Genomic DNA, 56,986 nt, shown 5'->3' with positions numbered 1-56,986 from the left:
CGGTGCTTATCAAAAAGATATTATCAAAAGAGTGAATCAACATTTCCATCAGCTCATAGGCTCACGTTCCGCCGCAATGGTTGCTGAGAGTGATTTAACAGAAGGAATAAACCCCAAGACAACCAAAGTTAGCGGGGCTTCTGTGACGGAGTTAAGAAATTGTTATCATGATTTGATCAGAGCAACCGAGCCTGAAGCGCAGGGTAAAAAGCAGACAATTACCCCGAGTGCTGAAGGCCCCACTGCTAAAGTATTAACGTTATTTAAGAAACACCCTGAGTTAGCACGAAACTGGTTTGAAAAAACACTGGCTTTAAGGGCAGCATTGCCAGACAGCAGCAGTCCAGACGCTTTGGCGACGTATCAAAAGTCAGCATTGCGTGCAGTGCAAAAGTTGTTGCAGCAGTACGGTATAACGGATCATATACCTGTCAGTGCCTTTTATCTTGCCACATTGAAGGAAGTCAGCACAGCAGACTCGACGATTTTATCTTGTTTGAACCAACACTACGTTAAAGAAAAAGCCAAAGAAGGAACCTCACTCGAAAAGTCAAAAGCAGATAAATATGCTGAAAGTGTCATCGCTCTGATGCAGGCTGAGCACCGCTGTTATAAAAAAGATCCCAAACAAGTGTTCAGGGGAATGAGGCTGATTGAAGGAAAGCCAGCGACGCAAGCCTGTCATGAGAGAATTCTGAAAGAGTTTAATCAAGCAGAAAAACCACAACCTGTTGTTCGATTCTCCAGTAAATCACAGGGGGCGACCAGTGGGGAAGATCGCCGAACAGTAACAGGGGGGATTTTTCACCATGTACTCGAACAAGGGGGCATGCCCGCCGTAAGGTACACTGCCACGGGTAAAACCTTTATCAACCTGACACAAGAACAGGGTTTTGCAGATCAGGGATTGAGTTTTCGCACGAATGATACAGGAAGACCCCTTGAACTACTGAATATGAGGGGATGCCTTTGGGAGGTTGCTCCAGATATCCTGCTGAATAACCCTGATAAACAGTTCCCTTTTTCAGGCAAAGAAGGCGACAGCTTTTTGCCGGTTGTGAATAAAGACAAAGTGACGGGTAATGAAAAGGAAGGTATTTTACTGATCAGTAAGCCATGCTGCTTTTTATACACATTGACCGATAAAGGCAGCTGGCGATGCAGGCCGGTTGGTGGTGGCAACCGAAGTGCCGATCAAGAAAAATTTGAAGGTTATATCCGATTAGCCATTGCTTTAGGCCATGAACAAAGCAAAGACGCCTGTGATAACGCATTGAGACAGGCTGATAAATACCTGGCCAGAATGAAACCGGGTCTCAGTGATCGGGCAAGGGAAAAAGAAATTACTCAAGAGTGTGTTAATACCGCTTCTGGTTTTGTGCGCTGGAATAAAAACATTGAGAGCAACCGTAGCTTTTGTATGCGGCGGTTAGTTGACATCAAAGGGCAAGGTCCAGCGCTGGAACAGTCAGATATTGAGGAAATCGAGAGTGATTCAATTGTTACCATAGAGGGTATTAATACTTTTGCAGGAGGTGACCATCCAGCCGTGTTAGCCCTCGAAGCAAAGCTGGCTAATTATGATAAGCATGGAAATCTTAAAAAAGATAAAGGTATTTTTCATATTGATTACACGACAGGAAATCATAGTAAAGACTTCCCTGCTATTTCTTTAGCAACCAGCTTTGAGCGTTTTCAAGATACCTATATTGATGAGCTGAAAGAGCATCTACCAAAAGGTAGTCATGATTTAATCGAACACTTGCAAACCAACAGACATACATTTAAGAATGAATTCCTAAAGCAACTGGAGGTGTATGGTGAAGGAGTCATCGACGTATCGGGTGAGACGAGTCTTGCTGGTAACATCAAAGAGCTGAACAGAGTCATTAGCCAGCTCCAGGTTCAGGAAAATAAACTTGAGGATGCCAGTTTAGCACTGTCTGATACCTTAAAGGGCTTCCTGGAAAAGTCGAAAGCCCGTTTTAGTATTGATGAGGCCAGAACACTGTGGGATCGTGGTATTGCCCCGGCGGGTCTTAACCCGGACGAGCTGTCAAAGTATAACAAGTATATGTGGCAACTCCGCCAGGTTAATATGACAGCGAATATGCTACGGCGACATACCAATGGATTTATAAACCATAAGCATGATTTAACAGCCCTTGAGATTGTTCGCCAGGACGATGGGGAGCGGTTTAAGAAACGTGCCTACCAATTAAATGTGAAGTTTGCCTTATTGACCACTGCATTACAGGAAATGAAAGACTCAAGGGGCGCAGTGGGTACTTTGGCAGACTCTACAGCTCGGGCACTTTCAGCGTTTATGGAGTACCGGGGTATTCAACTGCGAAGTAATCAGATAAAAGCAGTACCTGAGTTGATGAGAAAACAGGCCCATGCTATTTCATCCGGGGAAGGTGATCATCTGTTTCTGATGGAAGGAACAGGCGGTGGCAAGAGCCTGGGGATTGAGTTTGAAGTTGATAATGCCTTAAGTGTTATTTCTCAACTTACAGACCCCGTAGATTGCAGATGCCGTACAGTATTCATCATCGCACCAGACAACAATGCCAAGCAATTGTATGAAGCGGTGGGTTTGAATGAACGACGCCGTGAAAGGCAGTTGCAGACCATGGATATTTTGAAAAATGGTTTTTTAAATGTCAGCCCCCCTTGGTGGAAGAGTTCTGAAAAGCTCAAACAGGTACGCAATAAATTATTGGGCATTGATAAAGATACGCCAGACCATGCTATTGGCAATGCAATCAGGCATCATCGTAGCGCCTGTGTACTGTCATTTTCTGAATTTCAGGTGATCATGCAAACAGTCAAGATGGCACTGGATATGCGCAAGAATGAATTGAGTCCTGAAGTAAAACTGCTATTAAATGAAATCAAGGATTATTTCAGAACAGGCGTTATATTTGGCGATGAGTCAGTCTCTGGTGTATTGCCCTACATGGAAGCAGACTTGAATGAAGTACAGGCAAACGTTGAAAGAGGCTTGGAAACGTTTGACGTAGCCCATGAATCTGACAGAGAGGCTTATAAAAGCAGCGAGGCATTAGTCAGAACATTTATGGGCACAATGGCGAATGCTTTCCTCTTTACGGGCTATTCAGCAACGAAAGCAACCCCTGCTATTGCTGCTTTGTTTGCCAATAAAGGCACCCATGCGGAAACGGCCAGAGCGCTCAATGAGAACCCATTGACAACAGCCAATCGTGCTATTGACCGAATTTCTGGTGCTAAAGTACTTCGTATTCAGGGCAACAGCCCGGCCGGTAATGTCAGAAAAAATGCAGCACTGAGTGTTATTCAGCACCTTGCTCCCCACGAAGGTGTCACTGTCCTTGATACAGGGGTATCGAAACACGACGCTGAAGCCGGCAATAACCCAAAATTCTATGAGCAGGTGAGTGAACAGTGGCGTGAATCTCTGAAAGACGCACGGCAGCAGGTCTATGAAGGGCGGTTAGATAAAGATGGAAAACCGGTGTCGTGCGATTTCAAAATGTGTCACATCAACAATGACGGTGAGATAGTACTTTTTGATCCCCACAACAAACTGTACAGCAAAAAGGGTGGGATGAAGCTTGACAGTGCAACCAATAAGCAGCTCCAAATGTCAGGTGCCCCGCATCTGGACAATGTACTGACAGGAGATCAGGGGGTGGGATCAGATATGCGCCAGGGTGAGCAAACAGCATTTCTTGTTCTTGGTGTATTCAGTGCCATTAAACATGGTCGAATGGATTTGGTTGAGCAGTGGTTAGGACGGGGAACACGGGCGAGCAATGAACCCTATTTGCGGCAAAAAATCTTCCTGGCTGTCACCGAGGAGGATATAGAAATTATTGAGTCAGCCCTTGCTAAAGAGCAAGACAAAAGTCAATTTGCCAAGCTTGAGACCGCTCTTGGTCTGTATAAAGACAGCAAACAACGGGTCGATGCAACAGAGCAGACACTGGATCGGCAATTGAATGAATTAGAGCTGCCTGAAGGGTTTAAAGCTATCTTGTCAGAAGCACGCCAGACAGCGCTCGTTTATGATGGTCATACAAAAGCCGAGAGTGCAGCAGATAAAGCCGTTAAAAACTGCCATGCACAGCTTAAAAAATACAGCTCGAATTTGTATAACCAGCATAAAGACAAATTGACAGGCCTACTGAATACAATGAAGGCGTATTGGTTGGCGGAAGACACCTATCAGCGTGTCACCAAAGAAGCGTTTTTACCGCGTGTACTGGCAAGCAGAGACATTAATCAATATACCAAAGACCATGAGCAGCATGCTTTTGAAGGGAAAGTTGAAAGCCTCGGTGATAAAGAGAGCGGCGAGGAAGAGTTCTGGGCAAGAACAAAAGGAAAGACAGTTATACGTGATTTTCAAGAACAGCTGAAAACACGTCTGGGAGATCAAATACATTCCATGCTGACGAAAAAAGAAAGGAGTGAAATAGAACGTGATCTCAAAATCTTCCAGTCCGCGCTTGAAAATAGGGAAGTCGCTGATGTGAAGATCAAAGAGGACGCAGAAGTCAGAGCTGAAAAGACTAATAACTGGGCTGAGAAAAATAGAATTCGTAGAATAGCGAATGAAAAGTATCAAAGAGAACGTGCCAGGAATGTACATGAAGGGCAAAAGTTGTCCGATGAGGTCATTAGACTGAAAAATCAGCTTGACCGCGATGATTATTGTCAATCACTCAATGACTGGCTGTCCAAAAGCGTAACGAAAGAATTCATTGATAAAATAGGCCAGATACAACGAAGAACAATAGAACCGATGGACAGCGTAGAAGGCATACGGGAGGAGTTTTCGCGTCCAGCCCCGTTTGCACAGGCGCTTAGCGATACTGTTAAACAGGCAAAGAAGGAGGCATTAAAACATATTAAAACTACCGACCCTCGAGCCATCAGTGTCTGTCTGAGCGCCAAGGAAGCTACTGCAAGAGAATTAAAGACCTACCTTGCCAGTGTCAAACATCATATGGACGCAATAGCGCTCGGGGCTAAGAATGCCAGGGATTATAAGCCAAATGCACAGTACACTGATAAGAAAGAAAAAATGAACAGGCTTATTGCACAAGCTAAGATTGCAAAAGAAAATATAGATCACCTATTAAACGATATTGACCGTATATCGAATGATTCATCAGAAAAAAGCATCAGTGACTTTGATGAAGTGCTTGGTAATGTGAAGAACGTGATACAAGAAGGATTATTTACTACATTAAAGCAAATTAACCTTGCTGATATGCAGGTTAATACGGCAGGTACTGACGGTGCGGGCGCAGACTTTTTTAAAGCTATCTACTTGATCAACTCAGGGAATCCCTCTCTTCCCCCAACGAAGACGTCAGCAAGACCTTCAGCATTAAACTGGCTCGGCAAGGGCGATAAAAACAAAAACTTCAGGCCCTATATCAATAAAAACGGAAAGGATGAAAACAAGAATGCTTTATTTTATATGGCCGCTGATGAATCAAGAGTGAAAGCTGATTTTGACCACCCTGGATCCTTCCCCGTCCACTTTCCTGAAGAGTTGGAAAAAAGCGTTAAAAAATTTATCGCTACAAAAACGCACAGCGATGAGGTGTTCATTGAGACTGAGAGCATGAGAAAGACAATAGAGGAAGTAAGCGGCGATATTGAGGAGGCTTTGCTAGAGGAACATAAAAAATACCTGGATGGAACTGTTCAGCCCAGGCTTATTCAGGAAAAAGATCTAATGGCGAGGCAGCATCAGCTCAGGCAGGAGCCTCCATCACCGCTTGAGGTATAGTTGTACCAATGGTCTAAATGCACAATCGCGCTGATAACCTGATTATCAGCCAGTCCTGCAAAGAAACGCCACGCAATAGCAGGCTTTATTCGTCATTTTTCCTGTTTTGATGTACTCATATCCGGCTGTATCGTTGTCGTAATTGCTGACGAACTACGTCGGCCACTGTATTGAGCACAAACGTCACTACAAAAAGCATCAGCGCTGATAAAAATAATATTCTGTAATGACTACTGCCCACGGCGGCTTCAGGTATTTCTATTGCGATATTTGCTGCCATTGCGCGCATTCCATCAAACATACTGGCGTCCATAATCGGCGTATTGCCAGCGGCTATCAGTACAATCATTGTTTCACCAATGGCTCTGCCAAACCCAATCATAACACCGGAAAAAATGCCTGGGCTGGCTGTCAGTAATACAACGCGTGTCAGTGTCTGCCAGGGGGTTGCCCCCAGCGCCAGGGAGCCATCACTCAGGTTTTTGGGTACACTGAAAATAGCATCATCAGCAATGGAGAAAATGGTGGGTATGACTGCAAACCCCATGGCGATGCCAACCACCAGTGCATTGCGTTGTTCATAGGGAATGCCGAGGGTGTGGGTTAGCCATTGTTTCAGATCACCCTCAAACAGCCAGTTTTCAATAACACCGCCACATTTAATAGCAACCAGGCTCACTACTAGCACTACGGGTATTAAGATCAGGACATGCCATCCGTCAGGTGTTCTGGCGTGTCGTTGTTTTAAAAAACTGTCCCACATAAAAGCAAATAAAATAATACCCAGCGGGACAAACAGCAGTAAGGAAAGGAAGCTAGCGAGGTGCTTTTCCATCAAGGGGGCCAGCCAGATACCGGCTAGAAAGCCCAGAATAACGGTGGGCAAGGCTTCCATTAATTCAATGGTAGGCTTGACTTTTCGCCGAAAGCCAGGGGGCATAAAGTAGGCCGTATATATTGCCGAGCCAATAGCCAGGGGGATAGCAAACAATAGGGTATACAGCGCAGCCTTAAAAGTGCCCAAGGCCAGGGGTGTTAAACTAAATTTGGGTTCAAAATCAGTATTTGCAGCAGACGACTGCCATACGTATTCAGGCTCAGGATACAGTTCATACCATACTTTTTGCCAAAGGGCAGGCAAAGCTGCTTCAGGGTATGGGTTAGTTAATTGATAGAGGGAGACTTCATTGTCTGTACCCAAGAGTATGGTACTGTCATCAGGGGAGAGAGCAAGTTGCTCTATAGGTTTCTCAGCCAGTTTTTGGTTGAGCAGGCTATGGGGTGACGTTGTGTAAAATACCCCCAGCGTCCCTTGGGAGTCCGCGGCAATAAACCCCTTACTGTTTTGTTCAGGCACAATGTGGGTAATGGGGTGAGTGCCCAGTACAAACTGCCTTACCTTTGTGAAAGTGCGATCTTGCTGTTTTCTGACTAGAAACCATTGTGACAGTGTGCCACTTTCATTGCCTGCAATAAGTGATACTCCGCCAAGTAGCAGGGCTATCTGAGTAATCTTCTTATTATTTTCACTGAGTCTTACGGTTGAGTGGCGTTTTGGTTGGTTGATGTCGGCAATATCAAAGAGCGTCAGCTGGTTATTGTTGCTGAGGCTGTAGAGCCATTGCTGATCAGTGCTAATCAGTAGTTTCCTTATGGAACCGGAAACTGAACTCAGAGGCAGGGTAACCTTCCCTTGAGAGAAGGTAACATTGCTGGTTTGGTTATTTTTTTTGTGGTTTATATGCAAGAGGTGGACACCCTCGGAAGTGGCAGATGCTAAAACGAGTTGTCGGGAATTAGCCCTAATAGCCAGTGTTTTCAGAGGTGCTCCTGAGGCAGGAAGAAAAGGTTTTTTTCCGTACGGGTATTGAATCGCTGGTATTGTAACTTGTCTGTTTTTTTGCCCTCGGTCACTGAATTGAATCTTGAAAACCAGAGCTCTACCGTCAGAAAGAGCGGCAGCAAACAACCCGTTCTCGGTGTTCTCGCGGGTGATGGAGGTGATGGTTATTGTGTTGGGCAGCGCTAACTGCAGTGACTGTGAGGCTGGATGTCTGGTAGGCATCGCATCAAAAGATACCTTACCATAGGCGTCTATGCGAAAAACCAGGTTGGTTTTTGTATTCACGCCAGAATAAAGAATAGGAGTCACCTGAAAGGGCGTAGAGTAATGCGCTTGTTGATGAACGCTTGCCCTTTGGAATAATGGCATAACTTCATGCAGCAAATAAAAGAAAATCAGTAACGTTGCTGCTATGACACTCAAGCCGCCAGCTGCAACCCCCCACTTTACTGTCAGGTCTTTAGCCCGGCGAAATAGCGGATACCATGCTGGCGTGCGCACAGGTGGCGGCTTTGACGTGCTTTTATGCAGAGGCTTTAAATACATGGCGTGTAATAGCTGTCTTCTCTGCCAGCGCTCTTTTTTGAAGTCACTGTTATGACCTGCATGACTGAGCGTGAAAGTAGGTGCTTGGGTGAAAAATGGAACGGGGTTGTCACTCTAGGCAAAAAATATGACAAAAGGGTTACATTTCAGAGATTTCTCACAACAGTCATGATAACTGAATAGCCGTGGTCTTTTTCAGGAACTGTTCTGAAATAATAACCTCTTTTTCAGGTTCCTAATGTCAATAGAACCTGACATGTCATCAGGCGCTGAGGGAGTGGGTATCGCTAAGGTCGCGTAAATGCTCTGCTGCCTTCTCGGGAGTCAGGCCCCTTTGGGTTTCAGCCAGCATCTCAAAGCCCGTTGTAAACTTACAGACCGATGTGTAGTTCAGCAGCGGTGGATAAAAGTGAGCATGGAGTTGCCAGTGTGAGTCAGTACTCCTTCCATAAGGTGCACCGTGCCAGCCCATTGAGTAAGGGAATGGGGCTTCAAACAGGTTGTCGTATTTGGTGGTTAGCTGTTTAAGAGTAATGGCCAGTGACTGGCGTTCTTTGCGTTTTAGTTCTGGTAACCTCAGAACAGGACGTTTGGGTAACAGCATTGTTTCAAATGGCCAGGCTGCCCAGTGAGGCACCACCGCTAGCCAGTGATCATTCTCGGTTACGATACGCTCACCGGATTGTAATTCCCGCCTGGCGTACTCAATTAACATAGTGGTGTTGTGTGTGGACTGCCATTGTTTTTGCTGACTGTCTTCTGTTTGTACTTCGCTGGGTAAAAAATCTGTGGCCCAGACCTGACCGTGGGGGTGTCGGGTTGAGCAGCCTCTGGCTGACGCTTTATTTTCGAACACTTGAACCCACTGGTAATCTTTTCCTAATAAAACGGTTTGCTCTATCCAGGTATCCACCACGCGTTGAATTTCAATGGGGGTGAGTGTAGACAAGGTTTTATGGTGCTCTGGCGAATAGCAAATCACGCGAGCCGTCCCTCGGGCAGGAGCGATCAGGAAAAGGTTATCTTTATCGCCGGGTACAGGCGTGTTATCGAGCAAGGCAGGAAAGTCATCAGGAAATACCTGTGTATCGGTATAGTCAGGATTTTTGTTGCCGTCCATGCGCGTATTGCCGGGACATAGGTGGCACGAATGGTCATAGGGGGTTCCAGGTTTGGCGTGGATCTTTTCTACCTTTCCTTGCCAGGGGGGCTTTGCGCATTGAGGTGATACCAGTACCCAGCGGCCAGTGAGGGGATTGTAGCGGCGGTGTGGGTGATCTTTTGGATTAACGTTTGAATAATGCATGCCGGACTCCTGAGGATCTGAGTAACGGAGGTTACGATAAACTGTTTAGACCAGGGGTTACTGCCAGACAAGAAAGTGACCGGAATAATGCTGTTCCATCAGGGAGGGGAGAAGATTACTCTTCACCCGCTAAAGGGTCTTCGTCTTCGTATAGGAGCCACTGATCCAACTTACTTCCCAGTTCATCAACACCGGTTTTCTTGAAGGCTGAAAACAGTTGAATAGTCAGTAGAGGAAAGTCCCGAAATTCATTATGATATTTATTCAATACCTGCCTGGCTGCCCCTTGCTTGAGTTTATCAGATTTGGTCAGCAGGACGTGCAATGGCAGTTGGGAGTCAATGCTCCATTGCAGCATCATCTGGTCGAACGCTTTCATGGGGTGGCGAATATCCATCAGCAGTACCAGTCCAACCAGTGATTCCCGGTGAGTCAGGTAGTGATTAAGGTGGCGTTGCCATTCGTTTTTCATGGCTTCAGGCACTTTGGCATAACCATAGCCAGGCAGGTCTACCAGATGAACGCCCTGTTCAATGGTAAAGTAGTTAATGAGCTGGGTACGCCCGGGTGTTTTACTGGTGCGTGCCAGCTTACTGGAGCCTGTTAATGCATTGAGAGCGCTGGATTTTCCGGCATTGGAGCGCCCGGCAAAAGCCACTTCCCGGCCATTGTCCGGTGGGCATTGGCTGAGTTTTGCCGCACTTTTAAGAAACTGTGCCTTTCGGTAATTCAAAGAAGATTTGGGGTCGGTCATTTACGGATCGCTTTGCATGAGGCTTCAAAAGTAGAGGACAATAGAATAGTAATAGCCCTCTAGTATATACTGTGGCTGGTTTAGGGGGTATGCGTAAATGAGCTACTTGCTGACTTGGGGTGGGTACTCACTCTAACAGCTACTGGACAGCAGTGGTTTAGTAAAGTGTTATGAAAAACAAGTGCCATATGTGGCATATGTCTTAGTTGGGGCAGTTAATGAGGCTAATGAATAAAGCGGTTCTGTGTCTGATTGTATCCCTGGGGGCTTCAGGCTTGGCTTTTGCCAAGGGGGATGCGGCCGCAGGTAAAGTAAAGGCAGCGACGTGCGCGGCATGTCATGGTTCGACGGGCATCAGTATTGCGCCGAATTTTCCAACTCTGGCAGGTCAGGGGGAGCGTTATCTGGTAAAACAGATTACGGATATTAAAAGTGGCGCTCGCGCTGTGCCTGAGATGATCCCTTTCGTGTCTGATTTAACTCAGCAGGATATTGATGACCTTGCTGCTTTTTATAGCAGTCAGACACCACCTGCCGGGGCAACAGACCCTAAGTATGTTGCTTTAGGTGAAGAGCTTTACCGTGCTGGCAATGCCAAAAAAGGTATTCCTGCCTGTGCTGCCTGTCATTCACCTACGGGTCAGGGGAACGCCCTGGCGGGCTTTCCGCGGCTTGCTGGTCAGCATGCCCAGTATACTGCCAAGCAGCTCAGGGATTTCCGCGAAGGTGATCGGGTTAACGATGGTGACACCAGGGTGATGCGCGCCATCGCTGAGAAGTTGAGCAATAAAGACGTTGAGGCTGTTGCCAATTACATACAGGGATTGGGTGAGCGTCCATAAAAGTGAAAGCCTTCAGGCTTCCACTTTTATGCCCGGTGATTTTTTATATATATTCGAATATGGGAGTGCTTCATGCTGAAAATGGTGCGGTGCCTGTGGTTGCTGTTGTTGTGTCCGCTAGTGGTCAACGCTGAGGCTGCAAAAACAGAAAATATAATCAAACCATCGGCAGTGGTTCACAATAGTGCTTCTTTTAAAGAGGGTACCCACTATCGTGTACTGGACAAGCCTGTCCCAACACAGGTAACAGATGGCAAGATCGAAGTGGCCGAGGTTTTCTGGTACGGGTGCCCTCACTGCTATACCCTGGAGAGCGTTGTTAGCGCCTGGAAACCCACTTTGCGAGAAGATACACAATTTATCCGGGTGCCTGCGTTTTTTGGCCCTAATATCTGGAAAACCCATGCGCAGCTGTACTATACCCTTAAAAATATGGGGGTGCTTGAAAAAGTGCATGGGGCCATTTTCGATGAAGTGCAAAATAAGCGTAATTACCTGGAAAACCCAAAAGAGATGGCGAGATTTTTAAGCAAACGCTTTGGAATTAACAAAGCAACGTTTGAAAAGAATTACAACGCCATTGGTGTCACACACCAACTATTAAGAGCCTCCTCGGCCATCCGTGGTTATGGTCTCGCAGGTGTGCCGGCTATTGTTATTGATGGCAAATACGTTGTTGAGCCGGCCATGGCCGGGTCTCTCGAAAATATGACCAAGGTCAGTGATTTCCTGATCAGCAAAGTGCGGGCAGAAAAAGCCAAAGCCGCAGTACCTAAAGTGAAAAGCTGACACGATAGGGACGGATCTTCCGGCTTTCCTATTGCTTCCTGGGGGCCAGTCATGTCGATACAAACATTAAAAGGAGTTATCTCCCGGCGCATCCATCAGAAGGTTGCCCAACAGGTAAGTTGCTGTGAGGTAAGTTGTTGTGAATTACGCTTTCAGGAAAGAACATGCCTGGCCAGGCCCTTGCGGCTTCTCAGTTATAATATTCAGGTAGGCATTAACACTGAGCAGTATCGCCACTACGTTACACGAGGGTGGCAGCATGTACTTCCACACTCAGAGCGTATGGGCAACCTTGATAGAGTCGCGACTTTGCTGCCTGATTTTGATTTGGTAGCACTTCAGGAAGTGGATGGAGGAAGCTTGCGAAGTGGCTTTGTTAACCAAACGGAGTACCTGGCCTTAAAAGGGCGCTTTCCTTTCTGGTATCAGCAGCTTAATCGAAACTTTGGAAAAATTGCGCAACACAGTAATGGCTTTCTATCAAGAGTAAAGCCATTGATATTAGAAGACCATAAACTACCCGGGCTAATTCCAGGGCGTGGCGCGTTGATGGCAGAGTTTGGTTTGCCAGAGAAGCCTGTTCTTATAGTGATGATGCATCTTGCGCTGAGTAAACGTACACGGAATATTCAACTGTCCTATATCAGAGAAAGGATTCAAGGATATGAGCATGTTGTCTTGATGGGTGATATGAACACCCACGCGAACCAGCTGTTAAATGACTCCCCCCTGAAGCACACATCCCTTTTGCCATCGAGCAGCCAGGGACACACATTTCCCAGTTGGCGGCCTAAACTCTCCCTTGACCATATTCTGGTAAGCCCATCACTTACCGTGAAAGCAGTGAGTGTGCTCAAAGTACCGATTTCTGATCACTTGCCGGTTGCCGTTGAGGTTGCGTTGCCTTAGCCAGGAGCCTGTCGGACTTATGCTCGAAAGCATAAGTCCGACAGGCTCCTAGAAATATCAGTATTTTTCGTTATGCTCTGCTTGGTTTTCTATCATTCAAAACAGTAACAGGCACATGAAACAACTACAGCTCGGTGTTTTTGGCTCCGCATTTGACCCGCCCACCCGAGGCCATCTGGATGTGATCAGGCAGTCAGCTTCTCATTTCGACAGCATTCTTCTTGTGCCGAGCGCGTCCCATGCCTTCGCTAAAAAAATGCAATCCTTTGAGCATCGGATTGCTATGTTACAAGCCTTTATGGAGGCATTGGGCAATGTTGGTTGTCATCTTGAGCTTTGCTTTATTGAGGCTGAACTCCTGAAGAAAGCCCCGGATCAGCCGGTCTACACATTTGATGTGTTGTCAGCCCTTGAAGCTCAGTATTGTGAAGACATAGCGATCAGTTTTATCAGGGGGCCTGATAACGCTGATCCTCAGGTGTGGCATAGTTTTTATAAAGCCAGGGCGATTGAGCGGCGCTGGGGGATTTTTACCGCACAGCAGCAAGTAAGTGCAAGAAGTAGCCAGGTGAGGGCACTTATGGCCGGTCAGGGGCCGGGGGAGGTCACTCACAAGCTGTTAGCCCCCTTGCTATTGCCAACCGTCAGTGACTATATCTTACGAAACGGTTTATACCTTGAGGAATCACAATGAAACTGTCGGATCTGGGTTATCAGGATGTTGAGCAGCTCAACGAACAACAGCTGCTTGACGGCTTTCTGGACGTTCGCAAGTATACGCTGCGCCATAAACGGTTTGATGGTGGCGTGAGTGAACCGCTCGAAAGAGAAGCGTTTTTCAGATCGCCATCGGTGGGTGTGATTCTCTATGATACCGCTGTGAACAAGGTCGTTTTGGTGGAGCAGTTCCGAATGGGGCCTTACCTGTCAAAGGATGACCCCTGGCTACTGGAAATCGTAGCGGGTATGACGGAGCCAGGTGAAAACGCAGAGGAAGTGGCACACCGTGAAATCAAAGAAGAAACCGGGCTGACAGTCAGGCAGCTGATTCCTATCTTTGATGTCTACTTGAGTCCTGGCTGTTCCAATGAAAAAATGACACTGTATTGCGGGCTGGTGGATGCGGGTGATGCAGGGGGGATTTATGGGCTTGAGAATGAGGGCGAAGACATCAAGGTGCATACCCTAGAGCTAGAACAGGCATACCAGATGCTTGAAGACGGGCGTATCGCTAACTCACCCGCTGTGATAGCTATTCAGTGGTTAACGTTACACCAGAGGGAGCTGACTGACCATGTATAGAATGGTATTGCCACACTTGTTATTAATAGCAGGCTTACTGCTTTCAGGTTGCCAGTTTGGTTTATCCGGGTTATATAAAGACGGGTTTCCAGGGACGGCCACCTGGACAGTGTTGCCTGTATTGAATTTCTCACAAAAAGAAGGCGTTAACGTCGATGTTGAGCGGATGATCACTGTCCTGCTCCCTTCTGTTGGCGTAGAAAATCCTCAGCTTTTTCATGGCGCCTCAACGCAGACGCACAGCAGAGTGGCTGATGCCGCCCGGTTGAGAAGTGGTGAGGATTGGGCACATGTTCAGGGTGCTGGCTTAGCTATTGGTGGAGAAGTGCAGCAGTGGCAAGTGAACAGCAGCGGTCATGGCGAAGTAGCGCTGAGCCTGCATGTCAACGACGGCTTGTCAGGCAAAACCTTGTGGAGTATCAGTGGCTCCAGCACAGGGCTGCCAGGGGAGAATAACCATGAGATTGCCCGGCGACTGATATTGGATCTATTGCAGTCTTTGCCCGTCCAGAAGCGGCAGTGATGCCTTTTCCGGGGTAATTAGCATAAATAAAGTGGTCCCCAACAATCAAACAACCGCAGTGGTTAGTCAAGCTCTGATTGATGGTTCGTCACGCTCGCTACCTGCTCAAAATAGACCTGATCGGGTGTATTATTACTCAACCACGGAGGTATTATCAGAGGGGGCACCTTCTCCCCATGCTGCCATTAGATCGCCGAAATCCAGTGGGTTTTTAGGCAATACAAAAGAATTCTCCCCTGAGCTTGGTGTAACCGCTACCACTTCTACTGGGAACGCTTGAACGTTGTTTGTGCTTGTGCTTGGCCCGGTGGGTGTAATTGCCGCTACCGCTTCCTCTGCCGCGGCCGCCAGAGCGGCTATTGTCGTTTCAATTAAAACGACGCTTTCACCCGTATCATCACTTATCTGCGTTGCCCTGGTGACTGTACCCGTCTCTGTCGATCTTGATTCATGGGTGACAGAGCTGATCCTTTTACCATCACGGGTTTGCTGCGTAGTAATGGATACTTCGGGGGGCGGCTGTGCATTAAAGGATGCTCCGGGGGATTGCCGTGTACTAAGGGATAATTGAAGCTCCCTGCTGCAGTCAGGGTGCTCCTTTTGTAAGTGTTTCAGGTAGGTTCTTTTAAGCCTGAACGGATGTGTTTGACAGAAAGGGCAATCAAAACGTGAGAAAGTACCACACTTGTGTGACCTCAAACCGCTCTTTTGTCTGAATTTTATACCACAACCAGAGCATACATAGGGCTTTTCCCCAGTATGAATTCTCTCGTGTGTCTGGAGGGTGGTCAATCTGTTAAAGTTTTCCTGACAGTAATTGCATTTAAAGGGTTTTTCTCCAGTATGGGTTTTGAGGTGCTGAGCAAGACCGGTCTGTTGGTTAAATTTCTTTGGACAGAAAGTGCATTTATAGGGCTTTTCTCCGGTATGGATTCTCTTGTGTACCGTTAAGTTGCTCGACGTGGTAAAACCTTTTCCACAGTGATTACAGATATAATCTTTTGGCTTTAGCATACAGGCTCCCAGGCTCGCTGCCTGCTCAAAATAGACCTGACTGGTGTATTATCATTCAGCCACTGATGTATTATCAGGGGGGTCACCCCATGCTGCCATTAGATCGCCGAAATCCAGCGGATTTTGAGGCGATACACCAGAACCCTCCCCTGAGCTTTGGGAAAGCGCTACCACTTCTACTGGGAACACTGGGAACGCTTGAACGTTGTTTGTGCTTGTGCTTGGCCCGGTGGGTGTAATTGCCGCTACCGCTTCCTCTGCCGCGGCCGCCAGAGCGGCTATTGTCGTTTCAATTAAAACGACGCTTTCACCCGTATCATCACTTATCTGCGTCGCCCTGGTGACTGTACCCGTCTCTGTCGATCTTGATTCATGGGTGACAGAGCTGATCCTTTTACCATCACGGGTTTGCTGCGTAGCAATGGATACTTCGGGGGGCGGCTGCGCATTAAAGGATGCTCCAGTGGGTTGCTGTGTACTAATGGATAATTGAAGCTCCCTGCTGCAGTCAGGGTGCTCCTTTTCTAAATGTTTCAGGAGGGTTCTTTTAAGCTTGAACGGATGTGTTTGACAGAAAGGGCAATCAAAACGCGCGAAAGTACCACACTTGTGGTTTTTCAAGGTACCCCGTTGTGAGAAGGATTCACCGCAAGTAGCGCATTTATAGGGTCTTTCCTTAGTGTGGGTTCTCTCGTGTCTCTTGAGGTGGCCTGACTCGGTAAAGGCTTTCCCACAGGAATTGCATTTATAGGGCTTTTCTCCGGTATGGGTTCGCACGTGTGTAGTGAGAGCATCCTGTCGGGAAAATCGCCTATCACAGATATCGCATTTATAGGGCTTTTCTCCGGTATGGGTTAGCTGGTGCCGTTTTAATGTGCCAGCATCCGAAAACGTCTTCTCACACACCTTACAGATAATTTTTTTTGGCTTTAGCATACAGCCTCCCTGTTTCGCTGGGAATAAGCAGATTTTTTGAAAGTGCAGTTTATCAAGACTACGGACAGTTTTCCCAGGCTGCTTCTAAGAAGCTGTGAAGTGGTCCCCAACGATCAAACAACCGCAGTGGTTAGTCAAGCTCTGATTGATGGTTCGCCAGGAGCCTGCCGGACTTATGCTTTCTCGCGCTTTCTGGATTTCAGGCCGAAATTGTCTTAAGTCCGACAGGCTCCCAGGCTCGCTGCCTGCTCAAAATAGACCTGATCGGGTGTATTATCACTCAACCACGGAGGTATTATCAGAGGGGTCACCTTCTCCCCACGCTGCCATTAGATCGCCGAAATCCAGTGGGTTTTTAGGCAATACAAAAGAATTCTCCCCTGAGCTTGGTGTAACCGCTACCACTTCTACTGGGAACGCTTGAACGTTGTTTGTGCTTGTGCTTGGCCCGGTGGGTGTAATTGCCGCTACCGCTTCCTCTGCCGCGGCCGCCAGAGCGGCTATTGTCGTTTCAATTAAAACGACGCTTTCACCCGTATCATCACTTATCTGCGTTGCCCTGGTGACTGTACCCGTCTCTGTCGATCTTGATTCATGGGTGACAGAGCTGATCCTTTTACCATCACGGGTTTGCTGTGTAGTAATGGATACTTCGGGGGGCGGCTGTACATTAATGGATGCTCCGGGGGATTGCTGTGTACTAATGGATAATTGAAGTTCCTGGCTGCAGTCAGGGTGCTCCTCTTGTAAGTGTTTCAGGAGTTTTTTTTGAAGCCTGAACCACTTTGGACAGAAAGGGCAATCAAAGCTCGCACCACACTTGTGTACTGTCAAACCGCTCTTATGCCTGAATTTTTTACCACAAACAGAGCATACATAGGGCTTTTCCCCAGTATGAGTTCTCTCGTGTACCTGGAGGATGGACAATCTGTTAAAGCTTTTCTGACACTGATTGCATTTAAAGGGCCTGTTTCCGGCATGGATTTTGAGGTGCTGAGTGAGACCGGACTTTTGGGTAAATTTCTTTGAACAAAAACTGCATCCATAGGGCTTTTCTCCGGTATGGACTCTCTCGTGTATCTTTAAGTCGCTCGGCTTGGAAAAACCTTTTTCACAGTAACTACAGATATAATTTTTTGGCTTTAGCATACAGGCTCCCAGGGATAAGCAGATTTTTTGAAAATGCGGTTTATCAAGACTACGGACAGTTTTCCCAAGCTGATTCCAAGAAGCTGTTCACAATCTTTTATGAGCGGCAACCGTCGACAAAAGTCGCCTTTTTTCCGATTTTCTTCGTTACATAGTGAAATGATCCCCAACAATCAAACAACCGCAGTGGTTAGTTAAGCTCTAATCAATGGTTCGTCAGGCTCGCTGCCTGCTCAAAATAGACCTGATCGGGTGTATTATCACTCAACCACGGAGGTATTATCAGGGGGGGCAAGATCATCTTCTCCCCATGCTGCCATTAGATCGCCGAAATCCAGCGGGTTTTGAGGGAATACACCAGAATCCTCCCCTGAGCTTTGGGAAAGCGCTACTACGCCTACTGGGAACGCTTGAACGTTGCTTGTGCTTGTGCTTGGCCCGGTGGGTGTAATTGCCGCTACCGCTTCCTCTGCCGCTGCCGCCAGAGCGGCTATTGTCGTTTCAATTAAAACGACGCTTTCACCCGTATCATCACTTATCTGCGTTGCCCTGGTGACTGTACCCGTCTCTGTCGATCTTGATTCATGGGTGACAGAGCTGATCCTTTTACCATTAGGGGTTTGCTGCATAGCAATGGATACTTCGGGGGGAGGCGGTGCATTAAAGGATGCTCCGGGGGGTTCCTGTGTACTAAGGGATAATTGAAGCTCCTTGCTGCAGTCAGGGTGATCCTCTTGTAAATGTTTCAACAAGGTTCTTTTAAGCTTGAACCACTTTGGTGGACAGAAAGGGCAATCAAAACGCGTCTTAACACCACACTTGTGTTTTTTTAAAGAAATCATTAGGTTGAAGCGTTCATCACAAACAGTGCAGACATAGGGCTTTTCCCCAGTGTGGGTTCTCTTGTGTCTATAAAAGACGCCCGATTGGGCAAACTCTCTCCCACAGTGATCGCATTTATAGGGTTTTTCTCCGGTATGAGTTCGGAGGTGTACAGTGAGATGACCCTCTTGGGTAAATTGCCTATGACAGAGATGGCATTTATAAGGCTTTTTTCCGGTATGGATTCGCTCGTGCCGTTCTAATTTGGCAGTCGTGGTAAAAGCCTTATCACACTCTTTACAGGTATATTTTTTTGGCCTTGGCATACAGCCTCCCTGTTCCACTGGGGATAAGCAGGTTTTTTGAAAGTGCAGTTTATCAAGACTACAGGCAGTTTTCCCAGGCTCGCTCTAAGGGAAAACATCAACAAAGGATGTGAATCACTAAACCCGCATGATGCGTGCGGTTAGAGTGCCTTCCATAGAGTGTGGTTCCTGTACACTCCCTGTACAGGATGACGGCGCGGGGTGTATTTCAGCGTTTCGCGACAGTCTCTTTAGTTGGGGGAGCAGTCACAACAGCTTTTTCAGTGCTTGTGGATAATTCTGAGCCCGGATTTACCCACCTTTAAATAGCAGCTGTTACTTTTTGCAGCCAGGCCAGGTCATCGCCACTGAGTAGGGGTGATAATGCCTCCCGCACGTCCTGATGATAGCTATTTAGCCATTGAAGCTCTTGTTCAGATAACAAAGAGCGCTCAAGGGGACGGGTATCAATGGGGGCTAAAGTAAGATGCTCGAGCTTGTAGAACTCACCAAACTCTGTGGTGATATCTTCAGACACCCGCATAATGTTTTCGATACGCACACCGTGTTTGTTATCACGGTACATTCCTGGCTCATTGGTCACCAGCATACCCGGCTCAAGGGGGGTATCAACCCATTTGGCACCGATGCTGTGTGGCCCTTCGTGCACATTCAGGAAGTAGCCTACGCCATGGCCTGTGCCGTGGTTATAGTCCATGCCCAGTGCCCACATGGGCTGGCGCGCCATCATATCAAGCTGGATGCCGTATGTGCCTTTTTTGAAGCGTGTAGTGGCCAGGTTGATATGGCTTTTCAGCACCAGTGTATAATCGCGTTTTTCTTCGTCGGTCAGCTCGCCACAGGAGAAAGTGCGAGTAATATCCGTGGTTCCATCAGGGTATTGTCCGCCGGAATCCACCAGCAGCAGCCCTTTAGGTTTTATGGTTAAACAGGTCTTTTCTTCTGCCCGGTAGTGGCAGATGGCACCATTGGCCGCGTAGCCGGCAATGGTGGGGAAGCTCGGGCCTTTGTACAAAGGATCTTCAGAGCGAATGGCCTGAAGTTTGTTATCAAGCTCCACTTCATTGACACGGCCCGTTGGCGTGATCTCGTCCAGCCAGCGAGAGAGGCGGACGATAGCCGCGCCATCCCGACGGTGGCATTCGCGCATAAAATCAATCTCTTTGGTGTTTTTAATGGCTTTATGCAGGGTTGATGGTGAGGCCGCCTCAACGATGTTCACGGACGCGGGTACGGCATTTTTCAGCCAGCAGCTGGTGGTTGCGGGAGGTAGCTGAAGCTGGCTGTCCGCAGGCAGATTAGCGAGGTCCTCAGCGATAGCATCATAGGCGCGCAGCTCAACCCCAGAGGCGGTCAGCGCGGCCAGGGCATCAGCCTCAATTCGGCTGTCATTCACATACAGAGAAACCTTTTCACGGGAAAACAGGGCATAGGCCAAAAAGACCGGGTTGCACGCTACATCACTGCCACGCAGATTAAATAGCCAGGCAATATCATCCAGTGTGCTGATTAACAGGTGATCAACCTTTTTTTGAGCCATTGCCTCGCGCACAGCGGCGAACTTATCATCACGGGTTTTTCCCACATAGCGCTCAGCATGCGAAAAGACAGGCTCGGCTGGCATTGCGGGACGGTCTGTCCAAGCCTGCGCTAATAAATCTTTGTCACAGGTTATCTGAAAAGAAGCGCCTTCAATACTTTTTTCCAGACGGCGGGCGGCAGCAACGCTCATTGTTTGGCCATCAAAACCGATAGTACTCTCCGCATCCAGTTGTTCAACCAGCCATTCACCCATAGTGGGTACGCCGGGGTTGCCCTCACGCATGAGTTCAATGCCTGTTCCTTCCAGTTGTTGCTTGCCCTGGATAAAATAGCGTCCATCGGTCCACAATCCTGCCTGATCCTTCAGGACTATCAGCGTACCAGCACTGCCGGTAAAGCCTGATGCCCAGGCGCGGCCTGTCCAGTGGTCTGCCACGTATTCACTCTGATGAGGGTCAGAACTCGGGATAACCCAGGCATCTATTTGTTGCCTGGCCATTTCCGTGCGCAGAGCTACCAAACGTTCCATTATTGTATTCATTCGAGGCTCCAGATATTTTATGAGATTAAACGTTGGGCTGACTCTCTCAGGCAAGACGGGTTCCTGTCAAGGTTGTTTGAGTGATGATCAGTAGCAGCGCCCATTGAAGCTTGTTTGCATGAAGGCGGTAAAGTAAACTGTAAGGTCGGCGAACTTACTTATAACTTCCGGCGATGGAGTATATATGGCTCGAGTAACTGTTGAAGATTGTCTGGATCATGTGGACAACCGTTTTGAATTGGTAATGGTTGCCTCCAAGCGTGCCCGCCAGCTAACCATTGGTGGCAAAGACCCAAAACTGGCCTGGGAAAATGACAAGCCCACGGTCATGGCATTGCGCGAAATTGCTGAAGGGTTGGTAACGGCCAGAAATGTTGATGAAAGCAACCTCAATGACGATGAGGCGTCTTTGTTTTTATCCGGTGTTGAAGGATAATTTTCCATCCAAAAGTGAGTGATACCTATAGTCTAATAAGGCTGAGGCCAGTTGTAATCTGCACGGGAGGAGCGGGGTTTGCTGACCATCGATGAGTTTGCCAACTGCCTGAAGTCCTATCTGAGTACTGAGCAGGTTAACCTTGTTCGCCGGGCATACTATTTTGCGGAGCAGGCCCATGATGGTCAAACCCGTCGTAGTGGTGAGCCGTATGTCACCCACCCACTGGAGGTCGCCTCTATTCTGGCTGACATGCATATGGATCATGCCAGCCTGATGGCTGCCATGCTTCACGATGTTATTGAAGATACAGGGATTGAAAAAAAAGCGATTCAGGCTCAGTTTGGCGAGGTGGTCGCTAACCTGGTCGATGGCGTCAGCAAGCTGACCCACATCCAGTTTGAAAACAAAACGCTGGCACAAGCAGAAAATTTCCAGAAAATGGCGCTGGCCATGGCACGCGATATTCGTGTGATTCTGGTTAAGCTGGCTGATCGGCTGCATAACATGCGGACTCTCGGTGTTTTGCGCGCTGATAAACGCTCTCGTATCGCAAAAGAAACGCTCGACATTTACGTGCCCATTGCCAACCGGCTGGGTATGCACACGTTGCGTATTGAGCTTGAGGATCTTGGCTTCTCTGCCATGTACCCCATGCGCTCCCGACTGATTCACCGGGCTGTTCAACGGGCACGGGGTAATCAGAAAAACCTTCTCTGCCAGTTACAAAAAGCGATAGCGGCCCGTCTTGAGGACGAGGGGCTCAATGGCCGTGTTGTTGGTCGGGAAAAACACCTGTACAGCATTTACCAGAAAATGCGTAATCAGCGTAAGTCGTTTTCTGAAATCATGGACATGTTTGCCTTTCGCATTATCGTCGATAGTATTGATGGCTGTTATCGGGCGCTGGGTATCAGCCATAACCTGTATAAACCGATTCCCGGGCGTTTTAAAGACTACATTGCGATTCCCAAAGCGAATGGCTATCAGTCACTGCACACCACGCTATTTGGCTTGCACGGTGTTCCCATTGAAATTCAGATTCGCACCCAGGAAATGGAAGATATGGCCAACAATGGCATTGCCGCTCACTGGTTGTATAAAAATGATGATGAAGCCCTGTCCGGCAGCCATGCCCGTACTCGCCAATGGCTAAAAGGTGTGCTGGAGATGCAGCGAAATGCGGGAAGCTCCCTGGAATTTATCGAAAATGTGAAAATTGATTTATTCCCGGATGAGATTTACGTCTTCTCGCCCAAGGGCCATATCTTTCAGCTACCGAAAGGGGCGACAGCCGTTGATTTTGCCTACGCTATTCATACGGATGTGGGTAATGCTTGCGTCGCCTGTCGTATTGATAAACGACTGGCCTCACTCAGCCAGCCCCTTCAAAGTGGGCAAACCATTGAAATTGTCACAGCAGCAGGGGCAAGGCCCAATGTTTCCTGGCTGAATTTTGTCATAACCGGTAAAGCTCGCTCTAATATTCGTCTGTTGCTGAAAAATCAGCAACACAGTGAATCCATTGCCCTGGGACAGCGACTTTTGAATAACGCCCTGATGAGTTTTAATGCCTCTTTGGGCAGTATCGCTCAGCAAACCATTGAGCAACGCATTGCCCAGCTGGAGGTTGAGAGCATGGAGGCGCTACTGGAAGAAATAGGGTTGGGCAAGCGAATGGCTTATGTCACAGCAAGGCTCTTTGCTGACCCCTATACGGGTGCTGAACAGAAAAGCCGGCTTGAAAGCCCTCAGCCTGAAGCGCCCTTGTCGATTCAGGGAACTGAAGGCATGGTTATCAGTTTTGCCCGTTGTTGTTATCCGATACCGGGCGACCCTGTTGTGGGGCGCGTAAGTTCTGGCCGGGGTATCGTGATTCATACTGACAGTTGTAACAACATAGCTGATATTCGCTATAACCCCGAGAAAATTCTGGAGGTGGTTTGGGATAAGGATGTCAGGGGAGAGTTTACTGTTGGGTTACAGGTAGAGCTTGAGCCGCAGCGTGGTATGATTGCCCTTATAGCGACCAGTGTTACCGATATGGAAGGGAATATCGAAAGCATTAACCTGGAAGCAAAAGATGCTTCCTGCTCTCAGGTTCAGCTGCTTGTCAGTGTCCGTGACCGCTTGCATCTGGCAACAGTGATCAAGCGATTAAGGCGGATTAAAGGCATACACTCTATTACACGGTTAAGAGAGGCCTGAATCGTTGGGTTAAAAAATTAACTTAACGTTTTTTTTGAAGCTCGCCCTACTGACTTTTAACACTGCTTCTAAGTCCGACAGGCTCATCGTCGACGTTATGGCGTAGCCGCTATCTGGAACTCAGGCCACAGGTAGTGAAAATGCCACCAATTAATCGGGTTGCGTTATCTCATTGTCAGCGATTGTTGACGTATAGCCGCTCCCGCTCTAGTATCAGAGCCTTTCTCTAATAAATAAGTGGTAGTCCATATGAGCAACCGGCAGATTATTCACACGGAAAAAGCTCCCTTAGCCATTGGCACTTATTCACAAGCCGTAAAAGCTGGCACCACTGTGTATATTTCCGGCCAGATCCCCCTTGTTCCCGAAACCATGGCGCTTGAAGCCGGTGACTTTAAAGCGCAAACTCGCCGTTGCTTTGAAAACCTGAAGGCTGTCGCGGAAGCCGCAAGTGGTACCCTGTCAGATGCGGCGAAAGTGACTATTTACCTGACCGACCTGAGCAACTTTGCGGCCGTTAATGAGGTGATGGCTGAATATTTCACCGAACCCTATCCGGCACGTGCTGCTGTTGGTGTGAAGGCGTTGCCAAAAGGTGTCCCTGTAGAGGTGGATGCCATACTTGAACTTAAGTAATTAATACTCAATTCTTTTAACTACGCTACGGTTGTGCCGCCCGGTTCGATATTTGTCAGCGCTTACCGTGGTTATACCAGCGGCCTTTTCTAACTCCCGTAATGAAAAGGCAGTACCAACGGAACCGGGAGACTCGTTTTAAAAAGCATGTGTCATGAATCATGACGATTTTGTCATGCTGCAAGTCTATGCGGTATTTTCTATCCTGAAATGTGCCTGAACAAGTGTTGACACCCTCCCCGACGTGAAGAGGGTGTCGCGAAACGCTTAATTTTCTCCATCGTCATCCCGTACAACTCACCTTGGTATTGCTTTACACTGGAGTCTGGTATGAAAAAATACATTCTTTATTTGAGCCTTCCTGCCCTGATGCTGTGGGCAGCCTCGAACGTCTATGCGGCAAGTACTTGTCAGGGAGATGTTAATGCAATGCGCAAAGCCATTGACAGCAGTAGGTACCATTGGCTGACTACGGAAAATGGTATTTTGATTAGTAAGGTTCTTGGCACTGTCATCAGCCGTGACCCTGAGGTGTGTGGCTCATTGGGAGTGGGGAGAGGTTTTTCTGAAAAAAATCTTCATCAGTATGACTTATCTTGGAAGAGAGGTAACTGGGAGGATACACTTGTCGCCTCAAGTAATAGTGGGCTGTTTTCTGACAATACAGACAAGTAGACCCAATGTTGGCTGGGCAGTGGGTCGTACTCCTGTCCGGTTTAAACGGCTATATCGACAATGAGCGACTGCCTTTTCAACCCACTGATAACATCAATCTTTCGACTCCCACACGGTTCGATAAAGTCGGTTTGAGAAAAGGAAGGCTTTCACTTATTTAAGGGTTTTGATTAACCGTGTGTTCGTAATGATTTTCATCCTTTAATCATGGCTGACAGAGCCAGAACGCACAGGCCCATTTCATACTGGAAACAAGGGCTTCTTTCAGGCTCATTTCATAGTGGACAAGGCGTTGCCTTATTAAATAACAGCGTCTATGTTTACCCTGTACACCTTCACTTTTTATTGCTTTATATCGGAGTTTAATATGAAAAAATACATCCTCTATTTCAGCCTTCCTGCCCTGATACTGTGGGCAACCTCGAACGTCTACGCAAGTACGTGTCAGGAGGATTTTAATGCAATGTCTAATGTCATTAAGAGCAAACATACCCTGTCTACAAAAAATGGAATTGAGATTAGTCAGCTTTTTGGCCCTGTCGACACCATGGGCGCTGAGGCGTGTGGCGCAGCGGGAAATAGTTCAAGTTCGTTTCATCGTTATTCTTATAAATTGTCTTGGGTGATGGGTAACTGGAGGGATACACTTATGGCCGCTGGGCCACTGGGCCACTGAGTGGTAGCAGGGCTGTTTTCTGATAATACCGACAAGTCAATTCAATAAATAGCAATGCCTTTGTTTATTCTATACGCTTCCACTTGGCATTGCTTTATATCCGAGTTTGGTATGAAAAAAAACATCCTCTATTTCAGCCTTCCTGCGCTGATAATGTGGGCAGCTTCGAATGTCTGCGCAAGTTCGTGTAAGGAAGATTTCCATAAAATGAGTATTGTCATTATGAGAGATAATACCCTGTCTTCAAAAAATGGAATTAGGATTAATCGGCTTTTTGGCCCTGTCACCAGCCGTAGCGCTGAGTCGTGTGGCGCGGGGGGAGAAAGCCCATGGGCTCATCATTGTGTTAATTTTTATCGTTTGTCTTGGAAGAGAGGTAACTGGAAGTCTACGCTTATCGCCGTTAAGGGGTAGCAGCCAACGTCTGTGTTTATTCTATACGCTTCCACCTGGTATTGCTTTATATCGGAGTTTGGTATGAAAAAATACACCCTCTATTTCAGCCTTCCCGCCCTGATACTGTGGGCAACCTCGAACGTCTATGCAAATTCATGTCAGCAAGATTTTAATAGAATAGACAGGGTCACTAGTCACTGGGGTTACATGGAGACGAATAATCATGTTGTTCTCAGTGAGGTGTCTGGCCCTGTCACCTACAGTGGCGGGAAGTGTCGTGCATGGGGAAAGGAGCCAAGTATTTTTCAGACTCGTTTTGCATTGTCCTGGGAGAGAGGTAACTGGAGGGCTACACTTATCGCTAATTACGGGTAGCGGGGCTGTTTTCTGACAGTACGGACAAGTCAATTCAATAAAGCAACGTCTACGTTTATCCCGCATACCTCCAACTTTCATTGCTCTACACTGGAGTTTGGTATGAAAAAATATATCCTCTATTTCAGCCTTCCTGCGCTGATAATGTGGGCAGCTTCGAATGGCTATGCAAGTTCTTGCAAGGAAGATTTTAATGCAATGAGAGAAGTCATTTACACAGATGGTTACGTGACTACAAAATATGGTTTTAAGATTGGTGATGTTTATGGCCCTGTCACCAGCGTTGGCGATGAGTCGTGTGGCGCAGGGGGGTTCCCTATAAATCTTATGCATTATTGTTATTATAAATTGTCTTGGAAGAGAGGTAAGTGGAGGGCTACACTTATTGCCACTTTGCCACCCCCTCCACTGAGTGGTAACAGGGCAGTTTTCTGACAATACAGGCAAGTCATTCAATGTTGACTGGGCAGTGGGTCATACACCTGTCCGGTTTAAACGGCTATATCGACAATGAGCGACTGCCTTTTCAACCCACTGATACCATGAATCTTTCGGCTCCCACACATTCGATAAAGCCGGCTTGAGAAAAGAAGGTTCTCGCTTGTTTGGGGGTTTTTATTAACCGTGTGTTCGTGATGATTTTCATCCTTTAATCATGGGTGATAGAACCGAATGCACAGGTTCTTTCATACTGGAAACAAGGGCTTCTGTATTAGAGACGACTTTGCCTTCTTAAATAGTAGCGCCTATATTTAGTCTGCATAGTTCCACTTTTTATCTCATTTCATCTCTTTTCATCTCTTTTCATTGGAGTCTGGTATGAAAAAAATATCCTCTGTTTTAGCCTTGCTGCCCTGATACTGTGGGCAGCCTCGAATGTCTATGCAGCAAGTACGTGTCAGCGAGATTTTAATGAAATGCGTAATTCCATTAAGGGCGATCGTATCCTGTTTTCAATAAATGGAATTGCGATTATTCAGCTTTTTGGCCCTATTACCAGCCGTGGCGCTGACTCGTGTGGCGCAGTGGGAAATAGTCCAAATTGTTTTCATCGTTATTCTTATAAATTGTCTTGGAAGATGGGTAACTGGGGGGATGATACACTTATGGCCGCTGGGCCAATGGGCCACTGAGTGGTAGCAGGGCTGTTTTCTGACAGTACCGACAAGTCAATTCACTAAAGCAACGTCTACGTTTATCTCGCATACCGCCATTTTTTATTGCTTTATATCGGAGTTTGGTATGAAAAAATACACCCTCTATTTCAGCCTTCCTGCCCTGATACTGTGGGCAGCCTCGAATGTCTATGCAAGTTCATGTCAGCAAGATTTTAATAGAATAGACAGAGTCACTAGTCACTGGGGTTACATGGAGACGAATAATCATGTTGTTCTCAGTGAGGTGTCTGGCCCTGTCACCTACAGTGGTGGGAAGTGTCGTGCATGGGGAAGGGAGGCAAGTTTTTTTCAACCTCGTTTTGCATTGTCCTGGGAGAGAGGTAACTGGAGGGCTACGCTTATCGCTAATTACTAGCAGGACTGTTTTCTGATAATACCGACAAGTCCATTCAATAAATAGCAACGTCTACGTTTGTCTCGCATACCGCCACTTGGTATTGCTTTATATCGGAGTTTGGTATGAAAAAATACGCCCTCTATTTCAGCCTTCCTGCCCTGATAATGTGGGCAACCTCGAACGTCTATGCAACAAGTACGTGTCAGGGAGATTTTAATGAAATGTGTAATTTCATTAAGAGCCATCATACCCTGTCTTCAAAAAATGGCGTTAGCATTAATCAGCTTTTTGGCCCTGCCACCAGCCGTGGCGCTGAGTCTTGTGGCGCAAAGGGAGAAGGCCCACGGGTTCATCATTGTATTAATTTTTATCGTTTGTATTGGAAGAGAGGTAACTGGAGGGATACACTTATCGCCAAATACCCTGTCTTCAAAAAATGGCGTTAGCATTAAGCAGCTTTTTGGCCCTGTCACCAGCAGTGGCGCTGAGTCGTGTGGCGCAAAGGGGCATAGTTCAAATATGTCTCGTGCTTATTCTTATAACTTGTCTTGGAAGAGAGGTAGCTGGAGGCATACACTTATCGCCACTGGGCTACTGAGTGGTAGCAGGGCTGTTTTCTGACAGTACCGACAAGTCAATTCACTAAAGCAACGTCTACGTTTATCCCGCATACCGCCACTTTTTATTGCTTTATATCGGAGTTTGGTATGAAAAAATGCATCCTCTATTTTAGCCTTCCTGCCCTGATACTGTGGGCAGCCTCGAACGTCTATGCAGAAAGTACGTGTCAGCAAGGTCTTCATGCTATGACGATGACCATTTTCAGAGATGGTTGGGTGAGTACAAAAAATGATGTTATCCTCACTGAGGTTTTTGGCCCTGTCACCTACAGTGGTGGGAAGTGTCATGCATCGGGAAGGAAGTCAAGTAGTTCTCATATTCGTTTTGCATTGTCTTGGGAGAGAGGTCACTGGGGGCGCACACTTACCGCCTCGAGGGTTAGCAGGGCTGTTCTCTGACAATACAGACAAGTCAATTCAATGTTGACTGGGCAGTGGGTCATACACCTGTCCGGTTTAAACGGCTATATCGACAATGAGCGAGTGTCTTTTCAACCCACTGATACCATGAATCTTTCGGCTCCCACACATTCGATAAAGTCGGCTTGAGAAAAGAAGGTTCTCGCTTGTTTGGGGGGGTTATTAACCGTGTGTTCGTGATGATTTTCATCCTTTAATCATGGGTGATAGAACCGAATGCACAGGTTCTTTCATACTGGAAACAAGGGCTTCTGTATTAGAGACGACTTTGCCTTCTTAAATAGTAGCGCCTATATTTAGTCTGCATAGCGCCACTTTTCATCTCTTTTCATCTCTTTTCATTGGAGTCTGGTATGAAAAAAAATATCCTCTGTTTTATCCTTCCTGCCCTGATACCGTGGGCAGTCTCGAATGTCTATGCAGCAAGTAAGTGTCAGCGAGATTTTAATGAAATGCGTAATTCCATTAAGGGCGATCGTATCCTGTTTTCAATAAATGGAATTGCGATTATTCAGCTTTTTGGCCCTATTACCAGCCGTGGTGCTGAGTCGTGTGGCGCAGTGGGAACTAGTCCAAATATGCTTCGTCGTTTTTCTTATAACTTGTCTTGGAAGAGAGGTAGCTGGAACGATACACTTATCGCCACATACCCTGTCTTTAATAACAATACTGCGGACAGTTTTAGACAGTCTGGTGCCTGATGCTACAAGGTCTACAACTCAAGGGGATGATTTTATAGTAACTCAACGGTAGGCGTGAGTTACCATAAAATAACGATACACCTTCGTGCCTTTGGCAGCCGTCGGCTTTAAGCATCAAAAACTGTCCGCGGTATTGTAATAAATAGAATTAGGATTAATCGGCTTTTTGGCCCTATCACCAGCAGTGGCGCTGAGTCTTGTAAAGCATGGGGAGTAAGCCCATGGGTTCGTTATTATCGTCTTTCTTATCGTTTGTCTTGGACGAGAGGTAACTGGAAGTCTACACTTGTCGCCGTTAATGGGTAGCAGCAACGTCTGTGTTTATTCTATACGCTTCCACCTGGTATTGCTTTATATCGGAGTTTGGTATGAAAAAATGCATCCTCTATTTTAGCCTTCCTGCCTTGATAATGTGGGCAGCCACGAATGTCTACGCAAGTTCGTGTAATGAAGATATTGGTGACATGAGAGTATCCATTCAAATCACTGGTTACGTGATGACAAAAAATGGTATTAAGATTAAGAAGATTTATGACTTTGCCACCAGCAATGGCGATGAGTCTTGTGAGGCAAGGGGAAAAGGCCCATATAATCTTTCTTATAGTTTGTCTTGGGAGAGAGGTGACTGGAGGTCTACAATTATCGCCTCCGATCCCACTGGATAACGTGAATCTTTCGACTCCCACACGGTTCGATAAAGTCGGCTTGAGAAAGGAAGGTTTTCACTTGTTTGAGCGCTTTGATTAACCGTGTGTTCATGATGATTTTCAGCCCTTAATCATGGGTGATAGAACCGAATGCACAGGTTCTTTCATACTGGAAACAAGGGCTTCTATAGTGACGACTTTGCCTTCTTAAAGAGTAGCGCCTATATTTAGCCTGCATAGCGCCGCTTTTTATCTCTTTCCATCTCTTTTCATCTCTTTTCATCTCTTTTCATTGGAGTCTGGTATGAAAAAAAATATCCTCTATTTTAGCCTTCCCGCGCTGATGCTGTGGGCAGCTTCGAATGTTTACGCGAGTTCATGTAAGAAAGATTTGAGTGCAATATATAACGTCACTGACAAACATGGTTGCATGTTTGTGAAAAAGGATGCTGTGATCTGTTCGGTTTTTGGCCCTGCTACCACCAGAGGCAATCAGTGTGGTGGAGGGGCAAAGGGGCCAGGTTCAAAGGGGGTTACTTATTCATTGTCTTGGACGAGAGGTCACTGGGGGCAGACGCTTGTCGCCACCAGGAGATAGCAGGGCAGTTTTCTAGTCATTTAGTCGTGTTCATTTCAACGTTAATTTGGTAGTGGCTCACACTGCTGTGGCTTTAAAGGGCTATTTTGACAATGAGCAAGCGTGTTTTTAACCCACTGATAACATCGATCTTTCGGCTCCCATTCAGGCGATAAAGCCGACTTGAGAAAGGAGGATTTTTACTTGTTCGAGGCTTTTGATTAACCGTGTGTGCATGATGATTTTCATCCTCTGCCCATGGACGAAAGGGACAATGCACAGGCCCATTTGATTCTGGAAACAAGGGCTTCCTTTAGGCTCATTTTATCGTAGAGAGGATTTTGCTTTATTCAACGCTGTCATGGGATATATCACTCAATTCACTAAAATTCACCAAGGCGAGTACAGGTTGCTGATTTGGGTTCACACAGCAAACGCCTATATTTAGACTTTATACCTTCAATTTTCATCGCTTTACACCGGAGTCTGGCATGAAAAAGAGTATCCTCTATTTTAGCCTTCCCGCTTTGATACTGTGGGCAGCCTCGAATGTCTATGCAAGTTCGTGTAAGGAAGATTTTAATAAGATGCATTCTACAGTTGTTAAAGATACAGAGATTTTTTCGAAAAATGGCAAATTAATGGTTGCGGTTTCTGGACCTGTCACCACCCATAGCAGTTCGTGTGGAGCATGGGGATGGGGTCCAGGTGTAGAGAGCTTTCGCGCTCATTATAAATTGTCTTGGACGAAAGGTAACTGGGAAAATACACTTATTACCCAAGGAGGCTGACCGAGAATAGACTGCCCTACTGCGGTTGCGATAAATTGGTCTAAAAATTCCTGCTTCTTCATCAAATAGCCCCGCTATTCTCCTCAGAAGCAGGAATTTTATCCTCAATTTCTCGCAATCCTCGCTAAGGGCGCTATTCTCGGTCAGCCTCCTAGAATAATTCATCCATTGCCTGGATTATCGTGATTATCCGTGTTGAGTCCAGCGGCGGTCGGATAAACCCGTGGTGGTCTCCTTTGGGATTAATGATGGCCAAATTGGCACTATGGTCAACCAAGTAAAACGCATCTTTGGGGTTTGTTACCGGTGTAAAAGCCACATTTAATTGCTGCGTCAAATCATAAATCGCTTTTATTCCTCCGGTAAGTCCGACAAAATCAGGATTAAAGTAGGGTACGTAGCCACTGAGTTTCTCAACGGTATCGCGGGCAGGGTCAACAGTGACCATTACGTAATGGATTTTCGCTGCCAGCTCTGGATGGGTTTCCTTGAGTCGTTTGTCCATTTTGTTGAGTTGCCCCAAAGTGGCAGGGCAGATATCCGGGCAAAAGGTGTAGCCAAAATACATTATCGTCCAATTACCCGTCAGGCTTTCTTTAGTGAAGGGCTGTCCTCTGTGGTTAACCAGACCCGTAACATTGAAGCTACGCGGGGTATCAAATACTATTGCCCCCATGCCCTGAAGTTGCTCTTTTGTCAGCGGGGGCTTGTTCAGGTATTTATAAACTGTTCCCCCGAGTATCACGGCAATCACTGCCAGTAGTGCAAATACCGTTTTTTTTATGGCCTTGTTTGTATTATTCATCGGTTCAATATTCCCCCGGAAAAAGCCTGTTGCAGGGTGTCAGACCCACAAATAAAAGGCGTAGTGATCAACCAGCAGTACAACAAACAGCAGCATTAAATAAATGATTGAAAATTTAAACGTACTCATGGCTGCATCAGGCTTACTGTCTTTCATCAGAACGATTGACCAATAGAAAAAGCGTGCTCCTAAAACGACAGAACCTGTCAGATAAATAAGACCACTCATTCCGGTAATAAACGGCAAAAGACTTACAATCTGAAGAATAATGGTATACAGCACAATGTGCAGTTTCGTGTATTGAATACCGTGTGTGACTGGCAGCATCGGAATATTCGCTTTAACATAATCATCCCGCCGATGAATCGCCAGTGCCCAGAAGTGCGGTGGTGTCCAGGCAAAAATAATCAACACCAGCAGTAATGCATGCCCTTCAAAGTGCCCCGTTACTGCTGTCCAACCCAATAATGGCGGCGCAGCACCGGCTATCCCGCCAATCACAATATTTTGTGGTGTAGCGCGTTTTAACAACGACGTATAAATGACAGCATAACCCAGTAATGAAGCGAGGGTGAGCCAGGCCGTTAACGGATTAATGAGTACCATGAGCATTACCATGCCCACGGTGCCGATCACCAGGGCAAACAGAAAAGCCTGCAACGGCTCCACACGTCCTCCCGCTATTGGTCGTTTCTGTGTTCTTGCCATGAGTGTATCAATACGCCTGTCAACAATATGATTGATGACAGCAGCCGAGCCCGCGCAAAGGGCAATACCCAGATTGCCAAACACTACAACATCCAGCGGCACCCACCCAGGTGTTGCCAGACACATACCAATCCATGATGTTAATAGCATTAACGCGACAACACGGGGCTTGGTTAATTCAATATAATCTCTCCAGCTAGCCCCTGAAGTAGCGTTGTGTTCAAGGGCTAAAGCCGTTTTATTTTTATTCATAGATTGGACCTTTTACATCCTTGTCAACCAAGTCGCTTAGACGGTAGTTAAATATGACCATCGATAAAAGCAATAAGGCTCCACCAATGTTATGTGCTACGGCAATAAACAGTGGCAGGTGCCAATGTACATTACTGATGCCCAGCAGAACCTGAAGTATCAACGCCAATAGAATAAATAGCGATAATTGACGTACACTCTGTCGCTCAACGATGGCCACTCCCCTGGCATAGCTACTGGCAATCAGCAGCATGCCTGCCAGGACAACAAAAACGAAGATTGCCCCTATGCGGTGGGTCAGATGAATTGCGGTTCTGGCGGCTGAATCCAGCTTGCCGCCCAGGTAATTGGGGCCGATGGCATGATCAAACTTAAAGCCCTTTTCAAAGTTGGTTTCGGGCCACCACTGTCCCTGACACATGGGCAAGTCTGGACAAGCCAGTGCCGCGTAGTTAGCGCTGGTCCAACCCCCAAGTGCAATTTGCGCAATCACCAGAGCCAGTCCGGCCCGCGCCCAGCGCCGTAATCGTAATAATCGCCAGGTGGGCGGCAACTGTTTCCAGTTAGAGTCCGACAGTCGCATGGTTAATAAAAACAATAAACTCACTGTCGCAAATCCACCAAGCAGGTGTGCCGCGACGACCTGAGGCCATAGCTTTAATGTTACGGTCCACATACCAAAAGCCGCTTGAAGAATGATTAATCCAAGAATGACAAACGGCAGTTTTCCAGGCTGTCCCTGCTTATGACGGTGTTTAAATAACCGATATGTCAGCACCAAGACAACCAGCATCAGCAGTCCGGCAACGTAACGGTGTACCATTTCTGCCCACCCTTTTGCTACATCCACCGGCGCGTCAGGAAATCGCTCTGTCGCAACAGCGATGGCGTGTTCAGAGACAGGCACGGTTAAAAAACCATAACAGCCGGGCCAGTCCGGGCAACCCAGCCCGGCATGAACCAGGCGTGTATAAGCCCCCAGTCCAACAACCACAAAGGCCAAAAAGGTGGCAAACAGCGCCAGCCAGTAGCCTTCTTTATGTTTATTTTTCTTTGACATACTGCTTTACCCTATATTGGAAGCCCTGAGTAATTTTTGCATATCCCTGAGCAGGTCGTTACCTTGCTGTTCGGGTTGATAATTCATCATTATGTTGCCTAACGGATCCATAATAAAATACTGTCCTTCGGGCCATGCGCTAACAGACAGGGCTTTTTCTACGGTCTCAGGTTTTGCCTGTAGCCAGAAAACATCGGGATGTTTCCTCTTAACAGCTTCACTAACCAATGACTTGTTTTTAGAAATAAGTAGCCGTGTAACACGATTTGCTTCCTTCGCCAAACCGAGGTGAACTTGCCGTGTGATATACAGGCTGTTCTGACAGGATGGATCAGCACAGGCAGCATCACCAAACACAATGATAGCCCAGCGACCTGACAGCAAATCAGGGGAAAAAGAGGGGTTGTTTTCCAGACTGACCAGATCATCAAATTGACTCGGTGGTAATAACAGCGTGCCTTTATTCGTGCGCCCTTCTGGCACCCACTGCCCGGAAAAATACATAAACCAGGCCAGACCAAACAACAGAAATGGCAACACGAACACAATGGCTGCCTGCCAGCGACTACGACGGGTTACCCCTTCCTTAATCATGGGACGACTCCTTTTTTCTTATTTGGTGGGCATAAAGCCCTAACAGTACCAGCGCCATGGTAAACCACTGTATGGCGTAGCCAAGGTGCTTGTCAGATTTGACCGGGATTGTCAGTGGACGTATTTCAAACGCGGCAGGTTGCCCGACATCAAGACGAACCACCCAGGGGGGCACCGATGCCTTTAACACGGTAGTAAACTGCTGGAAATCCAGTGATTGAATGAGTTTCGGCCAGCCGTTACCCCAGTCATCCTTAGCCAAAAGCAATGATTGACCCAGGGGTTTTTGGATACGGCCTGTTAATAAATAATTATTATCATTTGTAGTGACCGAAGGTAGCTTGTTCCTTTGGGGCAATGGCAGCCACCCCCGGTTAACTAATAACCACTGTTGTTTATCCGTGACAAACGGCATAATCACATCGACACCCGCCTGCCCACGGTGTATCTGGTTATCAAGAAAAAATACATGGTCTGAAAGAAAGTGTCCTTTCAGGGTAACGGGTAACAAATGTGGGTTATCCATCGTCATCAGAGCTGATAACGACTGAGAAGAAAAGTTAAGGCGCTCAGCCGCAAGGGACTCAACGGCCATTTTCTGGTGATAGCGAGCAAGCTGCCAGAAACCCAGGCTCAGCAGTGTGGGAAGCAGGAACAATACCAAAAGCGATAACTTGCGTTTATATGCCAACATCTGGTGACCTCTCCCTGCCAGAATGCATAGACTTTGTTATGCTAGTAAACCTGCCTGTTGCACAAGAGGTTCAGCGTTCTGACATGTGGTACACAATAATAATTATTCTTCTGTTCTTTGCGATTCTGGTCAGTCTGGCCTGTGGCTTTTATTTTCTGCTGACCGATCAAAAAGGCTCTGGCCGATTACTGGCATCACTGACTGTACGCATCACCTTAACCGTATTGCTGATGCTGACCATTTTGTTCGCATGGTTGCAGGGGGATAGTAGCAGTCATGGGCCAGGTTTTTCGTTAACCAGGAGCCTGTCGGACTTATGCTTGAAAGCATAAGTCCGACAGGCTCCTGTTATCACACAAGATACACAAAAATAAAAAGTCCGACCCAGATAACATCCACAAAGTGCCAGTACCAGCTGGCCGACTCAAAAGCAAAATGCTTTTCCGGCTCAAAATGGCCTTTATAAATACGCGCCAGCATCACGGTCAGCATAATCGCGCCGAGCGTCACGTGGGCACCGTGAAAGCCCGTGAGAATAAAGAACGTCGAGCCATAAATCCCAGCTTGCAATGTTAAGCCAAGCTCGGTATAGGCTTCAATATATTCCTCCACCTGAAAGAATAGAAAGGCAAAGCCCAGAATCAATGTGAGGATCATCCAGAGCTTGAGTTTATGGCGATCATCTCGACGCAGGGCATGATGGGCGAGTGTCAAGGTAATACTTGATGTCACCAGCAATAACGTATTCAGCAAAGGTAGATGGAAAGGGTCAACTAACGCGGCAGGCCCTGGAAATTGCTCATTGTCGGGATTACTCATCAAAGGCCAGTCAGCGGTAAAACCCTGCCATAACAGCTGATTGGTCATGCCATGGTGGCCTTCACCCCCTAACCAGGGCACCGAGAAAAATCTGACATAAAACAATACGCCAAAAAAAGCAGCAAAGAACATCACCTCTGAGAAAATAAACCAACTCATGCCCCAGCGAAAACTGCGATCCATTTGTTGAGAGTATAAACCGGCGCGAGATTCCTCAATGACATTGCCAAACCAGCCAAAGAGCATCCATGCCATAATCAGTCCACCAACAAAAAGCACCCAGTGTCCTATGGAATCTTTTTCACCGGCACTCATATCTGTCATCATCATGGCAGTGCCAGTCAAGGTCAGAAACAGGCCAATGGAGGCAATAATCGGCCATTTGCTTTGTGCGGGAACGTAATATGATCCTTCATTTTCCATTAGCTTTCCCCCTCATTTTTTGCCCCTAAATGGGTAACGTCAAACAACGTATAAGACAGCGTAAGTGTTTTAATGTGTTTTGGCAGATCCTGATCCACAATAACCCGTAGCGGCATCACTTTCTCTTCACGGGCTTCCAGTACCTGCGTGGTAAAGCAAAAGCATTCCACCTTGTGGAGATAATTCGTTGCCTGGAACGGGCTGACGCTCGGGATAGACTGTGTCACTGCTCGTTGGTTTGTCGGGTTTTTAATGAAAAAATCAAGCACCCCCACTTCTCCCGGATGCACACTGATTTCTGACACACTGGGTTTGAATTCCCAGTTGATATCGCCATTTTGCGTGGAAACAAACTGGACTGTTATGGTTCGGCTGGTATCGATTTCCGCACGTTTATTTTCATAAGGTGTATCACTGGTTTTGCCATTAAGGCCGGTGACCTGACAAAACACGTCGTACAATGGCACCATAGCAAAACCAAAACCAAACATACCTATTGCTATCAGAGTCGAGCGAATAAGCGTACGGCGGGTATCGTTTTCTACCTTGTCGTCGTTATCACTCATTCGCTGCTCCCTTTTACCTTTTCTGGCTTTATGGTGAGTTACGCGGGCTCAAGCTCACCTGCCTTTGAAGTAGTGACTTTAACCGGTTCTTTCTGCTCAAGGGATTCCTGAATTTCATAAAAACTTTTTCTAAATATCAAAGGTGCACTGATACCTGGAACAGGTGCTTTTGGTGCTCCAGCACCAGAAACAACAATACTGCCATAATCAAAGATACGGCCCAGAATCCCCTGATCAACCTGAATACTCTCTATTTTGGGAATATGTATTTCAATTGTGCTTCTCCTGATTAATCCAAACTTGGCTATCACTCGCCTGTTTGTTATCCCTATTTCGTTGGTGTAGTAGGCTGTCGCAACAGATGCCAAAAAAAACAGGCCAATCAAGGGGCCAATGATGTTTAGTTCACCAAAGGAAAATAGTAACAGTACCCCAAGAGCTATTCTTGGAGAAAAAGACCAAAGGCTGGTTTTTCCTTTATGGAGAATTTTCTCACCCTTTATCAGGTTTGTTTCGATATAAGACATGCCCATTTTTATCACTCCTTGTTGTAGTGTTTTTGCAGAAAAATCATTTCACATCCGGTGGTGTAGAAAAGGTGTGATACGGTGCGGGTGAGGGCACGCTCCACTCCAGCCCATGGGCGCCTTCCCAGCTTTTTGCTTCGCTTTTTTTGCCACCTTTGACGCACTTGATCACAACAAATAAAAACAACAACTGCGTAGTACCAAACAGAAAACCACCAATACTGGCTATCTGGTTAAAGTCCGCAAACTGCAGCGCATAGTCAGGAATGCGTCTTGGCATACCGGCCAACCCGATAAAGTGCATGGGGAAGAACGTCAGGTTCATGCCAATAAAGGACATCCAGAAATGGGTCTTTGCCAGCGTTTCATCGTACATATACCCTGTCCACTTTGGCAGCCAGTAATACACTGCCGCATAAATGGCAAAAATAGCGCCAGGGACCAATACATAATGGAAATGCGCCACTACAAAGTAAGTGTCGTGGTATTGAAAATCGGCAGGGGCAATGGAGAGCATTAATCCTGAAAAACCGCCAAGGGTAAACAGCACCACAAAGGCAATGGAGAATAGCATCGGCGTTTCAAAGGTCATGGAGCCGCGGAACATGGTGGTGACCCAGTTAAATACCTTCACCCCCGTTGGCACAGCAATCAGCATGGTAGCGTACATAAAGAACAGCTCACCCACCAGCGGAATACCTACGGTAAACATATGATGCGCCCAAACAATAAACGATAAAAACGCAATACTGGCTGTGGCATAAACCATAGAGGAGTAACCAAACAGTTGCTTACGGGCAAAAGCAGGAATGACGCAAGAGACAATACCGAAAGACGGCAAAATCATAATATAGACTTCAGGATGACCAAAGAACCAGAAGATATGTTGAAACAACACTGGATCACCACCACCACCGGCATTAAAAAAGCTGGTGCCAAAATGAATGTCCATCAGCATCATGGTGACAACACCTGCCAAAACCGGCATGACCGCAATCAATAAATAGGCAGTGATCAGCCAGGTCCAGCAAAACAACGGCATTTTCATCAATGTCATGCCCGGCGCGCGGAGGTTGAGAATAGTCGCGATGATATTGATTGCTCCCATGATGGACGAGATGCCCAGCATATGGATGGCAAAAATAAAGAAGGTCGTCGACGGTGGCGCGTAATCCGTAGACAGCGGTGCGTAAAACGTCCAGCCAAAATTAGGGCCGCCACCTTCCATAAACAAGGTGCTGATCAGCATCAGCGCAGCAAAAGGCAGAATCCAGAAACTCCAGTTATTCATCCGTGGCATAGCCATATCCGGCGCGCCAATCATCAAAGGAATCATCCAGTTAGCCAGGCCAACAAAGGCGGGCATCACGGCTCCAAACACCATAATTAATCCGTGCATGGTCGTCATCTGGTTAAAAAAACCAGGCTCCACAATATGAAGCCCAGGCTGGAACAGTTCAGCCCGAATAATCATGGCCATGGCACCGCCAATAAGGAACATGATAAAGCTAAACCATAAATACATGGAGCCAATGTCTTTATGGTTAGTGGTATACACCCAGCGCATCAGGCCTTTAGCGGGGCCATGGTCGTGTTCATCGTGATGGTCGTTTATATGATCGTCTTTCACAGCAGTCATCCTGATTCTCCTTACTGACTGCCCTGTGGGGACGCAGTCTTCAATTCACCGGTTTTTTTGAATTCAAGAATCTGTTTTGGCGTGACCATCTCGCCGGTATTGTTACCCCAGGCATTACGCTCATAGGTAATAACAGCAGCCAGATCCACTTCACTTAACTGCGCGGCAAAGGCCTGCATCGCGGTTCCTTTTTTACCATTGACGACGATATCTACATGTTCTGTAATCCGTTCTTTTTCTGTAGCTATGGCAGAGCCTTTCAGTGCCGGAAATAACGGTGGCATACCCTGACCTTGTGGCATATGGCAGGCGCTACACATTTTGTCGTACACCGTTTTACCCTGCTCATTGAGCTCAGCCAGTGTCCAGTTTTTACTGGTCAGCTCTTTAATTTTGGCGGCTTCTGCTTTTTTCTCGGCCAGCCATTTGCGGTAATCATTTTCTGAGCGAACGTCAACAACAATGGGCATATACCCGTGGTCTTTACCGCATAACTCAGCACACTGACCACGGTAAATGCCGGGCTCTTCAATACGAGTCCAGGCTTCGTTGATAAAACCGGGAATGGCATCACGCTTAACAGCAAACTGGGGCACCCACCAGGAATGAATCACATCCGATGCGGTAACCAGAAAACGAATTTTTTTACCCACAGGAAGGACTAAAGGCTCATCAACTTCTAAAAGATAATTGTCATTTTTATTGCGACTGTTATAGATTTCACTTTTTGGGGTCTTAAGATTACTGAAAAAAGAAACCTCTTCACCGAGGTATTCGTACTGCCACTTCCACTGATAGCCGGTAATTTTAATATCAATATCCGCATCACCCGTGTCGTAAATATCTATCAGGGTTTTTGTGGCAGGAATGGCCATAAGCACCAGAATCAGCAAAGGAATGGCTGTCCACAGAATTTCTACCAGCGTGCTCTCATGAAATTGTTCAGGCTTTGCTCCTTTGGATTTACGATGAACGATGATGGAGTAAAACATCACCCCAAACACCACTGCGCCAATGGCGACACAGATGAAAAAGATGGTCATATGCAACCCGTAGATGGAGCGACTGACCTCTGTCACCCCTTCAGGCATATTGAATTCCCATGCGGCCCAGGCACCGACAGGCAGTACTGAACCCAAAAGCAGAAACAGCTTTCGTACGCAGAGCATCATTCCTTACATCCCCTGATTATCTGCCAGGCAGATACATATTATTGTTATTGCGCAAAAGCCTATGGCTTTGCCTTCAGAGGTGTCAACGCAGGCTTATGGGACAGCTTTACCCGGCGGACCTGGAACACGTTTTATTTTTTTAGTCATACCCGAACACGGCGGTATTTCATTTAGATACTCTACCCCTCCTGCCATAAAAATATCAATAGAAACAAGCAATAAGTACAGAGTGGCCGCACTTTCTCGCACTTTCTCGCACTTTCTGGATTTTAGGCCGAAATTGTCTTAAGTCCGACAGGCTCCTGGATAGAGGTAGCAGCTAATTGCCTTTGGCGAGTATCGCCATTGCTGTTAGACTTCTTGTCCGGCAAACGTTATCACCGAGGAAAACCATGGGATTTATTGACCGGATTCACCATGCGATGCAGAAAAACGACACACTGGCGTGTGTTGGCCTTGATCCATTACCCGAGCGTTTTCCTACGGCTGTGGCCAGCAGACCTGAAGCGATCTTTCAATTCAACAAAGCCATTGTTGACGCCACCTGTGATTTGGTCTGTGCCTACAAGCCCCAGGCAGCCCACTATCATGCCCAGGGTGCGGAAGATCAACTGGCAAAAACCATTGACTACATTAAAACCCGGTATCCTGATATTCAGGTGATTCTCGATTCCAAGCGTGGGGACATTGGCAGCACAGCAGATCAGTACGCTAAAGAAGCCTTTGAACGCTACCAGGCTGATGCGGTGACCATCAATCCTTATATGGGTATTGATACTATTGAACCCTTTTCACGCTATACCGATAAAGGAGCAATTGTTCTTTGTCGTACATCCAACGAGGGAGCCGGAGCGATTCAAAACCTGAAAGCAGGTAATCAGTGCTTGTATGAAATCATTGCGGAAAAAGCCGTTAACGAGTGGAATGCCAACAACAATATTTTACTGGTTGTAGGGGCCACTCACCCGAATGAACTCAAACATATCCGTCAAATTACCGGTGATATGACCTTTCTGGTGCCCGGCTTAGGCGCACAAGGCGGTGATGTGGAAGCCACGATCACCTGCGGGTTAAACAGTGAAAAGCGGGGTATGATTGTCAATTCGTCCCGTGGGATTATCTATGCCAGCGATGGGGATGATTTTGCTGAAGCGGCACGTAAAGCGGCAACGGCATTCAGAGATACGATCAATCAGTTTCGTTAATTCGGTTTGTCGTCCCATCCATTGTGCCGACAAGCTCCTTGGTAAAGCCATGGAAAACCTGCTGACCACTATACGACGTTGCACACAGTGTAAAGACCATTTACCCCTTGGCCCTCGCCCGGTGCTTATTGCTAATCCCATGGCCGAAGTTGTGATTATTGGTCAGGCACCAGGCACTAAAGTTCATGCCAGTGGCATCCCCTGGGATGATCAAAGTGGCCGGTTATTGCGTCAATGGCTACAGTTAACACCTGAACAGTTTTACCATAATGACAAAATCGCCATTATGCCCATGGGGTTTTGCTATCCGGGTAAAGGGAAATCCGGTGATCTGCCCCCAAGACCCGAGTGTGCCCCCCTGTGGCACCATGCTCTTTTAGAAAACATGCCACGCGTAAAGCTCATACTGCTGATTGGGCAATACAGTCAGAAGTATTACCTGAAAGCGCGAATGAAAAAAAACCTGACAGAAACCGTCGCCCACTATGAAGAGTATCTACCCTACTATTTTCCACTGCCGCACCCATCACCGCGTAACCGGTACTGGACGCAAAAGAACCCGTGGTTTGATGAGCGGGTGATTCCTGCTCTGCGTGAAAGACTCTTTGCTGTGTTTAAGTCCGACAGGCTCCTGGCTACAATCATTACTACTTAATCACTTACATATAAAGCTTTCACTCGTTTAAAGATTTGATTAGTTCCTCTGATTTAGCATTCAGCTCTTCAGAAGGAAATTTTGTTGCCCCTGGACGTATGGCGTAAAAACCGACGTCAAATCTGTCTTTAAGCGGTGTATAAATAGCCTCGGCATAAAAAGTGCCGAACTGGTTAATCGTCAGGTATTCATTTTCTGGCGAGAAGTTTTTCTTTATGGGGTAGGCGTGGTGAGTGGCTGACTCAACAGCAATGGCTAAACAGACATTGTTTGCCGTAAGATTTGTAATAAGTGAGCCAGTAGTAGAAATATACTCGAATAATACATTGGCTTCAGTCATCGCTTCTTTGATCAGTAAATTTGAGTAGCGTGTGAATGAATAAAAGCGACTGTACTTTCTAATCAGCTCAAGATTAACTTTCTTGACGTGCCAAACAACCTGGAGTTCTATTAAAACAGCAACAATGGAGTTTGGGATACAGTTTTTCCCACATTGACGAGGTACTGACAGCATATCTTTTCCCCCATTTGGAATAGGCATTTGCCTTTTTTTAGATTAGATGTAGCTTGAGTCGAATGGGTGATTTTTACTGGTTGTTGACAGAGAATATGCCGGGAAATCGTTCTGAAAGTTGCGCTGTTCTGTGGCGGTTCGGGATAAACAGCTTTGAAAACAATCCAGGAGCCTGTCGGGCTTAAGCTTTCGAGCATGAAATTCAGTAGAGCGAGTCAGATTTTTCGATGGATTTGTGCGAATAGTTGACCTATTTAAGCAAATTCATCGGAAAATATGGCCGCTCTTTCTGGATTTCAGGCCGAAATTGCCTTAAGTCCGACAGGCTCCTAGCCGAATGGCTTTGTTGATGTTGTATACTGGTCTGACCAAAGAGGCGTAAATCACATGCAGACACATAAGCAACTGACTGAACTTATCAGAGATGTACCTGATTATCCCACCAAAGGTATCACGTTTAAAGACATCACCCCTTTGCTGAGTGATGGTGAAGCCTATGCCTGCGTCATTGCGCGTTTGGCTGACCGTTACCGTGACTATGACGTTGACTGCATCCTTGGGATGGAAGCAAGGGGCTTTTGCTTTGCCGCGCCTCTGGCCGTCCAGTTGAAAACAGGCTTTATTCCTGCCCGTAAACCAGGCAAGTTGCCCCGGGAAGTGATCTCCGAACATTACACGCTGGAATATGACACCAGTTGCCTTGAAATCCACAAACACGACTTGCCCGCAGGAAGCCGTGTCTTGATTGTCGATGACGTACTTGCCACAGGGGGGACAGCCAGGGCGGTTACGCAACTGGTAAAAGCGCAGGGTGCTGACGTCGTTGAGTTGGCTTTTTTGGCAGAACTTTCTTACTTGAAAGGCAAAGACCTCTTAGATGGTTTTTCCATTTATTCCATGCTGGCGTTTTAACCGAAACTTTAAGAAGTAGTCTATTCTCGATTAGGCTCCCACGGATCGGTGACTGTAAATACCAGTCAGTTTTGATACGCTGTAAAAAAGCCTCCCATGGATACAACAAGGATGAAAAACAGTATTTATGCCGTTTTGGTGGCGATGATGCTCTCAGGCTGCGCGGCGACGGATAAGCTGGCACAAACGACAACAGACCCGGTAAAGGCTGAAACTGAAGGGCAGGCAGCTGATAAATCATTGAGCTTATACGACGGTGCCTGGGAAGAAAGTGTTAAACGAGCCAGTGGCATAAGAACGTCCACCGATGCTGAATACGCTGCTGACCGCGCCATGGGACGTAATAACCTTAACAAGGCTGCCGCTTATTACGCTCGGGCTTTTGAACTGGACAAGCGTAATGCCAAGGCCGGTTATAAACTGGCTCAACTGCACCAAAAAGCCGGCAACACGGGACAGGCGGAGCAAATTTACCGGTTTGTACTGAAAAGCTCTCCCCGCCATATTGCCAGCCTCGAAGGGCTGGGTCTTATCGTATTAGGACAGGATAACCGCAAAGAAGCGCGCCGCTTGCTGGTTAAGGCAGTGGCCGTTTTTCAGCATCAAGGTCCAACGGAGCGCTCCGCGCAAAACCATGCGCCGGTGAAAGCGTTCAATGGCCTGGGACAGCTGGCTGATATAGACGGACAGTTCCAGCAGGCACAGACCTATTATCAACAAGGGTTACAACTCGACCCGGGCAATACGGAACTGATGAATAACCAGGCTTATTCCCTGTTTATATCAGGGAACTGGCAACACGCTGAGCGCCTGTTGCGTGATGTGCTGAGCGTGGAGCCCCAATACACCCGGGCGATTTACAATCTGGCGCTGGTCAATGCCCAGGCCCGACGCTTTGATGAAGTCGCGGATTTGCTGGGGCGTTTTATGGAACCCTATGAAGCCAGCAATGATGCGGGCTATCTGGCTATGATGGCCGGTGACCTTAAGAGTGCGGAGGCACTGTTTCAAAAGGCCATCGACCAGGCTCCCTTTTACAATGAAGCCGCCTGGCGGAATATGGACAAGGTAAAACAACTGGAGACGGTTCCCCATAAGCAGCCCTTTTGAGAGGCGCTTTGGTCTGTCAGGCGTTAATGCTGCCTTGAAGGAAAAGGGCATTGACTCAACAGAAACAGTATAAAGCAGGATACCACAATAGAAGGGCCTGCCGGAGTATCCAGATACCACGATGAGGCCAGTCCACCGGTAACACCAGCCATGCCGAACAGCGCTGCTTTAACAGCCATTTGTTCAGGCGTACGGGAAAAGCGTTGGGCCGCGGCAGAGGGAATGATGAGCATAGAGGTAATCAACAGAACACCCACAATTTTCATGGCAGCGGCAATTACCAGGGCCATTATCACCGTCAGCGCTAATCGGATTTTTTTGACCGGTACGCCATCGACCTGTGCCAGTTCGGGATGAACAGACATGGCCAGCAATGGTCGCCACAAGAGTACCAAAGCAGCCATTACCAAAGTGCCACCGGCATAAATCCAGATAATATCTGTTAGATTGACCGCCAGCAGGTCACCAAACAGGTAGGCCATCATGTCCACACGCACATTATGGGCAAAGCTGATGGTAACAAGCCCAAGGGATAAACTGCTGTGGGCAAGTATACCCAGTAAGGTATCAGAGGCGAGGTTGTGTTTATCTTGCAACCTCGTCAACACCAGGGCTAGAAACAGCGAACAAACAATGACTGCCAGGATCAGGTTAACGCCCATTAACAGGCCAAGGGAGACACCCAGTAGTGCTGAGTGTGACAGGGTATCGCCGAAGTATGCCATTTTTCGCCAGACAACGAAACAACCCAGGGGGCCGGCAACCGCCGCGACACCATAGCCTGCCAGCAAGGCGTAGAGTAGCAAATCAGGCATTATTTGCCCTCCTTCTGGTCAGGGGTAATGTGACCATGGATATCATGGCTGTGGTCGTGTTGATGGGTATAAACAGCAAGACCCCCTGCGTCGCCACCAAACAGTCGTAAATAAGCGGGATGTTTTTTCACCGTGTGGGGATGACCAGAGCAACAAACATGCTGATTGATACAAACAACCCTGTCCGTTGATGCCATAACCAGATGCAAATCGTGGGATACCATCAGCACCGCGCATTGGTTTTCATTGCGCAATTCAGTGATCAGTTGATACAGCTCTTTCTGACCGCTGGCATCGACACCCTGAACAGGTTCATCAAGCACCAGAAGGTGGGGTTTTTTTAATAACGCACGCGCTAACAGGACTCGCTGAAGTTCGCCGCCAGAGAGCGACTGAACCGGGGAGTGAATGACCTTGCCAACACCCGTTCTGGCCAGTGCGGACTTAATATCAGCGGTTTTACTGCCGGTCAGTGATAAAAAGCGCTTGACTACCAGAGGCATGGTTCCGTTAACCTGGAGCTTTTGTGGCATATAGCCAATGCGTAATCCACGGGTCAGGATACGTTGGCCGGCACTGGCCTGCTGCAGCCCAAGAACAATACGAACCAATGTTGTTTTTCCGGCGCCATTAGGGCCAATAAGTGTGACAATTTCTCCTTTTTTTACGTCCATACTGATGGCGTGGAGAACAGTACGCCCTTGAAACGTCATACCGATATTGTGGAGACTGATTAAAGCGTCGTTCATAACAAGTGGGGGTCTTTCGTGCAGTTACGGCATAAGCCTGTCAGTTCAATCGATGCGCTCGACACCCTGAAACCATGCTCTTTTGCACAACGTTGCAGGGCTTTATTAATGACAGGGTCCTCAACTTCAATGGTAATACGGCACTGCTCGCAAATCAGAAACTCGCCTTTATGCGCCTGGCTGACATGTCCCTTGGGATTGGGGCAGCCGACATAGGCGTTAATGGAAGATAGCCGATGCACCAGTCCCTGCTCCTGAAGAAATTCCAGTGCCCGATAAACAGTGGGAGGCTGTGCCGGGCGGGATTCCTGCTTGGTCAGCGCCGCGAGAATATCATAAGCCCCGATGGGCTGATGGCTTTGCCATACCAGTGTTAACACGGTTTCGCGAAGTGGTGTCAGACGCACCCCCTTCTGCTGGCACAAGGTATGCGCTTTTTTTAGCGCCTGCGCTATACAGTCGCTGTGGTTGTGGGGCATATAGGCATTGTCAGGATGGGAGGCCATTACTTACCTGAATATTTCGGAATCTCGGAAAAAGGATATGTTATAGCATAATAAAGCGCAGGGTAAGCAAATAAAGCCTGCTCCACATGCTGCCTTGTTATGACCCCCCGCTTGCCCTATTCATTTCGGCAGGTAGAAAAGGCCATTGGTATTTTTACAATCTATGACTATATTAACCTCGGGTTCTAATTCTTTGAATGCGTTTTCAGTGACAAGAAGGCAGCCATCTGTGGCGCATTCTCACTGGCACCGTCGAAAAGATGCTTTTCTTGTCACGCCCAAAGCCAGGGCTCTGTTTATATCTTTCGTAACCACCGCGGAAACCTCTTCCAATGTCTCTCCCAGACTATGTCGTTATTATCTGCCTGTTCCTGTTCAACGCCTTGATAGCCGTTGGCTTTAGTAGAAATATCAAGACGTTTGAGGTTTTTGCCATTGGTCATCGCACCTTCGGCACCTTTGTTATTTTTGCCACCTTGTCTGCCTCCTTTTTAGGTGGGGGCTACACGCTGGGTAATGCGGAACGGGTCTTTAATGGGGGTATGCTGTTCGCCCTGGCCTTACTTGGGTTTAGTCTGAAAGAAATATTGATGGGCCAGTTTATTGCGCCAAGAATGGGACGTTTTCACGACTGTGTTTCAGTGGGTGATATCATGGAAAAAGCCTATGGCAAGCCCGGCAAAGTGTTTGCCGGGGTTTTTGGTATGCTGGTGTGCACGGGCATTTTAGGTGCTCAGGCCAATGCCATGGGGCAAATCATCAACACTTTTTTTGAGGGTCCACCCTATGTGGGCACTTTTATTGGTTTTGGCTTTATTGTCCTCTATTGCACCACAGGGGGGATGAAAGCGGTTGTTTATACGGATGTTATTCAGTTTCTGCTACTGGCCATCGCGCTTCCTGTCCTGTTCTATATTGGCCTGCAACATGTTGGTGGTTGGCATGAAGTGGTTGAGCAAACACCGGTTACATTCACGGCACCGTCGGAAACCCCCAGCTTCTGGTTTATTCTGACGCCATTGTTTCTGACGTTTATGCTCGGTGAAACAACGGTTCCCCCCTATGCTCAGCGGTTGTTGATGGCTAAAAATCCTGAAATAACCCGAAGGGCAACGTTGCTCAGTGGTTTTTTGTCCGCTCCGTTCTTTTTACTGGCCGGTGCTCTCGGACTCATTGCTCTGGTTATTAACCCTGATATTAATGGCAACCAGGCAATCCCTTTTCTGGCTGAAACCTTGTTATCCCCCGGGTGGAAAGGGCTGGTGATTGCCGGGCTGATTGCTATCGTCATGTCATCAGCATCCAGCTTTCTCAACGCGGCAGCCATTTGCGCGGTGAATGATGTCATCATGCCCCTTCGAAAAGCAGCAATAAATCCGTCTTCCTTACTATGGGTCGTTCGTATCATCACGCTGGTCGTTGGTGCTTTTTCTCTGCTTTTTGCCTTGTCATTCCAAAATGCCATGGACGCGCTGGTTTACGCTTACAATTTTTGGAGTCCGTTAATTCTTATCCCGCTGCTGGCAGTGATCCTGGATGTTTCTACCAGCCAGAGACAGCTATGGGGGAGTATTGTGGTGAGCCTGTTAGCCATGTTCATTTGCCAGCAAGTGCCCTGGTGGGGTGGAAAACTGTCGACAACGGTTGTTGGCGTAGTGGCCAGCCTGTTGAGTTTTCTGGCGCTTAAGCGCTGGAAATGCTCAAAAGATCTATCTATCACAGAGACGGGGATATAAGAACACCGGCCCTGAGAAGCAGTCTTAAAAGTCATGCTCCTACCGCGGCTACGATAAATGGGTCTGAAAAGTCGCTTTTGTTCGTCAAATAGTCCCGCTATTCTCCTCACAAAAGCGACTTTTTATCCTCTATTTCTCGCGGTCCTCGCTACGGGCAGACTTTTAAGACTGCTTCTGAGAAACAGAAAGCGCATTGAAACAGGCATCCATCTGTCTGGCTCAATGGCTGCCTGTTTTCAATGATTGCTTGTTGATTATTAGACAAAACGAGAATACGGTACTCTTATCGATTAACGTGTCGTTAATCATCGCATTGTGCAGTACGGATTGTCTGGGAATACAGGATGGCAAAACAACAGAGCATGAAAGAAGGGTGGTATCTGCTAAAGACCAAACCCAGACAGGAGCAACGTGCTGAAGAGCATCTTGAGAATCAGGGATTTGACGTGTTTTGCCCTATGATTTGCCCTTCCGGGTGTAAGGAGGAAGCCCTTTTCCCGGGGTATATCTTTTTGTACCTTGACTTGAAAGATTTAGGGAGCTTTTACAAAATCAAGTCTACGCGGGGCGTGGCAGGTATTGTCCGGTTTGATCATGTGAGCCGGCGCTTATATGCTGATGGCCGTATTACCTCGGCAGAGGGACACTCTAAGCATTTCTTGCCCAAACCTATCCCCAATGGGGAAAAGGTTATTGAACAGATCAGAAAAATGGTGGCTTTTCTGGCAACTCAGACAGAGGATACCTGCTTTGCTGAAGGTGATAACGTGATCATCCGAAACCCACTCTATGAGCACCTGAAAACGACGTTTGTTAAAGGGGTCAGTATGGACAGGGGGGTAGTGCTGATTGAGTACATCAGACAACAAAGAAATGTAGCGGGTCGTGTAGAAAAAACCGAAGCCTTACCTGTTAAGTCCGTGACTGTTAAGCTGACAGATTTGAAAAAAGCGGATGATTGTTAGTCATGTGAAGGCGAACCTTTCGCCGCTGACATTCAGTTGCCAGCCGTTAAGTCCTGATGAACGGGACTATGCCAGTTATTACAGTATTCATGCTGACGCGCTCCACAATGAGGTTTCCCACGAGCTTGGCTATATTGACTGCCCTTGCTACAGGATAGCTTGTCATTATTATGGGTTGCCTTCCCCCAAAGGCACTTTTTTTCTGTTCCATGGTTACTATGACCATGTTGGACTCTTCAGGCATGTTCTCACCTTTTTACTCAACAGAGGATATAGCGTACTGGCTTATGATCTACCGGGTCATGGCTTGTCCAGTGGTGCTCTGGCCTCTATTCCTGACTTTTCTGCTTATCGTGATGTCCTTGAAACTATCTTAAAGGCTTCAGAAGGGAGATTGCCCAGGCCCTGGCACGCATACGGGCAAAGTACCGGCTGTGCGATTATCACAGAGATGCTGCTGTCATGCTGTGAAACGCAGAAGCCGCTTCCTTTTCAACGGGTTGTCCTGTCAGCCCCGCTAGTGCGGCCCTATTTGTGGAAACTGGGGCGTTTGCAGCTTTACGCCAGCCGCTGGGCGATTAGCGCGTTACCTCGCAAGTTTACCAATAACTCCTGCGATCAGGCATTTCTTGCTTTTGCTAAACAAGACCCCCTTGCACCGCGTTTACTGCCTGTTGAGTGGGTGAATGCAATGGATCGCTGGATTCGCAGGGTGGAACAGGCAGCCCATCGCATCCCCCTTACCCCACTGATTGTCCAGGGCACCCATGATAAGACTGTGGATGCCAGGCACAATATTGCCATTCTCAGCAGGCTATACCAGCAGCCGGAAGTGCTCTATCTTAAAGGGGCCAGGCACCATTTGCCCAATGAAATACCCTCGACTCGCCAGGAGTATATGACGTGGCTTGGTCATTGGCTCTAGCTAGCCCGGATATTTCATAAACTGCCCTTAGAGCCGCAAGGAGCAAGCAAGGCCAGGAGCATGTTTATGAAATATCCGGGCTAGGAGCCTGTCGGACTTATGCTTTCGAGCTTAAGCCCGACAGGCTCCTGGTAATAGGAATCCCCTACTGATTTCTTTGAATCAGTGGGGGAGGATGTCAATTCCGTGCCCGGTTTATGCGATGCCAGCGAGCAGGTTCTTCAGGAAGTAAATAATAATAATGATGGCCATCAGGGAGAAATCCAGACCGCCCACAGGAGGAATCACCTTCCTGACCCGGCTCGAAAGAGGCTCTGTTAATTGGTGCAGTAGCATCAGGCCGGGGTTATAGCTTCCCTGGGCAACCCAGCTGGCAATGGCAATAATAATCAGGCTGTACATGTAAATGTTGAGAATATGGTCAGCCAGTTTTACCAGGCTGGTGATCACTACCTGTGGGACGGGTACCATGGCAGGTGGGAACCCCTGGATTGCCAGCAAACCATAAATCAATGCTATCTGCAGTATCAATGCCAGCACCAACGACGCAGCATCAATACCGCCAAACCCGGGAATGATTTTTCGTAATGGACTCAGCAGTGGCGATGTTATTTTGACAACAGCCTGGGAGATGGGGTTGTAAAAATCCGCGCGTACCGCTTGCAGCAAAAACCGCAACAGGACTGCCATAATATACAGTCCGCCAAGGGTCTGTAGTAAGAAAATAAAACTGGATGAAAATGCCGACATTCATGCCTCTCTTTGTGATTGTGCAGTGCTTCTCAAATAGCACCGGGTCAAATGAGCTAGGAGCCTGTCGGACTTATGCTCGAAAGCATAAGTCCGACAGGCTCCTAAGTATCCCAATGATAAAACAGCCTACCCTCTACTTAATGTTTCGGCCATTTCTTTAGCACGATATACGGCTTTGCCCATGGCTTTCTCCAGGAGCTGGTTCAGACCGCCTTCCTGTAACACACGAATGGCCTGTTCAGTGGTTCCGTTTGGTGAGCACACATTCTTTCTCAGCTGAACAATATCGTCACTATACTGCTGTGCCATAGTCGCAGCGCCAAGTGCCGTTTGAATCGTTAGTCGGCTGGCAACCTCAGGCGGAAGACCAAGCTTCACCCCTACATTTTCAATCGCTTCCATAAACAGGAAATAATAGGCCGGCGCACTGCCTGAGATAGCAATTACAGCATCAATGAGAGACTCGTCTTCAAGCCATTGAGCAATACCCACGGCGTTGAAAAGAGACGCTGTTATCGCCTTCTCAGCTTCCGTGACATGCTCATTGGCAAACAGTCCGCAGGCGCCAAGGCCAAGTAATGAGGGTATGTTAGGCATACTCCGCACAATGGCAAGAGGGTCACTGGCGCTCCAACGATTCAAACAGTCCATGGTGATGCCAGCGGCCACAGAGATCAGCAAGGGTCGTCTCCTCCCTAACACCGGTGCCGTTTCAGCCAGCACTGTTTGAATAAGTTGAGGTTTCACGCACAGCACCACAACATCGGCATCTGCTGCTTTGAGGTTGTCACCCGTGACAGGAACACCGAACCGGTCACTCACCGTCTGGCGGGTTTTTTCACTGGCTGCGGTAGCCATGATTTGTTCTGCCTTCCAGCCTTTATTTAGCATGCCACCAATAATAGCTTGTGCCATATTGCCTGCGCCGATAAAGCTGACCCGGCTTTTTGAATGTGTCATTGTTACCTCTTTTTAACGTTTTCCAAACAGGGCTGTACCGACTCTGACAATAGTAGCGCCCTCGGCAATGGCTACCTCAAGATCGCCTGTCATACCCATGGATAAAGTATCCATATGAAGAGCAAACTGTTGGTTTAGCCTGGTCAGATGGTCAGCCATTGCTTTAAAAGGAAGGCGCTGAGCCTGAGCATCGATCGTAGCGGCTGGAATCGCCATTAACCCCCGTAGTCTCAGGCAGGGGAGTTGCTTTATCGCGTTAACCAAAGCGGGCAGATCCGCTTCTGTTGCGCCAGATTTGCTTGCTTCGGCACTGATGTTTACCTGTAGGCAGATATTGAGCGGCGGGAGGCGCTCAGGGCGTTGCTCATTGAGCCTTGTTGCGATTTTCAGACGATCAACGCTGTGAACCCACTGAAAATGTGAGGCAATATCCCGTGTTTTATTGGATTGAATGGGGCCGATAAAATGCCAGCAGATACCCGGTAGCGCCTTCAGGGTAGCTTGTTTTTCAAGCGCCTCCTGCACATAACTTTCACCAAAGTGGCGTTGCCCAAGATGGTACGCCTCTTCAATGACCGAAGCGGACTTTTTTTTGCTGACAGCCAGTAGCTGTACGTTTTCGGTTCGTCCATTGGCTGCTTTGGCCTGCTCTATACGCTCAAACACTTGCTCAAAAGAGTGTTGTAATGGGTTCATAACGGGTTCATCTGAAAATAATCGTACTCAGAAGCAGTCTTAAACGTCATGCTCCTACCGCGGCTACGATAAATGGGTCTGAAAAGTCGCTGTTGTTCGTCAAATAGTCCCGCTATTGTCCTCACAAAAGCGGCTTTTTATCCTCCATTTCTCGCAGTCCTCGCTACGGGCAGACTTTTAAGACAGCTTCTCACCGCAAACTTTGCCACTGCTGGCCGATAGCTTTCTAAGACATTGTCTTTGGAAAACCGGGAACGCTTTTGTGCCTCGCCACTGACAGGCTCCTAGTGTACTCACTTCATCGTCTGAGGGATAATTTATGGATATTACTGAATTGCTGGCATTCAGCAACAAGCAAGGCGCGTCGGATCTTCACCTTTCTGCCGGAATGCCTCCAATGATTCGGATTGACGGCGATGTTAAACGGGTCAATGTACCGGCCATGGAACACAAAGAGGTTCATGCGCTGATCTATGACATCATGAGCGATAAGCAACGCAAGGAATTTGAAGAACATCTGGAAATCGACTTTTCCTTTGAAGTCCCGAGTGTCGCAAGGTTTCGTGTCAATGCTTTTAACCACTCTCGTGGTGCAGGCGCTGTTTTTAGAACCATTCCGACAAAAATCCTCTCTATGGATGATTTAGGTATGGGCAAGGTGTTTATGGACATTACTGCCAAACCCCGTGGTCTGATTGTGGTTACAGGACCCACAGGTTCGGGTAAAAGTACCACCATGGCTGCCATGCTTGACTACCTGAACGAGACAAAGTACGAACATATTCTGACCATTGAAGACCCGATTGAATTTGTTCACCCCCCAAAGAAGTGCCTGGTTAACCAACGGGAAGTCAACAGAGACACCCATAGTTTTGACAATGCCCTTCGCTCAGCATTACGAGAAGATCCCGATATCATTCTGGTGGGTGAGATGCGAGATCTTGAAACCATCCGGCTGGCACTCAGTGCGGCTGAAACCGGGCACCTGGTCTTTGGCACGTTACACACCACCTCAGCGGCTAAAACCATTGACCGAATCATTGATGTCTTCCCTGCTGATGAAAAGGCAATGGTTCGCTCTATGCTTTCTGAATCACTGGAGGCGGTGATTTCCCAAACCCTGCTGAAGAAAAAAGGCGGCGGTCGTGTGGCGGCCCATGAAATTATGCTGGGCACTTCCGCTATTCGTAATTTGATTCGTGAAGATAAGGTCGCTCAAATGTATTCTGCCATCCAAACAGGCAATGCGATTGGCATGCAGACACTGGATCAGTGCCTGGAGGGGTTAGTCAAAAAGAAAGTCATTACGGCGGAAGTGGCAAAGGAAAAAGCGAAAGACCCGGATAAGTTTTGATCTTCAATTAAGCCGTTGAACGTGGTTGTCCCCATGAACAGTCCCCATGAGTAATAAGGCTTCTGTTAGCCTGTTATCGAATAAGGTGTGTGCCCTTGTGGGGGAACGGCTTAATGCGGCAGGAAGGGAGATTATGAGCCGTTCTGCCCTTTCGAAAATTGTAAAGATTCTTTAAAGAGTTCTATTTATCTTCTATACAAAGTAGCAAATGTTACATTGTGCTTTTCACCGGCTTTTTGGCTTGGAGAATGAGTTGGCGTGTTTCTGGTCGCCAGATCAAGGTGGTGGACAGCAGGGTATTGTGTATGCCACTGACTAATGTGTTTGGTAATATCGAGCAAACAGCTATTGATGTCCAACTGGACGAGATGGCGGATGCTCGAAAAGGTATTCTCTATTTTCTGGGTAATACTCGTGCAGAGTACGTGCAAAAGAAATTTTCGTTCACCAATGCGGCATTGGTGTGTGGTGTAACGGATACGCCTACAATGCCCGGTGACTTGATGGCACTGCCCTCATGGCTCTACCAGCAAACATTGGGTAGAACCTCATTGGGGCGATCCCTGTCTGATATAGGCGGTTTTGCTGCTGAAGAAATTAGCAAAATAGACACGCTGATATCTGAGTTTTTTGCATGGGCGATTCATAGCCTGGCAACATTGTTTGGCCGTTTTAGCTCAACGGTTTCAAATTTCTTGCTCACTCTAAGCGCCGATTCGCTGATGGTGCTGGTGGCCACTGAACTTTCATCAACCTTTAAAGCCGCTGCTCTCGGTGCTGGGCATTATACCCTGCTGGCACAGCTTTACTCAGGCCTGGTTCATGCTGTTAAAGGATTAAAATCGTTTTTTACGCAGCTGTGGAAGGGTCGTAATGTTGATTTGTTAGGCGGCCACCCTTCTACCATTGCCAATGCTTTGGCACGGCACTCTCTGGCGAAAGTGGGCGGTGGTATTATGGATGCCGGTATTAATTTTGGCGTGGCAGTTGGTGCCACAGCCCTTGCTGCTTTTGGCCCGTTGCCGGTTATTGTGATGCATATTCTCAGGGACATTGTGGGTTGGATAGAAGGCGTTATCCAGCGCTATTTAGTGAATACTGCCTTTGAAACAGCCAAAAACGCCTGGCAGGAGATAAAAGCACATCACGCTAGCAGCGCAAATGTAGAACCCATTTTATTAACCGACCATGGTGCGTTCTCGAAATGGTTTCGTAAAGTTATGATTCCCTGTCCGATTATTGCCGCACTGACTGTGAGTTCCGGCTTTGCAGCTCACCCTTTGCGTTTTTTACAAATTTTAGATGACTCTCTCCTTGATAGAGTAACTAATCAAGACGACCCCAACCTTGTTCATACCTGCCATGCTGAGGCTGAAAAAATGCAGGCAGGTTTTCATTCAGGGGTGCAGCATATTGATCATCTGAAATCCTTTGCCGAGGGTTATATCCCGGAGTACTGTAACACGTATAACGTCAAGTTTTGCAGTGATGATCCTGTGATTTCCGCGCGCTTGAACACAATGATGATGGGTGTTACACCCCTAGAAGAGCCGGAAAGCCCCCCGGAGATTCAGCGGGAAGCCAAACTCCGGTTTGTGGGAGGGCCGTTTGGAGGGTACATTGCTTCTTGAAACAGTTATATACCTGTCGCCTTTCAAACGGCAACGTTGTTGGTGGCGTTCATTCGCTCCAGTCACCTCTTCTTTGAGTTCCTTACTTTTTTTGGCTAGTTATACCAATCGATTCTTCTAACTACGCTATTGCGTTGACAAACTGAACGCCAGATCCGCATTAAAACTCCTTGCAATAGCTTGGGCTATTACTCATCGTTCTGCCTTGTTCTGACGCCCAGTTTGCAGACTCTTACGGTAGTTAGAAAAGACGATTGGTATTAAATAATCTTTTGATGGTATCTTTCAAGGAGCCACCAACATTTTTATCAATGGCATTCTTTAAAGTGTTTTTTAGCTGCCTGCCTCGCCAAACTGTCGGCCATATGTTTGGAATCCTGGCCAGGCTATCGGAAGGGCGTGAACTGTGGCAAGGTGGATGTGTATAACTTCAGAGAAATGTAAAACTTCTTTATGATACCCTCTTCATCTTCTATATAAATAAAGTGCATAACTAACTGAAATTCTCACCGATGTTTCTGTTGTTGAGAAACACCTAGGAGCCTGTCGGACTTATGCTTTCGAGCATAAAATTCAGTAGGGCGAGTCAGAATTTTCGATCAATTTGTGCGAATAGTTGACCTATTTAAGCAA

The 56,986-nt window shown here is 47.4% G+C and carries 56 protein-coding genes (1 of these 56 cut by a window edge); 31 read left to right on the top strand and 25 right to left on the bottom strand.

What is annotated here, in order from left to right:
• Positions 1-5,791, top strand: the 3' portion of a protein-coding gene (locus tag V4C51_RS02605; RefSeq protein ID WP_330924568.1) for a hypothetical protein. The gene continues 5,024 nt to the left of window position 1, outside the view; only the last 5,791 of its 10,815 coding nucleotides appear in the window; its start codon lies beyond the left edge, outside the window; its stop codon occupies positions 5,789-5,791.
• A 115-nt stretch (positions 5,792-5,906) separates the two neighbouring features.
• On the opposite strand, the gene V4C51_RS02600 is transcribed toward V4C51_RS02605, so the two are convergent.
• From V4C51_RS02600 to yihA, 3 genes are all read right to left on the bottom strand, one after another.
• The gene (locus tag V4C51_RS02600) at positions 5,907-8,180 is read right to left on the bottom strand and encodes an ABC transporter permease subunit (RefSeq protein WP_330924567.1); all 2,274 of its coding nucleotides are present in this window, start codon (positions 8,178-8,180) and stop codon (positions 5,907-5,909) included.
• Positions 8,181-8,442: 262 nt separating this feature from the next.
• Positions 8,443-9,486, bottom strand: coding sequence for a UDP-glucose--hexose-1-phosphate uridylyltransferase (locus tag V4C51_RS02595; protein WP_330924566.1), 1,044 nt, complete (start codon positions 9,484-9,486; stop codon positions 8,443-8,445).
• Between the two features lie 115 nt (positions 9,487-9,601).
• Positions 9,602-10,240 (bottom strand): ribosome biogenesis GTP-binding protein YihA/YsxC, encoded by a 639-nt coding sequence (yihA, locus tag V4C51_RS02590; protein WP_330924565.1) that lies wholly within the window; start codon positions 10,238-10,240, stop codon positions 9,602-9,604.
• Between the two features lie 227 nt (positions 10,241-10,467).
• Between yihA and V4C51_RS02585 the strand changes: the two genes are divergently transcribed.
• The 6 genes from V4C51_RS02585 to V4C51_RS02560 all read left to right on the top strand — a co-directional run bounded on the left by V4C51_RS02585 (position 10,468) and on the right by V4C51_RS02560 (position 14,605).
• Entirely contained in the window at positions 10,468-11,082 is a 615-nt protein-coding gene (locus V4C51_RS02585; RefSeq protein ID WP_330924564.1) for a c-type cytochrome, read from the top strand.
• Between the two features lie 72 nt (positions 11,083-11,154).
• Positions 11,155-11,871, top strand: a complete 717-nt coding sequence (locus V4C51_RS02580) for a thiol:disulfide interchange protein DsbA/DsbL (RefSeq protein WP_330924563.1) — start codon at positions 11,155-11,157, stop codon at positions 11,869-11,871.
• Between the two features lie 51 nt (positions 11,872-11,922).
• On the top strand, positions 11,923-12,780 hold the full coding sequence (locus V4C51_RS02575; protein ID WP_330924562.1) for an endonuclease/exonuclease/phosphatase family protein: 858 nt from the start codon (positions 11,923-11,925) through the stop codon (positions 12,778-12,780).
• Positions 12,781-12,895: 115 nt separating this feature from the next.
• On the top strand, positions 12,896-13,474 hold the full coding sequence (locus V4C51_RS02570) for an adenylyltransferase/cytidyltransferase family protein (RefSeq protein WP_330924561.1): 579 nt from the start codon (positions 12,896-12,898) through the stop codon (positions 13,472-13,474).
• Positions 13,471-14,082: an NUDIX domain-containing protein gene (locus V4C51_RS02565; protein ID WP_330924560.1), complete on the top strand. Its 612-nt coding sequence runs from the start codon at positions 13,471-13,473 to the stop codon at positions 14,080-14,082. Before V4C51_RS02570 ends, V4C51_RS02565 begins: the two co-directional genes overlap by 4 nt.
• Positions 14,075-14,605, top strand: a complete 531-nt coding sequence (locus V4C51_RS02560) for a hypothetical protein (protein WP_330924559.1) — start codon at positions 14,075-14,077, stop codon at positions 14,603-14,605. Before V4C51_RS02565 ends, V4C51_RS02560 begins: the two co-directional genes overlap by 8 nt.
• 132 nt (positions 14,606-14,737) lie before the next feature.
• Here the strand turns inward: V4C51_RS02560 and V4C51_RS02555 are convergent, their stop codons facing one another.
• The 5 genes from V4C51_RS02555 to V4C51_RS02535 form a co-directional block, all read right to left on the bottom strand.
• Entirely contained in the window at positions 14,738-15,619 is an 882-nt protein-coding gene (locus V4C51_RS02555) for a C2H2-type zinc finger protein (protein ID WP_330924558.1), read from the bottom strand.
• 51 nt (positions 15,620-15,670) lie between these two features.
• Positions 15,671-16,555 carry a C2H2-type zinc finger protein gene (locus V4C51_RS02550; RefSeq protein WP_330924557.1) on the bottom strand — a complete coding sequence of 295 codons (885 nt, stop codon included), beginning with the start codon at positions 16,553-16,555 and terminating at the stop codon, positions 15,671-15,673.
• Positions 16,556-16,831: 276 nt separating this feature from the next.
• Positions 16,832-17,704 carry a C2H2-type zinc finger protein gene (locus V4C51_RS02545; protein ID WP_330924556.1) on the bottom strand — a complete coding sequence of 291 codons (873 nt, stop codon included), beginning with the start codon at positions 17,702-17,704 and terminating at the stop codon, positions 16,832-16,834.
• 260 nt (positions 17,705-17,964) lie between these two features.
• Positions 17,965-18,852 carry a C2H2-type zinc finger protein gene (locus tag V4C51_RS02540; RefSeq protein WP_330924555.1) on the bottom strand — a complete coding sequence of 296 codons (888 nt, stop codon included), beginning with the start codon at positions 18,850-18,852 and terminating at the stop codon, positions 17,965-17,967.
• A 301-nt stretch (positions 18,853-19,153) separates the two neighbouring features.
• Positions 19,154-20,935 (bottom strand): aminopeptidase P family protein, encoded by a 1,782-nt coding sequence (locus V4C51_RS02535; RefSeq protein WP_330924554.1) that lies wholly within the window; start codon positions 20,933-20,935, stop codon positions 19,154-19,156.
• 184 nt (positions 20,936-21,119) lie between these two features.
• On the opposite strand from V4C51_RS02535, the gene rpoZ reads away from it, so the two are divergent.
• The 14 genes from rpoZ to V4C51_RS02465 all read left to right on the top strand — a co-directional run bounded on the left by rpoZ (position 21,120) and on the right by V4C51_RS02465 (position 31,608).
• Positions 21,120-21,371, top strand: coding sequence for a DNA-directed RNA polymerase subunit omega (gene rpoZ, locus V4C51_RS02530; protein WP_330924553.1), 252 nt, complete (start codon positions 21,120-21,122; stop codon positions 21,369-21,371).
• A gap of 78 nt (positions 21,372-21,449) precedes the next feature.
• Positions 21,450-23,579, top strand: a complete 2,130-nt coding sequence (spoT, locus tag V4C51_RS02525) for a bifunctional GTP diphosphokinase/guanosine-3',5'-bis pyrophosphate 3'-pyrophosphohydrolase (RefSeq protein ID WP_330924552.1) — start codon at positions 21,450-21,452, stop codon at positions 23,577-23,579.
• 249 nt (positions 23,580-23,828) lie between these two features.
• The gene (locus tag V4C51_RS02520; protein WP_330924551.1) at positions 23,829-24,215 is read left to right on the top strand and encodes a RidA family protein; all 387 of its coding nucleotides are present in this window, start codon (positions 23,829-23,831) and stop codon (positions 24,213-24,215) included.
• A 330-nt stretch (positions 24,216-24,545) separates the two neighbouring features.
• Positions 24,546-24,890, top strand: coding sequence for a hypothetical protein (locus tag V4C51_RS02515; RefSeq protein WP_330924550.1), 345 nt, complete (start codon positions 24,546-24,548; stop codon positions 24,888-24,890).
• A gap of 367 nt (positions 24,891-25,257) precedes the next feature.
• Complete coding sequence (locus tag V4C51_RS02510; protein WP_330924549.1) at positions 25,258-25,566, top strand: hypothetical protein; 309 nt, start codon at positions 25,258-25,260, stop codon at positions 25,564-25,566.
• A 477-nt stretch (positions 25,567-26,043) separates the two neighbouring features.
• On the top strand, positions 26,044-26,337 hold the full coding sequence (locus V4C51_RS02505; RefSeq protein ID WP_330924548.1) for a hypothetical protein: 294 nt from the start codon (positions 26,044-26,046) through the stop codon (positions 26,335-26,337).
• Between the two features lie 102 nt (positions 26,338-26,439).
• Positions 26,440-26,772: a hypothetical protein gene (locus V4C51_RS02500; protein ID WP_330924547.1), complete on the top strand. Its 333-nt coding sequence runs from the start codon at positions 26,440-26,442 to the stop codon at positions 26,770-26,772.
• Between the two features lie 807 nt (positions 26,773-27,579).
• On the top strand, positions 27,580-27,870 hold the full coding sequence (locus V4C51_RS02495; protein WP_330924546.1) for a hypothetical protein: 291 nt from the start codon (positions 27,580-27,582) through the stop codon (positions 27,868-27,870).
• A 104-nt stretch (positions 27,871-27,974) separates the two neighbouring features.
• The gene (locus V4C51_RS02490) at positions 27,975-28,298 is read left to right on the top strand and encodes a hypothetical protein (protein WP_330924545.1); all 324 of its coding nucleotides are present in this window, start codon (positions 27,975-27,977) and stop codon (positions 28,296-28,298) included.
• Between the two features lie 261 nt (positions 28,299-28,559).
• Positions 28,560-28,871 carry a hypothetical protein gene (locus tag V4C51_RS02485; RefSeq protein WP_330924544.1) on the top strand — a complete coding sequence of 104 codons (312 nt, stop codon included), beginning with the start codon at positions 28,560-28,562 and terminating at the stop codon, positions 28,869-28,871.
• A 374-nt stretch (positions 28,872-29,245) separates the two neighbouring features.
• On the top strand, positions 29,246-29,593 hold the full coding sequence (locus V4C51_RS02480; RefSeq protein WP_330924543.1) for a hypothetical protein: 348 nt from the start codon (positions 29,246-29,248) through the stop codon (positions 29,591-29,593).
• A gap of 368 nt (positions 29,594-29,961) precedes the next feature.
• Complete coding sequence (locus V4C51_RS02475) at positions 29,962-30,258, top strand: hypothetical protein (RefSeq protein ID WP_330924542.1); 297 nt, start codon at positions 29,962-29,964, stop codon at positions 30,256-30,258.
• A 286-nt stretch (positions 30,259-30,544) separates the two neighbouring features.
• The gene (locus tag V4C51_RS02470) at positions 30,545-30,838 is read left to right on the top strand and encodes a hypothetical protein (RefSeq protein ID WP_330924541.1); all 294 of its coding nucleotides are present in this window, start codon (positions 30,545-30,547) and stop codon (positions 30,836-30,838) included.
• Positions 30,839-31,308: 470 nt separating this feature from the next.
• Entirely contained in the window at positions 31,309-31,608 is a 300-nt protein-coding gene (locus V4C51_RS02465) for a hypothetical protein (protein ID WP_330924540.1), read from the top strand.
• A gap of 151 nt (positions 31,609-31,759) precedes the next feature.
• Here V4C51_RS02465 and V4C51_RS02460 read toward each other — a convergent pair whose 3' ends face one another.
• Genes V4C51_RS02460 through V4C51_RS02440 form a run of 5 tightly spaced genes read right to left on the bottom strand, consistent with a single transcriptional unit; the run spans position 31,760 to position 35,721 of the window.
• Complete coding sequence (locus V4C51_RS02460) at positions 31,760-32,413, bottom strand: SCO family protein (RefSeq protein ID WP_330924539.1); 654 nt, start codon at positions 32,411-32,413, stop codon at positions 31,760-31,762.
• Between the two features lie 39 nt (positions 32,414-32,452).
• Positions 32,453-33,373, bottom strand: a complete 921-nt coding sequence (cyoE, locus tag V4C51_RS02455) for a heme o synthase (protein WP_330924538.1) — start codon at positions 33,371-33,373, stop codon at positions 32,453-32,455.
• Positions 33,366-34,433: a COX15/CtaA family protein gene (locus V4C51_RS02450; RefSeq protein WP_330924537.1), complete on the bottom strand. Its 1,068-nt coding sequence runs from the start codon at positions 34,431-34,433 to the stop codon at positions 33,366-33,368. Before V4C51_RS02450 ends, cyoE begins: the two co-directional genes overlap by 8 nt.
• Before the next feature lie 6 nt (positions 34,434-34,439).
• Complete coding sequence (locus tag V4C51_RS02445) at positions 34,440-35,027, bottom strand: hypothetical protein (protein WP_330924536.1); 588 nt, start codon at positions 35,025-35,027, stop codon at positions 34,440-34,442.
• On the bottom strand, positions 35,020-35,721 hold the full coding sequence (locus tag V4C51_RS02440; protein ID WP_330924535.1) for an SURF1 family protein: 702 nt from the start codon (positions 35,719-35,721) through the stop codon (positions 35,020-35,022). Before V4C51_RS02440 ends, V4C51_RS02445 begins: the two co-directional genes overlap by 8 nt.
• Between V4C51_RS02440 and V4C51_RS02435 the strand changes: the two genes are divergently transcribed.
• Entirely contained in the window at positions 35,712-36,053 is a 342-nt protein-coding gene (locus V4C51_RS02435; RefSeq protein WP_330924534.1) for a DUF2909 family protein, read from the top strand. The two genes, V4C51_RS02440 and V4C51_RS02435, sit on opposite strands and share 10 nt — an antisense overlap.
• A gap of 19 nt (positions 36,054-36,072) precedes the next feature.
• On the opposite strand, the gene V4C51_RS02430 is transcribed toward V4C51_RS02435, so the two are convergent.
• The 5 genes from V4C51_RS02430 to coxB are packed head-to-tail and all read right to left on the bottom strand — an operon-like array spanning position 36,073 to position 40,864.
• Entirely contained in the window at positions 36,073-36,963 is an 891-nt protein-coding gene (locus V4C51_RS02430) for a cytochrome c oxidase subunit 3 (RefSeq protein ID WP_330924533.1), read from the bottom strand.
• The gene (locus V4C51_RS02425) at positions 36,963-37,529 is read right to left on the bottom strand and encodes a cytochrome c oxidase assembly protein (protein ID WP_330924532.1); all 567 of its coding nucleotides are present in this window, start codon (positions 37,527-37,529) and stop codon (positions 36,963-36,965) included. The genes V4C51_RS02430 and V4C51_RS02425 overlap by 1 nt, the downstream gene beginning before the upstream one ends.
• Before the next feature lie 38 nt (positions 37,530-37,567).
• The gene (locus V4C51_RS02420) at positions 37,568-38,062 is read right to left on the bottom strand and encodes a PH domain-containing protein (protein ID WP_330924531.1); all 495 of its coding nucleotides are present in this window, start codon (positions 38,060-38,062) and stop codon (positions 37,568-37,570) included.
• Between the two features lie 37 nt (positions 38,063-38,099).
• Positions 38,100-39,695, bottom strand: coding sequence for a cytochrome c oxidase subunit I (gene ctaD / locus V4C51_RS02415; protein WP_330924530.1), 1,596 nt, complete (start codon positions 39,693-39,695; stop codon positions 38,100-38,102).
• Between the two features lie 11 nt (positions 39,696-39,706).
• Positions 39,707-40,864, bottom strand: a complete 1,158-nt coding sequence (gene coxB / locus V4C51_RS02410; protein WP_476577888.1) for a cytochrome c oxidase subunit II — start codon at positions 40,862-40,864, stop codon at positions 39,707-39,709.
• Between the two features lie 326 nt (positions 40,865-41,190).
• Here coxB and pyrF point away from each other — a divergent pair, with 326 nt between their 5' ends.
• Both pyrF and V4C51_RS02400 read left to right on the top strand, forming a co-directional pair.
• Positions 41,191-42,072, top strand: a complete 882-nt coding sequence (pyrF, locus tag V4C51_RS02405) for an orotidine-5'-phosphate decarboxylase (protein ID WP_330924528.1) — start codon at positions 41,191-41,193, stop codon at positions 42,070-42,072.
• Entirely contained in the window at positions 41,990-42,727 is a 738-nt protein-coding gene (locus V4C51_RS02400; RefSeq protein WP_330924527.1) for a uracil-DNA glycosylase family protein, read from the top strand. The genes pyrF and V4C51_RS02400 overlap by 83 nt, the downstream gene beginning before the upstream one ends.
• 19 nt (positions 42,728-42,746) lie before the next feature.
• Here V4C51_RS02400 and V4C51_RS02395 read toward each other — a convergent pair whose 3' ends face one another.
• Positions 42,747-43,241 carry a hypothetical protein gene (locus tag V4C51_RS02395; protein ID WP_330924526.1) on the bottom strand — a complete coding sequence of 165 codons (495 nt, stop codon included), beginning with the start codon at positions 43,239-43,241 and terminating at the stop codon, positions 42,747-42,749.
• Positions 43,242-43,628: 387 nt separating this feature from the next.
• Between V4C51_RS02395 and V4C51_RS02390 the strand changes: the two genes are divergently transcribed.
• Positions 43,629-44,153 carry an adenine phosphoribosyltransferase gene (locus V4C51_RS02390; protein WP_330924525.1) on the top strand — a complete coding sequence of 175 codons (525 nt, stop codon included), beginning with the start codon at positions 43,629-43,631 and terminating at the stop codon, positions 44,151-44,153.
• Positions 44,154-44,264: 111 nt separating this feature from the next.
• A complete protein-coding gene (locus tag V4C51_RS02385) occupies positions 44,265-45,263 on the top strand; it encodes a tetratricopeptide repeat protein (protein ID WP_330924524.1) in 999 nt (332 codons plus the stop codon).
• 23 nt (positions 45,264-45,286) lie between these two features.
• Here the strand turns inward: V4C51_RS02385 and znuB are convergent, their stop codons facing one another.
• The 3 genes from znuB to V4C51_RS02370 are packed head-to-tail and all read right to left on the bottom strand — an operon-like array spanning position 45,287 to position 47,333.
• Positions 45,287-46,078, bottom strand: a complete 792-nt coding sequence (gene znuB / locus V4C51_RS02380) for a zinc ABC transporter permease subunit ZnuB (protein ID WP_330924523.1) — start codon at positions 46,076-46,078, stop codon at positions 45,287-45,289.
• On the bottom strand, positions 46,078-46,827 hold the full coding sequence (gene znuC / locus V4C51_RS02375; protein ID WP_330924522.1) for a zinc ABC transporter ATP-binding protein ZnuC: 750 nt from the start codon (positions 46,825-46,827) through the stop codon (positions 46,078-46,080). Before znuC ends, znuB begins: the two co-directional genes overlap by 1 nt.
• Entirely contained in the window at positions 46,824-47,333 is a 510-nt protein-coding gene (locus V4C51_RS02370; RefSeq protein ID WP_330924521.1) for a Fur family transcriptional regulator, read from the bottom strand. Before V4C51_RS02370 ends, znuC begins: the two co-directional genes overlap by 4 nt.
• 332 nt (positions 47,334-47,665) lie before the next feature.
• Here V4C51_RS02370 and V4C51_RS02365 point away from each other — a divergent pair, with 332 nt between their 5' ends.
• The 3 genes from V4C51_RS02365 (at position 47,666) to V4C51_RS02355 (ending at position 50,959) form a co-directional block, all read left to right on the top strand.
• Positions 47,666-49,069, top strand: a complete 1,404-nt coding sequence (locus V4C51_RS02365) for a sodium:solute symporter family protein (protein ID WP_330924520.1) — start codon at positions 47,666-47,668, stop codon at positions 49,067-49,069.
• Positions 49,070-49,413: 344 nt separating this feature from the next.
• Positions 49,414-50,034 (top strand): transcription termination/antitermination NusG family protein, encoded by a 621-nt coding sequence (locus V4C51_RS02360; protein WP_330924519.1) that lies wholly within the window; start codon positions 49,414-49,416, stop codon positions 50,032-50,034.
• A complete protein-coding gene (locus tag V4C51_RS02355; protein WP_330924518.1) occupies positions 50,024-50,959 on the top strand; it encodes an alpha/beta hydrolase in 936 nt (311 codons plus the stop codon). Before V4C51_RS02360 ends, V4C51_RS02355 begins: the two co-directional genes overlap by 11 nt.
• A 195-nt stretch (positions 50,960-51,154) precedes the next feature.
• Here V4C51_RS02355 and V4C51_RS02350 read toward each other — a convergent pair whose 3' ends face one another.
• The 3 genes from V4C51_RS02350 to V4C51_RS02340 form a co-directional block, all read right to left on the bottom strand.
• Positions 51,155-51,709, bottom strand: a complete 555-nt coding sequence (locus V4C51_RS02350; RefSeq protein ID WP_330924517.1) for a YggT family protein — start codon at positions 51,707-51,709, stop codon at positions 51,155-51,157.
• A gap of 129 nt (positions 51,710-51,838) precedes the next feature.
• Entirely contained in the window at positions 51,839-52,672 is an 834-nt protein-coding gene (gene proC / locus V4C51_RS02345) for a pyrroline-5-carboxylate reductase (RefSeq protein ID WP_330924516.1), read from the bottom strand.
• A 12-nt stretch (positions 52,673-52,684) separates the two neighbouring features.
• On the bottom strand, positions 52,685-53,368 hold the full coding sequence (locus V4C51_RS02340) for a YggS family pyridoxal phosphate-dependent enzyme (RefSeq protein ID WP_330924515.1): 684 nt from the start codon (positions 53,366-53,368) through the stop codon (positions 52,685-52,687).
• Between the two features lie 319 nt (positions 53,369-53,687).
• On the opposite strand from V4C51_RS02340, the gene V4C51_RS02335 reads away from it, so the two are divergent.
• Both V4C51_RS02335 and V4C51_RS02330 read left to right on the top strand, forming a co-directional pair.
• Positions 53,688-54,722, top strand: a complete 1,035-nt coding sequence (locus tag V4C51_RS02335; RefSeq protein ID WP_330924514.1) for a type IV pilus twitching motility protein PilT — start codon at positions 53,688-53,690, stop codon at positions 54,720-54,722.
• A 248-nt stretch (positions 54,723-54,970) separates the two neighbouring features.
• Complete coding sequence (locus V4C51_RS02330) at positions 54,971-56,353, top strand: hypothetical protein (RefSeq protein ID WP_330924513.1); 1,383 nt, start codon at positions 54,971-54,973, stop codon at positions 56,351-56,353.
• Positions 56,354-56,986 lie beyond the last annotated feature (633 nt).

Source organism: Candidatus Sororendozoicomonas aggregata (genome assembly GCF_031528575.1).
GTDB lineage: Bacteria > Pseudomonadota > Gammaproteobacteria > Pseudomonadales > Endozoicomonadaceae > Endonucleibacter > Endonucleibacter aggregata.
This window is presented reverse-complemented; position numbering and strand designations above follow the sequence as displayed.

What these genes read in the sequence shown, in the direction of transcription:
- V4C51_RS02330 (WP_330924513.1), top strand. Translation starts at nt 54,971, where the DNA reads ATGAGTTGGCGTGTTTCTGGTCGCCAGATCAAGGTGGTGGACAGCAGG.
- V4C51_RS02475 (WP_330924542.1), top strand. Translation starts at nt 29,962, where the DNA reads ATGAAAAAATGCATCCTCTATTTTAGCCTTCCTGCCTTGATAATGTGG.
- V4C51_RS02445 (WP_330924536.1), bottom strand. Translation starts at nt 35,027, where the DNA reads ATGATTAAGGAAGGGGTAACCCGTCGTAGTCGCTGGCAGGCAGCCATT.
- V4C51_RS02510 (WP_330924549.1), top strand. Translation starts at nt 25,258, where the DNA reads ATGAAAAAATACATCCTCTATTTCAGCCTTCCTGCCCTGATACTGTGG.
- V4C51_RS02385 (WP_330924524.1), top strand. Translation starts at nt 44,265, where the DNA reads ATGAAAAACAGTATTTATGCCGTTTTGGTGGCGATGATGCTCTCAGGC.
- V4C51_RS02550 (WP_330924557.1), bottom strand. Translation starts at nt 16,555, where the DNA reads ATGCTAAAGCCAAAAAAAATTATCTGTAAGGTGTGTGAGAAGACGTTT.
- V4C51_RS02350 (WP_330924517.1), bottom strand. Translation starts at nt 51,709, where the DNA reads ATGTCGGCATTTTCATCCAGTTTTATTTTCTTACTACAGACCCTTGGC.
- cyoE (WP_330924538.1), bottom strand. Translation starts at nt 33,373, where the DNA reads ATGAATAAAAATAAAACGGCTTTAGCCCTTGAACACAACGCTACTTCA.
- V4C51_RS02575 (WP_330924562.1), top strand. Translation starts at nt 11,923, where the DNA reads ATGTCGATACAAACATTAAAAGGAGTTATCTCCCGGCGCATCCATCAG.
- V4C51_RS02485 (WP_330924544.1), top strand. Translation starts at nt 28,560, where the DNA reads ATGAAAAAATGCATCCTCTATTTTAGCCTTCCTGCCCTGATACTGTGG.
- V4C51_RS02570 (WP_330924561.1), top strand. Translation starts at nt 12,896, where the DNA reads ATGAAACAACTACAGCTCGGTGTTTTTGGCTCCGCATTTGACCCGCCC.
- V4C51_RS02515 (WP_330924550.1), top strand. Translation starts at nt 24,546, where the DNA reads ATGAAAAAATACATTCTTTATTTGAGCCTTCCTGCCCTGATGCTGTGG.
- V4C51_RS02560 (WP_330924559.1), top strand. Translation starts at nt 14,075, where the DNA reads ATGTATAGAATGGTATTGCCACACTTGTTATTAATAGCAGGCTTACTG.
- znuC (WP_330924522.1), bottom strand. Translation starts at nt 46,827, where the DNA reads ATGAACGACGCTTTAATCAGTCTCCACAATATCGGTATGACGTTTCAA.
- V4C51_RS02340 (WP_330924515.1), bottom strand. Translation starts at nt 53,368, where the DNA reads ATGAACCCATTACAACACTCTTTTGAGCAAGTGTTTGAGCGTATAGAG.
- V4C51_RS02585 (WP_330924564.1), top strand. Translation starts at nt 10,468, where the DNA reads ATGAATAAAGCGGTTCTGTGTCTGATTGTATCCCTGGGGGCTTCAGGC.
- V4C51_RS02370 (WP_330924521.1), bottom strand. Translation starts at nt 47,333, where the DNA reads ATGGCCTCCCATCCTGACAATGCCTATATGCCCCACAACCACAGCGAC.
- V4C51_RS02595 (WP_330924566.1), bottom strand. Translation starts at nt 9,486, where the DNA reads ATGCATTATTCAAACGTTAATCCAAAAGATCACCCACACCGCCGCTAC.
- V4C51_RS02540 (WP_330924555.1), bottom strand. Translation starts at nt 18,852, where the DNA reads ATGCCAAGGCCAAAAAAATATACCTGTAAAGAGTGTGATAAGGCTTTT.
- V4C51_RS02435 (WP_330924534.1), top strand. Translation starts at nt 35,712, where the DNA reads ATGCCAACATCTGGTGACCTCTCCCTGCCAGAATGCATAGACTTTGTT.
- rpoZ (WP_330924553.1), top strand. Translation starts at nt 21,120, where the DNA reads ATGGCTCGAGTAACTGTTGAAGATTGTCTGGATCATGTGGACAACCGT.
- V4C51_RS02450 (WP_330924537.1), bottom strand. Translation starts at nt 34,433, where the DNA reads ATGTCAAAGAAAAATAAACATAAAGAAGGCTACTGGCTGGCGCTGTTT.
- V4C51_RS02355 (WP_330924518.1), top strand. Translation starts at nt 50,024, where the DNA reads ATGATTGTTAGTCATGTGAAGGCGAACCTTTCGCCGCTGACATTCAGT.
- V4C51_RS02365 (WP_330924520.1), top strand. Translation starts at nt 47,666, where the DNA reads ATGTCTCTCCCAGACTATGTCGTTATTATCTGCCTGTTCCTGTTCAAC.
- V4C51_RS02535 (WP_330924554.1), bottom strand. Translation starts at nt 20,935, where the DNA reads ATGAATACAATAATGGAACGTTTGGTAGCTCTGCGCACGGAAATGGCC.
- V4C51_RS02545 (WP_330924556.1), bottom strand. Translation starts at nt 17,704, where the DNA reads ATGCTAAAGCCAAAAAATTATATCTGTAGTTACTGTGAAAAAGGTTTT.
- V4C51_RS02600 (WP_330924567.1), bottom strand. Translation starts at nt 8,180, where the DNA reads ATGTATTTAAAGCCTCTGCATAAAAGCACGTCAAAGCCGCCACCTGTG.
- V4C51_RS02400 (WP_330924527.1), top strand. Translation starts at nt 41,990, where the DNA reads ATGCCAGCGATGGGGATGATTTTGCTGAAGCGGCACGTAAAGCGGCAA.
- V4C51_RS02500 (WP_330924547.1), top strand. Translation starts at nt 26,440, where the DNA reads ATGAAAAAATATATCCTCTATTTCAGCCTTCCTGCGCTGATAATGTGG.
- yihA (WP_330924565.1), bottom strand. Translation starts at nt 10,240, where the DNA reads ATGACCGACCCCAAATCTTCTTTGAATTACCGAAAGGCACAGTTTCTT.
- V4C51_RS02420 (WP_330924531.1), bottom strand. Translation starts at nt 38,062, where the DNA reads ATGGGCATGTCTTATATCGAAACAAACCTGATAAAGGGTGAGAAAATT.
- V4C51_RS02430 (WP_330924533.1), bottom strand. Translation starts at nt 36,963, where the DNA reads ATGGAAAATGAAGGATCATATTACGTTCCCGCACAAAGCAAATGGCCG.
- V4C51_RS02440 (WP_330924535.1), bottom strand. Translation starts at nt 35,721, where the DNA reads ATGTTGGCATATAAACGCAAGTTATCGCTTTTGGTATTGTTCCTGCTT.
- V4C51_RS02390 (WP_330924525.1), top strand. Translation starts at nt 43,629, where the DNA reads ATGCAGACACATAAGCAACTGACTGAACTTATCAGAGATGTACCTGAT.
- proC (WP_330924516.1), bottom strand. Translation starts at nt 52,672, where the DNA reads ATGACACATTCAAAAAGCCGGGTCAGCTTTATCGGCGCAGGCAATATG.
- V4C51_RS02360 (WP_330924519.1), top strand. Translation starts at nt 49,414, where the DNA reads ATGGCAAAACAACAGAGCATGAAAGAAGGGTGGTATCTGCTAAAGACC.
- V4C51_RS02495 (WP_330924546.1), top strand. Translation starts at nt 27,580, where the DNA reads ATGAAAAAATACACCCTCTATTTCAGCCTTCCTGCCCTGATACTGTGG.
- V4C51_RS02465 (WP_330924540.1), top strand. Translation starts at nt 31,309, where the DNA reads ATGAAAAAGAGTATCCTCTATTTTAGCCTTCCCGCTTTGATACTGTGG.
- V4C51_RS02505 (WP_330924548.1), top strand. Translation starts at nt 26,044, where the DNA reads ATGAAAAAATACACCCTCTATTTCAGCCTTCCCGCCCTGATACTGTGG.
- V4C51_RS02460 (WP_330924539.1), bottom strand. Translation starts at nt 32,413, where the DNA reads ATGAATAATACAAACAAGGCCATAAAAAAAACGGTATTTGCACTACTG.
- V4C51_RS02490 (WP_330924545.1), top strand. Translation starts at nt 27,975, where the DNA reads ATGAAAAAATACGCCCTCTATTTCAGCCTTCCTGCCCTGATAATGTGG.
- V4C51_RS02425 (WP_330924532.1), bottom strand. Translation starts at nt 37,529, where the DNA reads ATGAGTGATAACGACGACAAGGTAGAAAACGATACCCGCCGTACGCTT.
- V4C51_RS02580 (WP_330924563.1), top strand. Translation starts at nt 11,155, where the DNA reads ATGCTGAAAATGGTGCGGTGCCTGTGGTTGCTGTTGTTGTGTCCGCTA.
- V4C51_RS02555 (WP_330924558.1), bottom strand. Translation starts at nt 15,619, where the DNA reads ATGCTAAAGCCAAAAGATTATATCTGTAATCACTGTGGAAAAGGTTTT.
- znuB (WP_330924523.1), bottom strand. Translation starts at nt 46,078, where the DNA reads ATGCCTGATTTGCTACTCTACGCCTTGCTGGCAGGCTATGGTGTCGCG.
- V4C51_RS02520 (WP_330924551.1), top strand. Translation starts at nt 23,829, where the DNA reads ATGAGCAACCGGCAGATTATTCACACGGAAAAAGCTCCCTTAGCCATT.
- ctaD (WP_330924530.1), bottom strand. Translation starts at nt 39,695, where the DNA reads ATGACTGCTGTGAAAGACGATCATATAAACGACCATCACGATGAACAC.
- V4C51_RS02480 (WP_330924543.1), top strand. Translation starts at nt 29,246, where the DNA reads ATGAAAAAAAATATCCTCTGTTTTATCCTTCCTGCCCTGATACCGTGG.
- V4C51_RS02395 (WP_330924526.1), bottom strand. Translation starts at nt 43,241, where the DNA reads ATGCTGTCAGTACCTCGTCAATGTGGGAAAAACTGTATCCCAAACTCC.
- V4C51_RS02565 (WP_330924560.1), top strand. Translation starts at nt 13,471, where the DNA reads ATGAAACTGTCGGATCTGGGTTATCAGGATGTTGAGCAGCTCAACGAA.
- V4C51_RS02470 (WP_330924541.1), top strand. Translation starts at nt 30,545, where the DNA reads ATGAAAAAAAATATCCTCTATTTTAGCCTTCCCGCGCTGATGCTGTGG.
- coxB (WP_476577888.1), bottom strand. Translation starts at nt 40,864, where the DNA reads ATGCTCTGCGTACGAAAGCTGTTTCTGCTTTTGGGTTCAGTACTGCCT.
- V4C51_RS02335 (WP_330924514.1), top strand. Translation starts at nt 53,688, where the DNA reads ATGGATATTACTGAATTGCTGGCATTCAGCAACAAGCAAGGCGCGTCG.